Here is a 54,599-nt window from a genome sequence, read left to right on the forward strand (position 1 = left end):
TGTTTGCCTGATGAACAGCAACCTCGCGCTGCCGCTACCGCACAAGCAGGTGCGACAGTCCTCGAAAGCCGAGATCGGTGATCGCCTGTTCGTGGTCGGCGGGAAAATCCTCCTGCTGGTGCTGCTCGGCCTCGCGGTGCTGCTGCCCTTGCTGGCGATCTTCTGGCGCGGTTTCAGCAATGACGCCGGGCAGGGCGGTGGCTGGCTCGCGGCTAAGGAGTTGGTGACCAGCGCCAATTTCCACTGGCTGCTCGGCAACAGCCTGAAAGTTTCCCTCAGCGTCGCCGCCATTGTCGTACCGCTGGCCTACCTGTTTGCCTATGCGCTGCAACGCACGCTGATTCCGGCGAAGGGCATCTGGCGCGGGATTTCGTTATTGCCGCTGATGGCGCCGTCGATGTTGCCGGGAATTGCGCTGGTCTATCTGTTCGGTAACCAGGGCATGCTGCGTGGGCTGCTCTCGGACAATATTTATGGATTCTGGGGGATTGTGCTGGGTGAGGTGATTTATACCTTCCCCCATGCGCTGATGATTCTGCTCTCGGCATTGTCGCTGGCCGATGCGCGTCTGTTCGATGCTGCGTCGAGCATGGGCGCCAGTCCGGCCAAGGCGTTTCGCAGCATCACCTGGCCGGCGACCCGGCAGGCGGTGTTTGCGGCGTTCTGTCTGGTGTTCACCCTGACCATCACCGATTTCGGTGTGCCGGTGGTGGTCGGTGGCGACTATCAAGTGCTGGCGCTGGAGGCCTACAAAGCCGTGGTCGGTCAGCAGCAATTTGGTCGCGGCGCGTTGATCGGCATGGTGCTGTTGCTGCCGGCGCTGTTCAGTTTCGGCGTCGATGCCTGGCTGCGTCGCCGCCAAGGCGACTCGATGAGCGGCCGTGCGCAGGTGTTCAAACCGCTGCCATCGAAATGGCGCGACGGCTGCTATCTGGCGATTGTTTTGCTGATCTGCGCCGCGCTGCTGCTGGTGTTCGGCATGGCAGTGTTTTCGTCGCTGGTGAAGTTCTGGCCATACAACCTGTCGCTGTCGCTCAACCACTATCAGTTCAACGAGACCGCCGGCGGTGGCTGGCTCGCCTACAGCAACAGCTTGACGATGGCGTTGGGCACGGCGCTGATCGGCAGCGTGCTGATCTTCACCGGCGCTTATCTGATGGAGAAAACCCGCACCCAGCGCGGCCTCAACCTGACCTTGCGCCTGCTCAGTTTCGTGCCGATGGCCGTGCCTGGGCTGGTGCTTGGCCTGGGTTATGTCTTCTTCTTCAACCTCAGCGGCAATCCGCTGCACGTGCTCTACGGGACGATGACGCTGCTGATCGTCTGCACCATTGCGCACTATCTGACCACCGCACAAATGACCGCGACCACCGCGCTGCGCCAGCTCGACGCCGAGTTCGAAGCGGCGGCGCTGTCGCTCAAGGCGCCGCTGTACCGGCATTACCTGCGCGTGACCGTGCCGATCTGCCTGCCGGCGCTGCTGGACATCGTGCGCTACCTGTTCGTCTCGGCGATGACCACGGTTTCCGCTGCGATCTTCCTCTACAGCCCTGACACGATCCTCGCGGCGGTCGCTGTGCTGAACATGGACGACGCCGGCAACGTCGGCGGCGCGGCGGCGATGTCGACCCTGATTCTGTTCACCTCGGCGGGCGTGTCCTTGCTGCTGGCGTGGGCTTCGCGCGGCCTGTTGCGCCGTTCCCAGGCCTGGCGGCAAACCGCCCCCGGTCACTGATTCAACTCACCTACAGGAAAACGCTCATGTTCAAGCCTATGGCCCTGGCCGCTGCTGTGCTCGCGACTTTCAGCCTGAATGCCTTCGCGGCGAAAACCGAGTTGACGGTGTACACCGCCCTCGAAGCCGAACAGTTGAAGTCCTACAAGGAAGCCTTCGAAAAGGCCAACCCGGACGTCGAGATCAAATGGGTGCGCGATTCCACCGGGATCATCACCGCCAAACTGCTCGCCGAAAAAGCCCGGCCGCAGGCGGATGCGGTGTGGGGCCTGGCGGCGTCGAGCCTGGCGATCCTCGATCAGCAAGGCATGCTGCAAAGCTATGCGCCGAAGGATCTCGGCAAGATTGGCGCGAACTACCGCGACGCCGCCAACCCGCCGGCCTGGGTCGGCATGGACGTGTGGGCGGCGACCATTTGCTTCAACACCGTCGAAGCCGAAAAGCAGGGGCTGAGCAAACCCGTGAGCTGGCAGGACCTGACCAAGCCTGAATACAAGGGCAAGATCGTCATGCCCAATCCGGCGTCGTCCGGCACCGGTTTCCTCGACGTCAGCGCCTGGCTGCAAACCTTCGGCGAAAAGCAGGGCTGGGCCTACATGGATGGCTTGCACCAGAACATCGGCCAGTACGTTCACTCCGGTTCCAAGCCTTGCAAACTGGCAGCGGCGGGGGAGTTTCCGATCGGGATTTCCTTTGAATACCCTGCCGTGCAGCTGAAACGCCAGGGCGCGCCGCTGGACATCATCCTGCCGAAGGAGGGCCTGGGCTGGGAGATCGAGGCGACAGCGGTGATCAAAGGCACCCCGCATGAAGAAGCGGCGAAGAAACTCGCCGACTTTTCCGCCAGCGCCGAGGCGATGGACTTGTACAAAGAGAACTTCGCTGTTCTTGCACAGCCGGGGATTGCCAAGCCGCAGACCGAATTGCCAGCCGATTATGAGCAGCGCCTGATCAAGAACGACTTTGCCTGGGCCTCGAAGAATCGCGACGAGATCCTGGCTGAATGGCGCAAGCGGTATGACGGCAAATCCGAGAAGGTTGTCGCGAAATAACTGACCCACACATCCTGTGGCGAGGGAGCTTGCTCCCGCTGGAGCGCGAAGCGGTGCCAAATTCTGCAAATGAGTAGTGTCAGGCACTCCACATCTGCGGAAGTTGCGACTGCTGCGCAGCCGAGCGGGAGCAAGCTCCCTCGCCACAAAAGCGGGATTGACTCTATGACACAACCCAAAGACCTGCTCATCGTCGGCGCCGGCATCCTCGGCCTGTCCCACGCTTACGCCGCTGCCAAACGCAGTCTCAAGGTCGCGGTATTCGAACGCACCGCTACGCCCCTCGGCGCTTCGGTGCGCAACTTCGGTCAGGCACTGGTCACCGGTCAGCCGCCCGGCACCATGCTCGCACTGGCCAAGGCCAGCCGAGAAATCTGGGGCGACTGGGCGCAACTCGCCGGACTGCAGATCAAGCGCAACGGCTCCTATCTGTTCGCCCGCAGCGAAGCCGAAGAACACCTGCTCGAAGCGTTCTGCGCCGGACGCGCGATCGAGCACGGCTACAACGTCGAACTGCTTCGCGCAACCGCGTTGCGTGATGTGTACGGCGGCCAGTTCAGCCATCACCGCGCCGCACTGCACGGCATTGACGATCAACAGCTGTACTCGCGCGAAGCCATCCCGGCACTGATCGACTACCTGCGCCGCGACCTCGGCGTCGAGTTTCACTTTTCCACCCTGGTGCGCGACGTCGAGCCGGGACATCTGCACAGCACCGCCGGCAGTTTTGCCGCGAAGCAGATCATCGTCTGCTCTGGCCATGATTATCAGACTCTGCTCGCCGAGCCGATTGCCGCGCTTGAGCCGCAAGTCTGCCGCTTGCAAATGCTCCGGGCCAAACCGCAGATCGATTTCAATCTGCAACACGCCGTGCTCACCGGTCTGAGCTGCGTGCACTACGGCGCCTTCGCCGATTTGCCGGAAGCCGCGGCGGTGCAGGCACAGATCCTCCGTGAACAACCGCACCTGCACGCCAACGGCATTCACCTGCTGATCAGCCCGACACCCTATGGCGAACTGATCATTGGCGATTCACATCACTACGGCAGCGACGCTTCACCGTTCAATGCCGAGCAGATTGACGACTGGATGCTGGAACTCGCCGAGCAGACCCTGGGCTGCCGGGTGCAAGTGGTCGAACGCTGGCAGGGCGTCTATGGCGCTCGCGGCCCCGGCCCGTTCTCGTTCCTGCGCCCGGCGCCGGGTTTGAGCGTGGCGCTGATGCACACCGGCGTCGGCATGAGCGTCGGCCCGGCGCTGGCCGAGCGCAACATTGCGCAGTTGCTGGAGGAGGCATGAATCACCAGCAGGTGGTGGCGCGGGTGTTTGGTCTGTATGAACGCTTCGGTGCCAGCGATTACATCGGCGAGCCGGTGTCGCAGCTCGAGCACATGTCCCAGGCCGCCGAGTTGGCGATGGCCGAGGGCTGTGATGATGAAGTGGTGCTCGCGGCGTTTTTCCATGACATCGGCCATCTATGTGCCGAAGGCGCGGACAACATGGGCGGTTATGGCGTGGTCAGCCATGAACGGCTCGGTGCGGATTATCTTCGTGAGGCGGGTTTCAGCGAGCGGCTGGCGCGGCTGGTGGAGTATCACGTGCAGGCCAAGCGTTATCTGACGTTGCGTGAGCCGGGGTATTACGCGCAGTTGAGTGAGGCGAGTCGGCGCACGCTGGAATATCAGGGCGGGGTGATGAGCGCGGCTGAGGCAGATGCGTTTGCGGCTGATCCGTTGTGTGCGCTGAGTCTGCGTATACGGCGCTGGGATGAGTTGGCGAAGGAGGTTGCAGTGCCGCTGGTGGATCTGAGTGTGTTAAAGCGCAAGGCTGAGAAATTGTTGTCGGCTGAGTGATTGCAGCCCTCACCCCAGCCCTCTCCCGGAGGGAGAGGGAGCTGATCTCCATGCTTTTCAAACCTGAGTTCGACTGGATATCTCAGGTCGGTGTATGACCCAAGAGCAACACAGTCTGCCCCCTCTCCCTCCGGGAGAGGGCTGGGGTGAGGGGGGAGCGATCTAAAGCTCAAGCACCCGATCAACCAACGCCTCAATCTGCTCCTGCCTTTCCCCCTGATTCAACTTCGCATGCGGGTTCAACGATGACCACTGCGGATGCGCCCGGGCCTTGCTCAAGGCTTCGGGCAGCTTGCCCTCGCGCCAGGTCTTATCCACAGGCGTGGCCACCTGGATGCTGTCCATCGCCGCATGCCCGCGCTGATCCAGCGCCAACACCAATTGCCGCTGACGCAACGCCAACAAGCGCAGCACGGCGTCATCCACCGTCAATTCCCGCTGGCCTTTGAGCCTGCCGAGCAGGCGACTGCCATAACTGCGCGCGGTTTGCAGCGCGCCACCGGCAATCGCCCCGGCCAGTGCTGCTGCGCCGAGGGTAATGCCGCCGACCAACAAATCCACGCCAGCCCCGGCCGCTGCACCGGCAGCAATGCCGCCGCCGACGCGCACGCCGAGCTGCTTCAGGGTTTCCGGGTTGAACAGGTCATCACCCCAGCGCCCGTCGAGCAACGGCAAGTCACTGGCCGCCGCGTCCTGCGGGCGAAACGCGTAGAGCTTGAGCAGCGCCTCAACGCACTTCTGCTCGCGCTGGCGCACGGCTTTGCGCAATTCGCTGACCGCCTGCTGTTCCTGTTCAGGCTCGCTGACCACACTGCGCCGGCACGCCGCGCAATCGATCAGCAATTCGGCAATCAAGCGCGCGGCACTGTGTTGACGGGCTCGGCGCTGGGCCTGTTGATCGGCGATCAACCGCTCCAGTTGCGGCCGTGCATTTTCCAGCAGCAGGGCGAGGCTTTCATACAGTCGGCGTTCACCATCCTCGGGCGGTGCGACGCTGTCGAACCGTACCAGCGCGTGCAGTCCCAGCCGCGCCAGTGCTTCGCGCCAATCAGGCTCGCGATGGTTGGCGCTGCTGACGAAATTCAGCACCGGCAGCAGCGGTTTGCCGCAACTGGCGAGCACTTCCAGCTCGTCGCGATATTTCGCCAGCACCGGTTCGCGGGCATCGATCACATACAGACCGGCGTCCGAGGCGAGCAATTGCCGCAGCACCTTGGCTTCCTGTTCAAAACGCTGGCGCGCCTCGCTGCCGTCGAGAAACCGCGCCAGCCGCGCCGGGCCGTCGAGGCGTTCGCCGGGACGTTCCAGACGTTCGAGAAAATCCAGCAGGGCGATGGCATCTTCCAGCCCTGGCGTATCGTACAGATCGAGCAACGGCTCGCCGTCCACCGACAAGCGCGCGCCTTCGACGTGCCGGGTGGTGCTCGGCCGGTGCGAGACTTCGCCGAAGCCGACATCGCGGGTCAGTGTGCGCAGCAGCGAGGTCTTGCCGACGTTGGTGTGGCCGACCACCGCGAGTTTCAACGGGGCTTTGCGTGCATCAGTCATGTCCGCTCTCCAGCCAGTTCATCGGCGCGCAATCGGCGAACGGCAGTTCCAGCTGTTGCAGCGCAGCGTGCCAGTCGCCCAGACGTTGGCCATCCAGCGCTTCGCCGGGCGGCGCTTGCAGCAGCCAGATGCGGGTGGCGCCGGCATTGCGTGCCAGTTCGGCGATCAGCGCGAGGCTGCCGCGATCCGGCGAGCGTCGCGGATCGCAGGCGATCGCCAGCCGCGCCGGTGGGAAGCGACTGAGTTGCTCGAGCAGTTTGTGCCGCGATTCGCGACTGTCGAGGATGCCCGCGTTGCTGACGTTTTTCGGCAGCGCGGGTGGCCATGGGCGCTGTTCGTCCAACTCGATCGCTACCAGCAGCGCGCCTTCGCTGGCGAGTTCGCCGACGTTGCTTTCGACGCGATGCAGCTGCGCCGGCTCCGGGTCGTTGACGCCGAGGCGCTCGCTGGTCGGCATCAGCCGTTCGCGCAAATGCGCGTAGCCGGGCAGGTTCAAATCCAGGCGCAGCGCGGCTTTGCCGCTGTTCCAGCGCCAAAAACAGAACAGCGCGAGCAGCAGGCGTGGCAGCACGCCGTAGACCACCAGCACGCCGACCAGCCAGGTCGCCCAGGCCTGCCGGGCGCTTTCAATATCGAGGGCGCCATCGCCGCTGGCGCGAATCATCTCCTGCCTGGGCACGTTGAAGCCCAGCAGCGACGGCAGATAGCCGAGGGCGTGGGTGACGTGGATAAAGGTGTCGGCGCCGAGGAGGGTGGTTTCCCAGACAAAGCCGTAACGCCGGGTGGCCATCAGCGTCAGCAGCAAAATCAGCGCGCTGAGCATCGCCAGCAGCCACAAGCCATTGACCAGCGCGCCGAGTGCCCAGCGATTGAGTTTCTTGCGTTGCAGCAGCAACAGCAGGGCGGGCGCCAGTTGCGCGGCTTTGGCGTCGCGAGCGAATTTTTCACTCAGCCACAGCCACAAGCGCCCAAGGCTGGCGCCGTGTTCGCCAGCGAAGATCAACCCCAGCGCCCAGCTCAACAGCAGAAGCAGATTGATCCCGAGCAGACTGCCCAGCGCCCAGAACACATTCACTGGCGTCTGCCCAAGCGCGGCGAAAGCCAGACCGGCGCCGCTGAGCACGGCAAAAATCATCAACAACACCAGCGCCAGCCGCGCGCCTTGCAGCCAATGCTTGAGGGCGGCAGTCAGTCCGTCACGCTCGGCCAGCCATAACGCCCGGCACTGAATGCGGCTCGGCAGATCGCCACCAGCGGCGCGGGCCAGACGATTGGCTTCCAGATCATCCAGCGGCCCCGCGTGTTCTTCGCGCAGGCGGATGGTTTCGGTGAGCCAGAGGTTTTGCAGTGGAGTCAGTTCAGTCACGCGGCGTCCCGTCGCTAAATCGAGCGCTGAGCATAACCGCTGTGGCGCTTATCGGGGTAAGCGCGGCTCTGGTATCCTCGCCGCCATGACTAAATCACTCCCCCTCAGCCTGATCGCAGCCCTCGGTGAAAACCGCGTGATCGGCGTCGACAACAGCATGCCCTGGCACCTGCCGGGGGACTTCAAATACTTCAAGGCGACCACGCTCGGCAAGCCGATCATCATGGGCCGCAAGACCTGGGATTCGCTCGGTCGGCCGTTGCCTGGTCGCTTGAATATCGTGGTCAGCCGTCAGCCGGATCTGCAGCTCGAAGGCGCCGAGGTCTACCCGTCACTGGAAGCCGCCGTGGCGCGCGCCGAGGAATGGGCGAAAGCCCAGGGCGTTGATGAACTGATGCTGATTGGCGGCGCGCAGTTGTACGCGCAAGGGCTGGCGCAGGCCGATCGTCTGTACCTGACCCGCGTGGCGCTGAGCCCGCAAGGGGATGCGTGGTTTCCGGAGTTTGATTTGAGCGAGTGGAAACTGGTGTCGAATGTGCCGAATCCGGCAGAGGGTGATAAACCCGCGTACAACTTCGAGGTTTGGGAGAAAGCCTAAAAAGCATCGCGAGCAGGCTCACTCCTACAGGGGAACGCATTCCAATTGTAGGAGTGAGCCTGCTCGCGATAGCGGTCTGTCAGGCGCTACTTAAGCCTGGGCCAACTCTGCGTGCTCATCCGCATTTAGCAGCGCTTTATCCGTCTGCTGCATGACTTGGCTGGTAATCGCCCCAGCGGTGATCGAACCACTCACGTTCAACGCCGTGCGGCCCATGTCGATCAACGGCTCGACCGAAATCAGCAATGCCACCAGTGACACCGGCAGGCCCATCGCCGGCAGCACGATCAGGGCGGCGAACGTCGCACCGCCACCAACCCCAGCAACACCGGCCGAACTCAACGTGACAATCGCCACCAGCGTCGCGATCCACAGCGGATCCAGCGGGTTGATGCCGACCGTTGGCGCGACCATCACCGCCAGCATCGCCGGATAGAGGCCGGCGCAACCGTTCTGGCCGATGGTTGCGCCGAACGATGCGGCGAAACTGGCGACCGACGACGGAATGCCCAGACGACGGGTCTGCGCTTCGATGCTCAGCGGAATGGTCGCGGCGCTGGAGCGGCTGGTGAAGGCGAACGTCAGCACCGGCCAGATCTTGCGGAAGAAGCGCAACGGGTTGATCCCGGCGGCCGAAACCAGCACGCCGTGCACCACGAACATCAGACCCAGGCCGATATACGAGACCACGACGAAACTGCCGAGTTTGATGATGTCCTGCAGGTTGGAACCGGCGACCACTTTGGTCATCAGCGCCAGCACACCGTACGGGGTCAACTTCATCACCAAACGCACCAGACGCATCACCCAGGCTTGCAGGGTGTCGATGGCGTTGATCACTTTCTGACCTTTCTCGACGTCGTCCTTGAGCAGTTGCAGCGCAGCCACCCCGAGGAACGCGGCAAAAATCACCACACTGATGATCGAGGTCGGCTTGGCCCGGGCCAGGTCGGCGAACGGGTTCTGCGGGATGAACGACAGCAGCAGCTGCGGCACATTCAGGTCGGCGACCTTGCCGGCGTAGTCGTTCTGAATGGTTTGCAGGCGCGCCATTTCCTGAGTGCCGGCGACCAGACCTTCAGCGGTGAGGCCGAACAGGTTGGTCAGGCCGATGCCGATCAGCGCCGCGATGGCGGTGGTGAACAGCAGCGTGCCGATGGTCAGGAAACTGATCTTGCCCAGCGACGAGGCGTTGTGCAGACGGGCCACGGCGCTGAGGATCGAAGCGAACACCAGCGGGATCACGATCATCTGCAGCAGCTGCACGTAGCCGTTGCCGACCAGATCGAACCAGCCGATCGAGGCTTTCAGTACCGGGTTGCCAGCACCGTAGATCGTGTGCAGGGCGACGCCGAACGCCACGCCGAGGACCAGTGCAAGCAGGACTTTTTTCGCCAGGCTCCAGGTGGTGTGGCGGGTTTGCGCCAGACCGAAGAGCAGGGCGAGGAACACCAGCAGGTTGAGAATCAGCGGTAGATTCATGAGGACTCCAGAAAAGACTGTGCCAACAGCCATCCGGGGCTGCTGCGAACCGGCAAGCCTAACAGCTTGATTTGCAATGATTTAATACCGAAATGGCAGGGTGTCCGTCGTTTTTGGAATAAGCGCGTGTCGCTGTCGGCAATGCAGCTGACGCGCAGGGGACGTACGCGGTCGCTGACAGGCCAGGGTTGTCACACTTATTTGTTAGCGTCGAACTCTTTGGATCGGGGAGTAGCGCTATGAGAATTGCACGCACGTTGTTGGCTGTGGCATTGGCTGCGGGCCTGACTGGTCAGGCTTACGCCACCGAGCTCAAGCATTGGCCGGCGGATCAGGCCAAGGCGCTCGACGCGATGATCGCCGCCAACGCCAACAAGGGTAACTACGCGGTGTTCGACATGGACAACACCAGTTACCGCTACGACCTCGAAGAGTCTTTGTTGCCGTTCATGGAAAACAAGGGCCTGATCACCCGCGACAAGCTCGATCCCTCGCTGAAACTGATGCCGTTCAAGGACACCGCCGAGCACAAGGAGAGCCTGTTCAGTTATTACTACCGGCTCTGTGAAGTCGACGACATGGTCTGCTACCCATGGGTGGCGCAGGTGTTTTCCGGCTTCACCCTCAAGGAACTCAAGGGCTATGTCGACGAGTTGATGGCGTCGGGCAAACCGGTGCCCGCGACGTATTACGAAGGCGATGTGGTGAAGCAGCTGGACGTCAATCCGCCGAAGATCTTCACCGGTCAGCAGGAGCTGTACAACAAGCTGATGGAGAATGGCATCGAGGTCTACGTGATGACCGCCGCCTCCGAGGAACTGGTGCGCATGGTCGCGGCGGATCCCAAGTACGGCTACAACGTCAAACCGCAGAACGTCATTGGCGTTTCACTGCTGCTCAAGGATCAGAAGACTGGCGAGCTGACCACCGCGCGCAAGCAGATCACCGCCGGCAAATATGACGAGAAGGCCAACCTCGGCCTCGAACTGACTCCGTACCTGTGGACTCCGGCAACCTGGATGGCCGGTAAGCACGCAGCGATTCTCACCTACATCGACGAATGGAAAAAACCGGTACTGGTTGGCGGCGATACCCCGACCAGCGACGGTTACATGCTGTTCCATGATGTCGACGTGGCCAAGGGCGGCATCCACTTGTGGATCAACCGCAAGGACAAGTACATGGCGCAGATCAACGGCATGATGGCCAAGCACGCAGCGGCGCAGGCCAAGGAAGGATTGCCGGTGACGGCGGACAAGAACTGGGTGGTCGTCAAACCTGAAGAAATCCAGTAAGCCACGATCACATGTAGGAGCTGCCGAAGGCTGCGATCTTTTGATCTTGTTTTTGATCGTTCCCACGCAGAGCGTGGGAACGATCAGCCCCGCACTTGGCGGGGCATTTTTTTGTACGACGGTTAAAGCTTACAGCCCATCCAGCATCGCTTTGTTACGCACAGCACCCTTGTCGGCACTGGTCGCCAGCAGAGCGTAGGCCTTGAGGGCGGTGGTCACTTTGCGTGGACGCACCTCTACCGGTTTCCAGCCTTTCTTGTCCTGCTCGGCGCGGCGTGCCGCCAGTTCTTCGTCGCTGACCAACAGGTTGATCGAGCGGTTCGGAATGTCGATCAGCACTTTGTCGCCATCCTGCACCAGACCGATCGCGCCACCGGCCGCAGCTTCTGGCGAAGCGTGACCAATGGACAGGCCGGACGTACCGCCGGAGAAACGGCCGTCGGTGAGCAGCGCACAGGCTTTGCCCAGGCCTTTGGATTTCAGGTACGAAGTCGGGTAGAGCATTTCCTGCATGCCCGGGCCGCCTTTCGGGCCTTCGTAGCGAATGATGACGATGTCGCCTTCCTTCACTTCGTCGGCAAGAATGCCGCGCACGGCGCTGTCCTGGCTTTCGAAGATCTTCGCGTTGCCTTCGAAAACGTGGATCGACTCATCGACACCGGCGGTTTTCACCACGCAACCATCCTGCGCGATGTTGCCGTAGAGCACGGCGAGGCCGCCTTCTTTCGAATAAGCGTGCTCGAAGCTGCGGATGCAGCCGTTTTCACGGTCGTCATCCAGGGTTTCCCAGCGGGTCGACTGGCTGAATGCGGTCTGGGTCGGAATACCCGCAGGACCTGCCTTGAAGAAGTGGTGCACGGCTTCGTCGCTGGTCTGGGTGATGTCCCACTTGGCAATGGCTTCTTCCATGCTGCGACTGTGCACGGTCGGCAGGTCGGTGTGCAGCAGCCCGCCACGGGCCAGCGAACCGAGGATGCTGAAAATGCCGCCGGCGCGGTGCACGTCTTCCATGTGGTATTTCTGGATGTTCGGCGCGACTTTGCACAGCTGCGGCACGCTGCGCGAGAGACGGTCGATGTCGCGCAGGTCGAAATCGATCTCGGCCTCCTGGGCAGCAGCGAGCAAGTGCAGGATGGTGTTGGTCGAACCGCCCATGGCGATGTCGAGCATCATTGCGTTCTCGAACGCCTTGAAGTTGGCGATGTTGCGCGGCAGCACAGAGTCGTCGTTCTCGCCGTAGTAACGCTTGCACAGCTCGACGATGGTGCGCCCGGCCTGCAGGAACAGTTGTTCGCGGTCGCTGTGGGTGGCCAGGGTGGAACCGTTGCCCGGCAAGGCCAGGCCCAGTGCTTCGGTCAGGCAGTTCATCGAGTTGGCGGTGAACATGCCGGAGCACGAACCGCAGGTCGGGCAGGCGCTGCGCTCGTACTCGGCGACTTTCTCGTCAGAAGCGCTGGAGTCGGCGGCGATCACCATGGCGTCGACGAGGTCGAGACCGTGGGAGGCGAGTTTGGTCTTGCCGGCTTCCATCGGACCGCCGGAAACGAAGATCACCGGGATGTTCAGGCGCAGTGCAGCCATCAGCATGCCCGGGGTGATCTTGTCGCAGTTGGAAATGCACACGATGGCGTCAGCGCAGTGGGCGTTGACCATGTACTCGACGGAGTCGGCGATGATCTCGCGGCTCGGCAACGAATACAGCATGCCATCGTGGCCCATGGCGATGCCGTCATCGACGGCGATGGTGTTGAATTCCTTGGCCACGCCACCGGCGCGTTCGATCTCGCGGGCGACCAGTTGACCCAGGTCCTTCAGGTGCACGTGGCCCGGGACGAACTGGGTGAACGAGTTGGCGATGGCGATGATCGGCTTCTTGAAGTCGTCATCCTTCATCCCGGTGGCGCGCCACAGTGCGCGGGCGCCGGCCATGTTGCGGCCGTGGGTGGATGTTTTCGAGCGGTAATCTGGCATGGAGCACTCCGGGCGGCTAATCACGTACTAAAGGGGAGTGAGCTTCTGTTGACCTCTGAAACACCCGAAAAATGGCCGTGTGTCCGGAAGCTGCCGATGACGTTGCGGGATCGCCGCTGGTCTCAGCCTGAGCTCATAAACCCGCCGGGGATGAATGGCGATGAATGAGGCGATTCTACACCGCTGGCGTTCTGAGGGAATGGCGCAAAGCATTGTTCCCGTGCCCAAGGCGCTCGCTCAATGACGACTGGCACGGTCAATGGTCGCCCCCCGGCATTACCGGATCACTGCGCAGGTTGCGGGTGCGACGGCCGATCACGCTGTTGAGCAGCAGGGATATGCCGCTCAGCGCCACAAATCCGTAGCCCAGCGTCGCTTGCAGGTTGGTCGGGCCAAGGCTGATCAGGGCGCTGACCAGCCCGCCACAGATAAAGATGATGGTGCTGCCGGCAGACGCCGATGCGCCGGCGTTTTCGGTGAACAGGCTCATGGCCCGGGAGGTGGCCGGTGGCCGGGAAATGGTGGTGCCCGCCGTGCAGATCAGCATCGGAACAAGCACCGTCGCAGCTGACAGCTCATGGTTGGCGGCCAGGTAGAGCATCACCAGACCCGAAATCAGGATCAGACTCTGTCCGGTGAAAATCTGCTGTTGGGCATTGATAAGCCGGTTCAACACGTTGGCGAGCAAGCCGCCGAAGACATAGGAGGCGCCGTAAATCAGCAGGATCAAGGCGAAATCGTAGGGGGCCATTTGCAGCTGCTCCATGAAGATCAGCGGCGAAATGACGATGAAGGAAAAGTGGCAAGCGAAAGCGAACGCGGAAATCAGCCAACAGCTGACAAATTCGAAATTGCCCAGGACGCGTTGGTAGGACTGGATGAAGCCCAGGCGGTTGGCATCATGAGGAGGACGGCTGTTATCGAGCAGTCGCCAGGTCTTGAGCAGAACCACGGCGGCCAAGGCGATGAACACCCAGAAGCTGCCGCGCCAGCCGAACGTGGCTTGCAGAAACGTACCCGCCAGCGGCGATACCGAAATGAAGATCCCCGTCGCGGTGACCATCAGGATTCGCAGGCGGTCACGCTCGTTCCCTGCAAACAGATCCTGCACCAGAGCCTGGGACAGCACGAAGCACCCGCATCCCAGTGCCTGCATCACCCGAAAAATCAGAAACAGCGTGTAGTCATTGCTCAGCACACAGCCAAGGGCGCCGAGCAGCGACACAGTCATGCCGGCGAGCAGCAGACCCTTGCGGCCGACCACGTCGGACAGCGGACCGATCAGCAACTGGGCAAACGCAATGCCCACGGCGAACAGACTGATCGAGAGTGCGATGTCGCTCGGGGATCGATCAAAGTGTGCCGCCAGCGCCGGGAAGGACGGCAAGAGCACATCCAGCGGGAACACGCCGAGCAGGATCATTGCCAGCAACAGGCTGACGGCGCCGCGCTGTTGGCGGCGGGTAACTACCCGGCTGTGTTTATCCATCGATCAATCCTGCCTTGGCGAACAGTGTCTGGTTGTGGGGCAGTGCAAAGAAACCGGCCTTGTGCAATGCCTCCAGTGTCGGTTTGCAGCCAGCGCGGGCACGGGCGCGGTTGGCCGGCACCGTCGCCATGCCGCCGACGATTTCCATCACGTCGCTGTCAGCGATACCGACTGAACGCAGGCTTTGTTGCAGCCAGCTTTCGTCGGCTTCGAAGAAAATCGAAATGATCTCCACCAGCGTCTTGCTGACGAACAGGCGCTGCCGACTGTTCATGGCGATCCAGAAGTAATGGAAGGCTTCAGCAAAATAACGACTGTGCCGGGCCTCGTCGGCGAGGTGATCGCGCAGCATGTCGTTCACGCTGGAAACCAGCGTGTCGCGACACACCTCCAGCAGCTCCCGGGCAATGATGGTTTCCGAGACGAATCCAAGTAGAAACCAGGCCAGTGCGCGGTTCTTCTCCGGTGCGCGCGCGATCAGGGCGTTCATGCGGGTGATGCGCCTGGGGATGACAGGGCGTCGGGTGATGTTGTAGAGCGCGGCGATCTGTTCGGCAATCTGGTTTGAGAACAGTGCGTGATAGCCCTCGTCGGTATACAGCTGCAGCGCCGCGTGCTTCATCGGCAGTGGTATGTAGATGGGCAGCTCCCGGTGCACGATGACTTCCACCGCACGGTTGACGATGCGATGTTCAAGCAGCGTGGTGTAATCGAGGAAATACACAAGGTGATTGGCGGTCAGGCGATGCAGCGTTTCGCGACCCTTGGCCTGGATGGCGGGATGTGCCAGATAGGGCAGGAAGGCCGGGGGAAACCAGTAGCGCGTTTGCAATTGCTGCTCGACATTCGCCGGCAGCCGGTAGTCATGAGTGCTGCTGCGAACCGACGCGCGGCTTTCCCAATCGGGAAGGGTAAATTTAAGCGACCATGACACCGGGGCTTCGCCCTCATCCAGCGCTGTCGAAATCATGACGGTACCCCGCACAGCAGATCGCGCATTTCCTGGCACATGGCCTGACCATCGCTTTCTCCGCACCCAACGAAGAACAAAGGCTGCTCGGCGCTGCCTTCGAGACCGAGCAGGGTTTCGACCCGGGCGTCGGCAAACGCTCCCGTCAGCCAGGTACTCAGCCCCAGTGTTGTCGCCACCAGTTGGAAGGTTTGCGAGAGATGACCCGCATCAATGAACGCCATGCGGTAGGCGCGCGAATGTTCGTACTTCCACCAGAGTCGATCGAATCGCGCGGTGATGAACAGGCCCAGCGGCAGGTTATTGATGAAATGCTGGCCGCCGAGCAATTGCCCCAGCTCTGGGTCGGGCAGCGGATTGACCCGGCTCAAGGCGTGCTCCGCAGGGTGATAGGCATAGATGCCGGGTTCGAGCCCGGAGACATTCTGAGCGAGAAGAAAGCCCTCACAGGCGTTCAGGCCGCCGCCTGACGGACTGCTCCGACGCTCGCCGAGGCCTGGCGCGACGGGGTCGTCGTGCGCGTTTTCCCGCGCGGGGAGATAGCCGAGGGTGAAATACAGAAGCGTGCCGACCTCGTCCAGGGTCACCGCAGCACCGGTATAGGATCGGCAGGTCTTCCGCTGCAGCAATGCCTGAGTCAGGCTGTCAGCATTCACATCACACGGTGCAGGCAGGACGATAAGCGCTGCTGCTGATTGCCGCGTTCTGGGATTGGCGGGTTCCGGGGTTGCCAATACTTCGCGGCAGTGCGCCAGGTATTGTCTTGACCACTCATGAATGTTTTGCGGCACATGTTCGCAAGGGATGTTTTGTGTGCCGATGTGAAAGATCTTCGACAGCTCATCCCAGCCCCAATTGGGACTGTCTATTTTTGCAATGGTTAGAATGCCTGCGTGCAGAAGTTGTATGTCTATTATGTTTTGCGGGTCATACAGATTCGGGTTGTTTATAAGTTGGGCGAGGCGAGTGGAGTAGTCAAGATCAAGCTCGTGTTGAGTATGTGTCTTATAGTTCCATACAACCTGTCCGGGTGGGCGCGGCAATATAAATAGAAAAGGACTGATATACATTTATTCAATTCACTCAAGGGAAGTCTGAAGGACGCCGGAGTGCCGGCACTCTCCGGCGTCCAGACTTGCTTAGCGGGTTTTGGCTGCAACCAGGAAGGCCAGGTTGGCGAGTTTGTTTGTTTCCAGATAAATGGTTTTCATGATGTGAACTCCTTGTTCATAAGTAGTTGAAGTCGCCTCATGGCGACAACTTCATAATAGTTTGTAATCGAATATTGGCAAGGGGTTATTAAGTAGGAATATTCCAGTAATTCTGTCGGAGTGATCTAGTATTGGATATCTATCGTGTAGGTTAATTTTCCATAACTAACAGGCGTGGCGAAACGTCCTGCAAGAAAGTTGGAAGATAATTGTAGGAACACGACAAGACACTCATGGCGAGTGTGAAGAAAGGCGGGAAGGTGACGCAAAAAAACGGGGAGCTCAGTGGCTCCCCGTGTTCAACTGCATTCAGCTGTTGGGCAGCAGACGGCAGGTGATGCTCTTGATGTAGCGGGTTTCGGCGATGGCCGGATGCACCGGATGATCCGGGCCCTGGCCGCCACGCTCGAGCATCTGGATATTGCGGTCCAGGTGACGGGCGCTGGTCAGCAGGATGTTCTGCAGATCATCTTCCGGCAGGTGCATGGAGCACGAAGCACTGACCAGAATGCCGTCCTTGGTCAACAGGCGCATGGCTTGCTCGTTCAGACGACGGTAGGCGCCTTCGCCATTCTTCATGTCTTTCTTGCGTTTGATGAACGCTGGCGGATCGGCAACGATTACGTCGAAACGCTCTTCGCTGGCTTTCAGTTCCTTCAGCGCTTCAAAGACATCGCCTTCGATGCAGGTCATCTTGTCAGCGAAACCGTTCAGCGCAGCGTTGCGCTCTACACTGTCGAGGGCGAATGCGGAGGCGTCGACGCAGAACACTTCGCTGGCGCCGAACGCCGCGGCCTGCACGCCCCAGCCACCGATGTAGCTGTACAGGTCCAGCACGCGTTTGCCTTTGGCGTAGGGCGCCAGACGCGCGCGGTTCATACGGTGATCGTAGAACCAGCCGGTTTTCTGACCTTGAATGACCGGTGCCTCGAACTTCACGCCGTTTTCTTCCAGCGCGACCCACTCCGGTACCAGACCGAATACGGTTTCGACGTAGCGGTTGAGACCTTCGGCGTCGCGGGCGGCGGAGTCATTCTTGAACAGAATGCCACTTGGCTTGAGCACTTGGGTCAGCGCTGCGATCACGTCGTCCTTGTGCGCTTCCATGGTCGCCGAGGCGATTTGCACCACGAGGATGTCGCCGAAACGATCGACCACCAGACCTGGCAGCAGGTCGGAATCGCCGTAGACCAGACGGTAGAACGGCTTGTCGAACAGACGCTCGCGCAACGACAGCGCGACGTTCAGGCGATGCACCAGCAGCGACTTGTCCAGTGCCAGTTTGATGTCGCGCGAGAGCAGGCGCGCGCAGATCAGGTTGTTCGGGCTCATCGCTACGATGCCCAGCGGCTTGCCACCGGCGGCTTCGAGCACCGCCTGATCGCCGGCCTTGAAGCCGTGCAGAGGCGTGGCGGCCACGTCGATTTCGTTGCTGTAGACCCACAAGTGGCCGTTGCGCAGGCGACGGTCGGCGTTGGCTTTGAGGCGCAGGCTAGGCAGGGACATGACGTCGCTCCGGAAAAAAGAGCGGGAGTATAGCGTGTTGCGGTTTGCGCCGGGCTGAGGATGCGATGAAACGCTGATCATGCCTTCGCGAGCAGGCTCGCTCCCACAGGGGAATGCACTTCAAGTGTGGGAGCGAGCCTGCTCGCGAACGGGACCGCGAAGATTACGCAGCCAGTGCGTCAATCAGGGCCTGGCTGAACGCCGGGACATCATCCGGCTGGCGACTGCTGATCAGGTTGCCGTCCTTGACGACTTCCTGATCGACCCAGTTGACGCCGGCATTGACCAGATCGTCCTTGACGGTCTTGTAGCTGGTCATGGTCTTGCCATTGACCAGCCCCGCCGAGATCAGCAGCCAGCTGCCATGACAGATCACGGCGATCGGCTTGCCCGCCGATGCGGCAGTCTTGACCAGATGCTGAGCATCCTGATCAATGCGGATGGTATCGGAATTCTGCACACCGCCCGGCAGCAGCACTGCATCGTATTGATCGATGCTCACCGCCTGGAAGGTGTTGGCGACGGGGAAGTCGTCCGCCGGTTTGTCATGGTTCCAGCCTTTGACCGTACCGGTCTCGGCCGACAGGATATCGACCTGCACGCCGGCCTGTTCCAGGGCATCCTTGGGACCGGTCAACTCGACTTGTTCGAAACCATCGGTAACCAAAATAGCGACGCGTTTGCCATTGAGGGAAGTTGCCATCGGTAAGCTCCTGAGTCTGTGGAGATTTTGCCTTCGCAGCGAACCATCGAGGTCCGATGCGCCCTACAGAGTCCGAAGCCTGAGCGCGGATGAAAGTTCCGACGATGTGCCCATCGGTGTGTCGCCCTGCCGTTTCAGCGGTTAGAATCGCCGCCTGCCCCGGAGTGTGTACTTATGTCCCAAGAGCTGACCACCGAACAGATTCAACAATCGCTGCAAGGCATCAGTGTGCCGGCGCAACCGCAGATCATGGTGGATCTGCAAATGGAGCAGTACATGCCCGACCCGGACCTGGAGGTGATCGCCAAACTGATCTCCCAGGATCCCGGCCTGTCCGGCGCGCTGCTGAAAATCGTCAACTCGCCGTATTACGGCCTGAGCAACAAGATCACCTCGATCCAGCGGGCGGTGAACCTGTTGGGCAGCCGTTCGATCATCAACCTGATCAACGCGCAGTCGATCAAGGGCGAGATGAACGACGACACCATCGTCACCCTTAACCGTTTCTGGGACACCGCGCAGGATGTGGCGATGACCTGCCTGACCCTGGCCAAGCGCATCGGCACCCAGGCCGGTGATGAAGCCTATGCGTTGGGCCTGTTCCACGATTGCGGCGTGCCGTTGATGCTGCAGCGCTTCCCCAATTACATGACCGTGCTGGAAGAGGCTTACGCCAGCGCCAGCCCGGACTGCCGTGTGGTGGATACGGAAAACCGCGTATTCAACACCAACCACGCCGTGGTCGGTTACTACACCGCCAAGTCCTGGCGCCTGCCGGAACATGTCAGCGCCGCCATCGCCAACCACCACAACGCGCTGGCGATTTTCAACGATGAATCGTCGAAGAACAGCCAACTGAAAAATCTCCTGGCGATCCTGAAAATGGCCGAGCACATCTGCGCCTCGTATCGGGTGCTCGGCAACCAGAGCGAAGATTTCGAGTGGAATGCCGTTGGCCCGCTGGTGCTGGATTACGTCGGTCTGTCGGACTACGACTTCGAAACGCTCAAACAAACAATTCGCGACCTCGGCGCGCATTGATCCGAGGACACCATGCCTGAACTGCCGGAAGTCGAAACAACCCGTCGCGGAATTGCCCCGCACCTTGAGGGCCAACGGGTCAGCCGGGTCATCGTCCGCGACCGGCGCCTGCGCTGGCCGATCCCGGAAGACCTCGATGTGCGCCTGTCCGGGCAGCGCATCGTGCTGGTCGAGCGGCGGGCCAAGTATCTGTTGATCAACGCCGAGATCGGCACGCTGATCAGTCACTTGGGCATGTCGGGCAATATGCGCCTGGTCGAGGCGGGGTTGCCGGCGTTGAAGCACGAACACGTCGACATCGAACTGGAATCGGGACTGGCCCTGCGTTACACCGATCCGCGACGGTTCGGCGCGATGCTGTGGAGCACCGACCCGCTCAATCACGAGCTGCTGATTCGCCTCGGGCCGGAGCCGCTGACTGATCTGTTCGATGGCGAGCGCTTGTTCCAGCTGTCACGCGGCCGCGCGATGGCGGTCAAGCCGTTCATCATGGACAACGCGGTGGTGGTCGGAGTCGGCAATATTTACGCGACCGAAGCGCTGTTCGCCGCCGGTATCGATCCGCGCCGCGAAGCGGGGGGCATTTCCCGCGGGCGTTATCTGAAACTGGCGATCGAAATCAAACGCATCCTTGCCGCTGCCATCGAGCGGGGCGGCACGACATTGCGCGATTTCATTGGCGGTGACGGTCAGCCGGGATACTTCCAGCAGGAGCTGTTTGTTTATGGTCGGGGTGGTCAGCACTGCAAGGTCTGCGGCACCGGCCTGCGCGAAGTGAAGCTTGGCCAGCGCGCCAGCGTGTTTTGCCCGCGCTGCCAGACCTGAAAAATCCTTGGGTCTATAGTGAGAAGTCTCACTGTTCAGCCCGAAGGATCGTGCCATGAAAGTCCTGCAAGTCTTCTTCGTCACGCTGCTGCTGTGTTCCAGCCTGCTCGTTCAGGCCTCGGAAAGCGGCAGCGGTGACCCCCGTTACACCATCCAGAATCCCCCGGCGTACGCCATGCTCGGCGACCTGCTGATTGCTCGACCCTTGCTGGTGGTGGCGACGGTGATCGGTGCGGGAGCGTTTGTGGTGTCGCTGCCGTTTACCGCGCTGGGTGGCGGTGTTGGCGATGCCGGACAGGCGCTGGTGGTCGACCCGGCGAAAGCAGCGTTTGTGCGGTGTCTGGGGTGTACGGGGGAGGGGTTCGAACAGCGCGAGTGAGCTGATCGGATTTCAGCGGTGTGGCTGATGGCCCATTCGCGAGCAGGCTCGCTCCCACAGGGGAATGCATTGCAAAATGTGGGAGCGAGCCTGCTCGCGAAGAGGGCCAGACGGGCACCGAAGAGATCAGGCCTTGCCGGTGATCTTGCGGTATTTCTCCATCAACTGCTCTTCAGTCTCCGGATGGGCTTCGTCCAGTGGAATGCAATCCACCGGGCAGACCTGCTGGCACTGCGGTTCGTCATAGTGGCCGACGCACTGGGTGCACAGGTTCGGGTCGATCACGTAGATCTCTTCGCCTTGGGAAATGGCGGCGTTCGGGCACTCGGGTTCGCAGACGTCGCAGTTGATGCAATCGTCGGTGATGATCAGGGACATGCTAACTCCAGCCGGGGCAGCAGGCCCGGGCGCTATAAATCAATGCGCGCAATTGTGCCGCATTGGCGAGCGCAGTGCACGCGGGGGCGATCAAGGGCTGCAAAACAGAGATCGCAGCCTTCGACAGCTCCTACTTTTTGAAGCGTAGGGTCAGTGCGTCGGCCACGGCCGGGTGGACGAACTTGCTAATATCACCGCCCAGCGCAGCAATTTCCCGCACCAGCGTCGAGGAAATGAACGAATAACGCTCGGACGGTGTGAGAAACAGGCTCTCCACATCCGGCGCCAGTTGACGGTTCATGTTGGCCAGCTGGAATTCGTATTCGAAGTCCGACACCGCGCGCAGACCACGCAGGAACACATTGGCGTTCTGCTCTTTGGCGAAATGCGCAAGCAGCGTCGAGAAACCGACCACTTCCACGTTCGGCAGGTGTCTGGTGACCTCGCGAGCCAGTTCGACCCGTTGTTCCAGCGGGAACAGCGGGTTCTTTTTCGGGCTGGCGGCGACCGCTATGATCACGTGATCGAACAGGCGCGAGGCGCGTTCGACCAGATCGCCATGGCCCTTGGTAATAGGGTCGAAGGTACCTGGGTACAACACTCGGTTCATCGCGTCGTCCTGGCGGGAGTCCGTTGGGGAGTCGGATGGTATCGCAGCCTTCCCGGTCGGCCAAGTCGCCTGTTCGGTAAGAAAGCACTATAGACGATAGGAACAGGCTGCTTTTTCATGGATTTTTCAGTCGATCCGCCAGGGCCGTTGCCAGTTGCGCGGTCAGGCCATACACCGACAGCTGCGGGTTGGCACCGATGCTGGTGGGGAACAGCGAGCCGTCGTGGATCGACAGATTACTGAGCTGGTGATGGCGACCGAGGCTGTCGGCGACCGCACTGTTCGGATCTTCACCCATCGCACAACCGCCCATGACGTGGGCACTGCCCAGTCGCGTGCGGTACAACTCCAGGCTCAATCCATCGATCAGCGAGCGGGCCCCAGACAGTGTCTTCACATAGCGACCGTCGGCATGCATCGGCATCACCGCTTGCGCGCCGCCGGCGAACTGGATTTCCGCCATAACGTGAAAGGCCTGGCGCAAACCGTCCCAGGCGTACTGCGAGACCTGATAGTCGAGCACTGGCGAGCCGTCGCCGCGCAGTTCCACCGAGCCACCGCTGCTGTCCGGGTGAAAGCCGTCGCGCAGCAGCGCCAGCATGGCGTGGGTGTGCGGCAGGTCGGCCATGTGTTGCGCGTTCTCGCGGCCGAAACCGCCGAGCAGCGTCGCCGCCAGCGCCGGGTGCAGCGGTGGTACTTCGAGCTTGAAAGCCATCGGGCCGGTGGTGCCGTCCTTCCACTGGAAATGGTCGGAATAGATGGACTGCGGCGCGCCGTAAAACGGATTGACCACCTCGGCGAAACGCGCGGCGGACATGTTCACCGGATGCAGGAAGGTACGCTTGCCCAGGCACGCATGCGGATCCGGCGCGTCCGAGCGCAGCAGCAACGCCGGGCTGTTGATGCCGCCGCCGGCCAGCACGTAATGCCGCGCCTTGACCGTAATGCTGCGCCCGGTCGGCTCGACGCAGCGTTCGTCCATTGCCACGCAATGCAGCCCGGTAACCTTGTCGCCGCTGATCAGCAGCTTCTCCACCCGCGCCAGATACAGCAGCTCGCCGCCCTTTTCCAGCGTCGCCGGGATGGTCGTGACCATCATCGATTGCTTGGCGTTGCTCGGGCAGCCCATGCCGCAATAGCCGAGGTTCCAGCAGCCACGCACATTGCGCGGGATCACGTGCCAGCTGTAGCCGAGTTGCTCGCAGCCTTTGCGGATCACGTCGTTGTTGGCGTTAGGCGGCACCATCCATGGGGCGACGCCGAGGCGCTGCTCCATTTTTTCGAACCACGGCGCCATCTCTGCCGGGCTATGGCCTTTGACGTTGTGTTCCCTGGCCCAGTGTTCGAGGGTCGGTTCGGGTGTGCGAAAGCTTGAGGTCCAGTTGATCAGTGTCGTGCCGCCGACTGCGCGGCCCTGCAGGATAGTGATTGCGCCGTCCTTGCTCATCCGCCCGATGCCTTCCTGATACAGGCTGCTGTAGGCCTCGTCCTCGAGCAGTTTGAAATCCGAACTGGTTTTCAGCGGGCCTTCTTCGATCAGCAGGACTTTGTAGCCGGCTGCGCTGAGGATTTCCGCTGTGGTGCCGCCGCCGGCGCCGCTGCCGATGATCGCCACATCGGCTTGGAGGGTGAGGTCGTCGCTCAGTTGCGCGCCGTTGTAGGTTTTCCAGCCTCGGGCGAGGCCTTCGCGGAAGGGGTCGGGTACGGGCATCGATCAGGTTCTCTTTATTATTTTGGATGCGGCGGTGTGGCGGCCGACCTCTTCGCGAGCAGGCTCGCTCCCACATTTGAAATGCATTTTCCTGTGGGAGCGAGCCTGCTCGCGAAGGGCGCGACGCCGATCTCAAACTTTAGGCGGCCCGGGATAACCGCAATGCGCCCAGGATTCGGCGCGGGTGTACCAGGCCATCATCACCATCTGCTGCAACGAGCTGTGGCCCATGCGCAGCAGGCTCAGGGAACTGTTCTCCCAGCGTTCAAGGAACTGCCGCATCGCGTCGGGACTGGCGTTTTCCCAGTTGCCCCAGATTCCGGTCAGCGGCCCACGGGTCACGGCCATGCCGAGCACATCGAACAGCTGTCGAGTGAGCTTGAGCATTTCCGGCGACAGGTGATCGAGGCTGTAGTCCAGCGACTTCAGTGTGCCGTCGACCGCTGCGGGCATTTTCTCCGCCGCCACAGCACCGTCGAGCATCACCGGGATAAGCGCGCGCAGAAACAGCAGATCGCCGTCGCGCAAACTGACAAAGCCGTTGGCGCTGACGCTCGACGAGCAGCCAGTCAGGCTGGCGCCAAGGCCGGCGGTGGCGAGAAACGCCGTGGCGCCGAGGCTGAATTTCAGCAGGCCACGGCGCGACAGGGCGGGTGTTTCAGTCAGGCTTGGGTGCATTGTTGTTATTACCCGGGTCGACAGCATTTAGCGGATGAACAGTTTCTGAATCAGTTTCTGAATCGACGTGCCATATGGCGGGTAGATCAACCGGGCCGCGTTGAACCGCTGTTTGATCAACACGCCTTTGGCCTTGCTGAAGGTCAGGAAACCTTCATGGCCGTGGTAATGGCCCATGCCTGACGGACCGATGCCACCGAAGGGCATATCGTCCTGGGCGACGTGCAACAGGGTGTCGTTCAGGCACACACCGCCGGAATGGGTCTCGTGCAGCACGCGATGCTGTTCGCGCTTGTCGTAGCCAAAGTAGTAAAGAGCCAGAGGACGAGGGCGCTGATTGATGTAAGCGAATGCCTGCTCCAGATCGCGATAAGGCACGATCGGCAGCAGCGGGCCGAAGATTTCGTCCTGCATCACGCTCATCTCGTCGCTGACATTCAGCAGGACGCTGTGCGGCATGCGCCGGCCCTGGCCTTGTTCGAACAACGGGATCAGCAGCGCGCCCTTGCTGGTCGCGTCGCTGATGTAAGCATTGAGCCTCGCCAACTGGCGTTCGTTGATGATTGCCGTGTAGTCGGCGTTGTCCGCCAGGGTCGGGTAAAAGCCTTTTACGGCCTGACGATAGGCCTCGACGAAAGCGCCGACGCGGTCTTCCGGCACCAGCACATAGTCGGGGGCGACACAGGTCTGCCCGGCGTTGAGGGTTTTACCGAAGGCGATGCGTTCGGCGGCGTCCTTCAATGGCACGTCTCTGGAGACGATGGCCGGCGACTTGCCGCCCAGTTCCAGCGTCACTGGCGTCAGGTTCTCCGCCGCCGCACGCATGACGTGTTTGCCGACGCTGGTGGAACCGGTGAACAGCAGATGATCGAAAGGCAGACGCGAGAACGCCATGCCGACATCCGCTTCGCCCAGCACCACGCAGACCAGGTCTTCAGGGAAGATCCGCGCGAGCAATTGCTTGAGCAGCAGCCCGGTCGCCGGGGTCGATTCGCTGAGCTTGAGCATCACCCGATTGCCCGCCGCCAGCGCGCCGACCATCGGCCCCACGGCCAGATACAGCGGGTAGTTCCACGGCACGATCACACCGACCACGCCCAGCGGCTGATAGACCACTTTCGCCGAAGCCGGCTGGAACGCCATGCCGACCTTGCGCCGCGAGGGCTTCATCCATTTCTTCAAATGACGGCTGGCGTAGTGAATGCCGTGCAGGCTCGGCATCAGTTCGGCGAGCAGGGTTTCGTCGGCGCTGCGGTGACTGAAATCGGCGCTGATCGCCTCTATCAATGCCTGGCGCTCGGCGTTGAGCAGGTCGCGCAAAGCCTTGAGCCACTGCTGACGTTGCGCGGCCGGCGGCATCGGGTTGGCGGCATACGCCGCCCGTTGCGCCTGGAACTGCCGGTCAAGGGTTTCAGCAGGTTGTTGCAGGGTTTGCAGGTAGGCAATGTCGGCAGTCATCGCAGGCTCCGGATTTTGTTGTAATGAGCACTTTTTAGAGTCGATGCTCTAGAAAGTCAAACGACTTCCGCGCACGTCAGTGTTTTATCCATTTCCGGTTAGGTCGTAAGATGCGCCGTCTACGCACTCTGAATTAAAGCTCAAGCCATGGCCCCACGAATAAAAACCAGCGAGCGCATCGTTCAGAACAGCCTGGAGCTGTTCAATCAGCAGGGCGAGCGCAGCGTCAGCACCAACCACATCGCCGCGCACATGGAGATTTCTCCGGGCAACCTGTACTACCACTTCCCCAACAAGCAGGCGATCATCGCCGTGTTGTTCAGTGAGTACGAAGCCCTGGTAGACAGCTTTCTGCGTCCGCCCCAGGGCCGCCCGGCAACGGTCGAGGACAAGCGTTTCTATTTGAAGGAACTGCTTTCGGCCATGTGGCGCTACCGGTTTCTGCACCGCGACCTCGAGCATCTGCTCGACAGCGATGCGGAACTGGCCGCGCGTTATCGGCGCTTTTCCCAGCGTTGCGTGATCCAGGGCGCAGCCATCTACGAAGGCTTCGTCGCCGCCGGCATCCTGAAAATGGACCGCGTACAGATCGAATCGCTGACCCTCAACGCCTGGATCATCCTGACCTCGTGGGTACGCTTTCTGTGCACCACACGGGAAAACTCCAACCACCTCAGCGAACAGGCCGTGAAGCGCGGCGTGTATCAGGTGCTGGTGCTGGAAGCGGGGTTTGTCACCGATCAGGCGCGTGATGAGGTCAATGCTTTGTTCGACGAGTTCTATGTGCCGCTGGCGCAGGCCCTTGAAGACGTGAAATAAACCGTTCAGCCGAATGCCACAGGAGCCCGATATGTCGATTGCGCAGTTGATCAGCCCACAAGCTTTGGACGCTCGCAAAGAGCAGCCGGGGCTGGTGATTCTCGATTGTCGTTTCGCCCTTGAAGATCCGGACTATGGCCAGCGCAGCTATGCCGAAGGGCACATTGCCGGGGCGAGTTTCGCCGATCTGGAGCGTGATCTGAGCGGTAAGGTCGAGAGGGGCGTGACCGGACGTCATCCGTTGCCCGAGCCGGCGGCGCTGATCGAACGCCTGCAAGCCTGGGGCATCAGCAACGACAGCGATGTGGTTTTGTACGATGACGGCCCGGGTGCCTACGCGGCACGGGCGTGGTGGTTGCTTGCATGGTTGGGCAAGCGCGACGGCGTATTCATTCTCGATGGCGGGCTCAAGGCCTGGCACGCCGCCGGTCTGCCCCTGAGCCTGGATCCGCCGAGCGTGACGCCGGGTAACTTCAGCGGTCAGCCGGACATGAGCCTGCTGCTCAGCGCCGAGCAATTGCAGCAACGCCTCACCCAGCCAACGCTGACCCTGCTCGACGCCCGCGCCTTGCCGCGCTTCAAGGGCGAAGTGGAACCGATCGATCCGGTCGCCGGGCACATTCCCGGGGCGCAATGTGCGGCGTTCACCGATAACCTGGGCAGTGACGGACGATTCCTGCCGGCGGAGCAGCTCAAGCAGCGTTTCGCTGCGAAACTGGGCGATCGCTCGCCGTCGGAGCTGGTCGCGTACTGCGGATCCGGGGTGACGGCGTGTCACAACCTGTTTGCACTGTGTCTGGCCGGCTATCCGCTGGGCGCACTGTATGCCGGATCGTGGAGCGAATGGATCAATCAGCCTTCGCGCGGCATTGCCACCGGCGAATAATCACCGAGTCCCCCTGTAGGAGTGAGCCTGCTCGCGATGGCGTCGGCACGTTCAGCATCGCGTCGACTGACACACCGCCATCGCGAGCAGGCTCGCTCCTACAAGGGATATGTGGCGTTCACTGACTGGTTGCAGCGAGCCATTGCGGTATGCGCCGCTCCAGGTAATACCCGGGCCGGCGCAGCGAGCCGTCGACGAAGCCGACATGACCGCCCCGCGCCTGCAATTCGTACTGAGTGCAGGCTGACAACTCATCGGCTTGCGGCAGGCTGTGGGGAAATACGAACGGATCGTCCGCCGCCTGAATGATCAGCGTCGGCGTGCGGATCTCGCCAAGGTAGTAGCGGCTCGAAGCGCGGCGGTAGTAATCCTCGGCATCATTGAAACCATGCAGTGGCGCGGTGACCCGGCCATCGAAATCCCAGAACGTGCGCATGTTTTCCAGCGAGCCGAGTGCGGCCAGTTTCGCCAGGCCGTCTTCGCGCCCGTCATGCTGGAACTGGCGCTGCTTGTTCTTGATGTAGGCGACCATCTCGCGCATGAAGTGCGCCTGATATACCCGCGAGAATCCCTGGCCGATGCGGTCCGCGCACTGATCCAGCCTGAACGGTACCGACACTGCCACTGCGCCGAGCACGCCGCTCTGGCTGCCGGTTTCGCCGAGGTGTTTGAGCAGCACGTTGCCGCCCAGGGAATAGCCGACCGCATACAACGGTGCCAACGGACGTTTCGCGCGCAGGTGCTGGATGGCTTCGGCAAGGTCTTCGCTAGCGCCGGAGTGGTAGCTGCGCGGCAGCAGATTCGGCTCGCCGGAACAACCACGCCAGTTCAGCGCGACGCTGGCCCAGCCCTGGTCGGCCAAAGCCTTTTGGATGCCCGCCACATAGGGTGAATTGGAAGAACCGGTCAGCCCGTGCAGCACCAGCACCAGCGGCGCCTCGGCACTGTGCGGGCCGTGCCAGTCGAGGTCGAGGAAGTCGCCGTCCTCGAGCCACAGGCGTTCGCGCTCGCGCTTGATGTGCACGGTTTTGCGCCACAGCGGGCCCCACAGGGTCTGCAGATGAGGATTGCCGAGGCCGAAGGCGGGGATGAAGCGTTCTGGCGAAGGGGGCACGATGATTCTCGATGGGCTTGTGGCGAGGAAGCACGCCCCCTCGCCGCAGGTTGCTTGCGACCTTGTCAGCCGGCGATGTCCGCCGTGCGCTGCCATAACGCGTAGTACACGCGACCGGATTTCTGTTCGCGATGCAGGCGCCAGTTGCCCGGCAGGCCCAACGTCGACGGCGCGGTTTCGCTTTCAGTGTAGATCCACGAGTCGGCCGCCAGCCATTGGCGCTCTTCCAGCAAAGTACAAACCGCTGGCAGCAGGTTTTGATTGAACGGCGGGTCGAGGAATACCAGATCGAACGGCGTTGCGGTCTGGGTTTCCAGGTAGCGCAGCGCATCGGCGGTTTGTACCTGACCGTTGCTGCAGCGCAGGGTGCCGAGGTGTTCTTTCAGGCTCGATACCGCAACGTTACTGGCGTCCAGCGCCTGGGCCGTGGCCGCGCCGCGGGACAGCGCTTCGAGAAACAACGCGCCGCTGCCGGCGAACGGGTCGAGCACTTTCGCCCCTTCGACGTACGGCGCGAGCCAGTTGAACAGGGTTTCGCGCACACGATCCGGGGTCGGGCGCAGGCCCGGCGCGTCAGGAAAGCTCAGTTTGCGGCTGCGCCACTGGCCACCAATGATGCGCAGTTGGTTCACGCCGTTGTGCACGTTTTGCACAGGTTTTTTCGGTGATCGAGTCGCCATTAATGCTCCGGAACCCCGAGCGGTTGCTCGGCAGGTTTATCAGATGGGGCCGGTAACGGCTTTTGCGGCACGGTCGGGCCAGCGGTGACGATGACCATTTTCTCCGTGCTCAGGTGTTTGTTCAGCGCATCACGGACCTGCTCCACAGTCAGGCTCTGCGATTGACGCATGAAGTCGTCCAGATAGCTCAGCGGCAGATTATAGAAGCCCATGGCGCCGAGCTGGCCAACGATGTCGGCGTTGCTCGCGGTGGACAGCGGGAAGCTGCCGGCCAGTTCGCGCTTGGCATCGTCGAGTTCTTTTTGTGTCGGCCCGGTTTTCAGGTAGTCGGCGAGCACGTCCTGCACCAGTTTCAGGGTGCCTTCGCTCATCTCGGCGCGGGTCTGCAGGTTGATCATGAACGGGCCACGGGCCTGCATCGGGCTGAACGCCGAATACACGCCGTAGGTCAGGCCACGCTTCTCGCGCACTTCGCTCATCAGGCGCGTGCCGAACCCGCCGCCACCGAGGATCTGATTGCCCAGCGACAGCGCGGCGTAATCCGGATCGTCACGATCGATGCCCAGTTGCGCGAGCATCAGGTTGGTCTGTTTCGACGGAAACTCGATGTGGTTGATGCTGGCCTTTGGTTCCTGCGGCGCAGCGATCTTCGCCAGTGCCGGACCTTTGGGCAGGGCAGAGGAGACCTGATTGGCGATGGCCTCGGCGTCGGCTCGCGACAGATCGCCGACCAGCGCAATCACCGCATTGCCGGCGGCATAGGCCTTGGCGTGAAACTCGCGCAATTGCGCGACGGTGATCTTCGGCACGCTTTGCGGATTGCCATCGCTGGAATGCGCGTATGGATGCTCGCCGTACAGACGCTTCATCAGCTCGAGGCTGGCGAGTTTGCCGGGGTTCTGTTTCTGGTATTCGAAACCGGCGAGCAACTGGTTCTTGATGCGCGCGAAGGAGTCGGCGGGAAAGGTCGGTTTGCCGACGACTTCGGCGAACAGCTTCAGCGCCGGCTCACGCTGCTCGGGTGCGCTCAGGCTGCGCAGCGAGGCCAGCGCCATGTCCTTGAACGCACCGTTGCCGAAGTCGGCCCCAAGGCCCTCAAAACCCTGGGCAATAGCGCCGACGTCTTTGCCAGCGATGCCTTCGTTGAGCATGGCGTTGGTCAGCACCGCGAGGCCGGGCACGTTGCCGTCCTGACTGCTGCCGGCGGCGAAGATCAGGCGCATGTCGAACATCGGCAGCTCATGGGCTTCGACAAACAGCACTTTCGCGCCTTCGGCGGTGTTCCAGGTCTGCACATCGAGCTTGCGGCTGGCCGGGGCCTTGCCGTCGAGTTCGGCCAGCGATTGCAGTTTCTGGCTGGACTTGGCGTTATCCAGTGCTTCGCTGGCGTGGCTGTCGGCGCCAGGTGACAGATAGACCGCCGCCGAACCGATCACCGCGACAGCAATCAGGCCGAGCAGCATCAGGCGTGGGGTTTTGCGCTCACTCATGAGTCGTCTCCATTGGCAGGACGTGGGCGACGCTGAGACGTTCGCGGGTGAAATACTTTTTCGCGGCGTTCTGGATGTCTTGCGGAGTCACGCTTTCCAGATCGGCCAGTTCGGTGTCCATCAGCTTCCATGACAGCCCGACTGTTTCCAGTTGACCGATGGCGGTGGCCTGGCTGGTGATCGAATCACGCTCATAGACCAGCCCGGCGATGACCTGTGCGCGCACGCGTTCCAGCTCTTCGGCAGACGGTGCGGTGGTCTTCAGCTGCTCGAGCAGTTTCCACAAACCGGCTTCAGCCTGAGCGATGGTCTTTTTCTTCTGCGTGTTCGGCGTCGCCGACAGGGTGAACAGGCTGTCGCCACGGGTGTAGGCGTCGTAGTCCGACGAACCGCCGGAGACCAATTCTTCACCGCGTTCCAATTGCGTCGGAATGCGTCCGCTGTAGCCGCCGTCGAGCAGCGCGGAGATCAGGCGCAGGGCGTTGACCGAGCGTTTGTCTTCAGCCGTGGCAATGCTTGGCACGTTGAAGCCGAGCATCAGGCTGGGCAATTGGGTTTGCACGCGCAGGGTGATCTGGCGTTCGCCGGGCTCGGCCAGTTCCAGCGGTTTTTTCGCCGGTGGTACCTCGCGTTTGGCGACGGGGCCGAAGTAGCGCTGGGCGAGGGTTTTCACCTCGTCCGGAGTGACGTCACCGACCACCACCAGCGTGGCGTTGTTCGGCGCGTACCAGGATTGGTACCAGTGGCGCAGTTCTTCGACTTTCATGCGTTCCAGATCCGCCATCCAGCCGATGGTCGGCGTGTGGTAGCCGCTGGCCGGGTAGGCCATGGCTTTGTAGCGCTCGTAGGCTTTGGACATCGGCTTGTCATCGGTGCGCAGGCGGCGCTCTTCCTTGATGACTTCGATTTCCTTGGCGAACTCGTCGGCGGGCAGGCGCAGGTTGGCCATGCGGTCCGCTTCCAGCTCAAAGGCCACGCCGAGGCGATCGCGGGCCAGCACCTGGTAGTAAGCGGTGAAGTCGTCGCTGGTGAAGGCATTCTCTTCGGCGCCGAGGTCGCGCAGGATCAGCGAGGCTTCGCCGGGGCCGACTTTTTCGCTGCCCTTGAACATCATGTGTTCGAGCGCGTGGGACAAACCGGTCTGGCCCGGGGTTTCGTAGCTGGAGCCGACCTTGTACCAGATCTGCGAAACGACGACAGGCGCACGATGGTCTTCGCGCACGACGACCTTGAGGCCGTTGTCGAGGGTGAATTCATGGGTCGGTTGCGGGTCGGCCGCCAGGGCCGAAAGGGGCAGGCAGACTGCGCTGAGCAGCAGGCCAGCAGCGCGGCGGGCTAGAGCATTCATTCGTTTTTCAACCTGTTGGGCTGCCCGCTTGGTCTTAGCGTCGGCGGGCGAGAGGTAGGGCGTGTCATTGATCATTACCAGTACCGCGCCGGCGCCTGATAGTGTGCAGGGCAAGGCGCGAGGAGTGTGGTTTGGTTGTTCCAAATAAACTCCGAGCAACGCAGCCCTGCACACTATCAGGCCCGGCCCTCCGGGTGGCGCCTGAAAACGGGCCATACTGCGTTGCAGTCCTTGGCAAGGAAAGCACATTCCCTGCGGCCTGCGCCTTGTCTGGCCCGTTTTCAGGCGGCCACGCGGTACTGGTAATGATCAATGACACGCCCTAGGATACTGATCCGTTTTACCGGCGACCACGCCTATCAGGCCTGAGGGTGTGATAAGGCTGTTTAGGTTAGCGGCGCAAAGCTGTGTTTTTCCCACTAAACTCCGCGTTTTCGCCGATCTTTGCCGGTTTAGACCATCGTAAAAACGATCCTTGAGGTGCCTGCGGCGCCTCGACAAAATGTTGCGCGTGAACAAGCTGGATGAAACACAGTCTGTTCTGCATCGAATATTCATTTGCCGGGGCGCCCTGTTGGCGCGTCGCTACCGTGAGATAGCCGTCCTCCATGTTTGGTTCCAACGACGACAAGAAGAGCCCAGCTGCGGCTGGCGAGAAGAAAAGCCTGTTCGGATGGCTGCGGAAAAAACCGCAGGAACCCGTCGTCGAACAGCCGCCCGCGATTCCTGAGCCGGCCCCCGCGCCAGCACCCGCAATAGAAGAAGAGCCGGCGCCGATTGTGCTGCCGATCGCCGAACCGGTGCTGCAACCGGAAGCTGAAGCCGAGCCTGAAACGCCGACCGCTGCCGAGTTGCCGCTGTCGCCCGCCGTTGAGCCGTGGTTGACCCTGCCGGTGGCAGAAGAGCCGGTGGCCCTGGTCGAAGAAGCAGCGCCCCATGTGACGCCAGTGATTCCTGCGCCGGTTGCCGAGGTGGCTGCGCCGCCTGTGCCTGAACCGGTTGTCGAGCCAGTGCCGGTCGTTGCCGAGCCAGTGGCGCCGGTTGTCCAGCCGTCCGAGCCTGCGCCTGCGCCTGCACCGCTTGCCGCGGCACCAGTTGTCGCTCCGATCGTGCCGGTCGAAGCCCCTGTAGAAACGCCGGTCGAAGCGTCGCGCAGCGAAGAAACCAAAGCCGGTTTCTTCGCCCGCCTCAAGCAAGGCCTGTCGAAGACCAGCGCCAGCATCGGCGAGGGCATGGCCAGCCTGTTCCTCGGCCGCAAGACCATCGACGATGACCTGCTCGACGACCTCGAAACCCGCCTGCTCACTGCCGACGTCGGCGTCGAGGCCACCACGCAGATCATCCAGCGCCTGACCCAGAAGGTTGCGCGCAAGGAACTGGCCGACGCCGACGCTCTGTACAAATCCTTGCAGGCCGAACTGGCCGCGATGCTCAAGCCGGTTGAACAGCCGCTGAAAATCGCCTCGCAGAACAAACCTTTCGTGATTCTGGTGGTTGGCGTCAACGGCGCCGGCAAGACCACCACCATCGGCAAACTGGCGAAGAAGCTGCAGCTCGAAGGCAAGAAAGTCATGCTGGCGGCCGGCGATACTTTCCGTGCCGCAGCTGTTGAGCAATTGCAGGTCTGGGGCGAGCGCAACAAGATTCCGGTGATCGCCCAGCACACCGGCGCCGACTCGGCTTCGGTGATCTTCGATGCCGTGCAAGCGGCCAAGGCCCGTGGCATTGATGTGCTGATCGCCGACACCGCCGGTCGTCTGCACACCAAAGACAACCTGATGGAAGAACTGAAAAAGGTTCGCCGGGTGATCGGCAAGCTCGACGCCGACGCGCCGCACGAAGTGCTGCTGGTCCTCGACGCCGGCACTGGCCAGAACGCCATCAACCAGGCCAAGCAGTTCAACCAGACCGTCGAACTGACCGGTCTGGCGCTGACCAAGCTCGATGGCACCGCCAAGGGCGGGGTGATTTTCGCCCTGGCCAAGCAGTTCGGTCTGCCGATCCGCTATATCGGCGTCGGTGAAGGCATCGACGATTTGCGCACCTTTGAAGCCGAACCCTTTGTCCAGGCACTGTTTGCCGAGCGGGAGCGTTCATGATTCGTTTCGAACAGGTCGGTAAACGCTACCCGAACGGTCACGTCGGCTTGCATGAGCTGAGCTTTCGAGTCCGTCGTGGCGAGTTCTTGTTTGTCACCGGTCACTCCGGTGCCGGTAAATCCACGCTGTTGCGCCTGTTGCTGGCAATGGAACGGCCGACCAGCGGCAAACTGCTGCTCGCCGGGCAGGACCTGAGCACCATCAGCAACGCGCAGATCCCGTTCCTGCGTCGGCAGATCGGCGTGGTGTTCCAGAATCACCAGTTGCTGTTCGATCGCACGGTGTTCAATAACGTCGCGTTGCCGCTGCAGATTCTCGGCCTGTCCAAGGCTGAGATCGCCAAGCGCGTCGATTCGGCGCTGGAACGCGTGGCGCTGTCGGACAAAACCGATCTGTACCCGGGCGACCTGTCCACTGGTCAACAGCAGCGCGTCGGCATTGCCCGCGCCATCGTCCATCGCCCGGCCTTGCTGCTGGCGGACGAACCGACCGGTAACCTCGACCCGCGACTGGCGGCGGAAATCATGGGCGTGTTCGAAGACATCAACCGTCTGGGCACCAGCGTGCTGATCGCCAGTCACGACCTGGCGCTGATCGCGCGCATGCGTCACCGCATGCTGACCCTGCAACGCGGTCGCTTGATCGGCGACGGGGAGGCCGGGGTATGAGTGCGACACGCAGTCCGAAGGTTTCCGAGCGCGTGGCCCCGAAAGCCGCTGATCCGCAACCGCAGAAGAAGAAAAAGCACGACGATGACGACGGCCCGGACTTCGCTACGCTGTTCCGCGCCTGGATCGAAAGCCATCGCGCCAGCCTGCTCGACAGCCTGCGCCGTCTCGGCAAGCAGCCGATCGGCAGTTTCTTCACCTGCATGGTGATGGCCGTTGCGCTGAGTCTGCCGATGGGGCTTTCGCTGTTGCTCAACAACGTCGAGCGTCTCGGCGGTTCCTGGCAGCGCGCGGCGCAGATTTCCCTGTACCTGCAACTCGATGCCAGCGCGGAACAGGGCGAAGCGCTGCGCGAGCAGATCAAAGGCATGCCCGGGGTAGCCGATGCCGAGTATGTCGGCCGTGATCAGGCGCTGGAAGAGTTCCAGCAGCAGTCCGGCCTGGGCGAAGCCCTGCGTGAGTTGCCGGAGAACCCGTTGCCGGGTGTGGTGCTGGTGACACCGAACGAAGTCGACAAGCCGACACTCGAAGCATTAAGACAAAAACTTTCCGAGCTGCCCAAGGTACAACAGGCACAACTTGATCTAGTCTGGGTCGAGCGTCTGGCCGCCATCCTCAAGCTTGGCGACCGCTTTGTCTTCGGTCTGACGGTGTTGTTGGTGTCTGCATTACTTTTGGTGATAGGCAATACCATTCGTCTTCATATTGAAAACCGCCGCACCGAGATAGAAGTGATTAAACTCGTCGGCGGCACTGACAGTTATGTGCGCCGCCCTTTCCTTTATATGGGCGCGTTGTATGGCTTCGGTGCAGGGCTGTTGTCCTGGGGCGTATTGGCGTTCGGCCTGAACTGGCTGAACGATGCGGTGGTTGGACTGGCCGGCTTGTACGGCAGTGATTTCGCCCTGGCCGGCGTGCCAGTGGCCGACGGTCTGTCGCTCTTGCTTGGCGCGGTGCTGTTGGGTTATATCGGTGCATGGATTGCAGTCGCACGTCATCTCAGGGAGCTGGCGCCGAAGTAGAATCTTTTTTGCGCGTGATTGACCTTGCGGTTTTTATGGGAACTTGTACTTGAGTTCCCGGTCAATTTTTCGCAGTGCCGAGAGGCACGAGTATGTGAGTGGGAGGTTTTTTCGTATGACCAATTCTTTGCAACCTGCGTATGCGTTGGTTCCGGGTGCGAACCTGGAAGCCTACGTGCACACCGTCAACAGCATTCCATTGCTGACGCCGGAGCAGGAGCGTGAACTGGCCGAGAGTCTCTACTATGAGCAGGATTTGGGGGCGGCTCGGCAGATGGTGCTCGCCCACCTGCGTTTTGTCGTACACATTGCCCGTAGCTACTCCGGCTACGGTCTGGCTCAGGCTGACCTGATCCAGGAAGGTAACGTCGGCCTGATGAAGGCCGTCAAGCGCTTCAACCCGGAAATGGGTGTGCGTCTGGTGTCGTTCGCCGTGCACTGGATCAAGGCGGAAATTCACGAATTCATCCTGCGCAACTGGCGCATTGTGAAAGTCGCGACCACCAAGGCCCAGCGCAAGCTGTTCTTCAACCTGCGCAGCCAGAAGAAACGTCTGGCGTGGCTGAACAACGAGGAAGTCCACCGTGTGGCGGAAAGCCTCGGCGTCGAACCACGTGAAGTGCGCGAGATGGAAAGCCGCCTGACCGGCCATGACATGGCCTTCGACCCGGCTGCGGAAGCCGACGATGACAGCGCTTTCCAGTCGCCGGCCAACTACCTGGAAGACCACCGGTACGACCCGGCGCGTCAGCTGGAAGATGCCGACTGGAGCGACAACTCCAACACCAACCTGCACGAAGCACTGGAAGTGCTGGACGAGCGCAGCCGTGACATCCTCTACCAGCGCTGGCTGGCGGAAGAGAAGGCCACGCTGCACGACCTGGCGCAGAAGTACAACGTGTCGGCCGAGCGAATCCGTCAGCTCGAGAAGAGCGCGATGAACAAGCTCAAGTTGTCGATCGCCGCGTAACCGGCGCATCGGCAATAAAAAACGCCCCGATCAGCGATGATCGGGGCGTTTTCATTTCGACTGCCACACAAAACCCCTGTAGGAGTGAGCCTGCTCGCGATAGCGGTTTGTCAGTAAAGCAGATGTTGATTGACACAACGCTATCGCGAGCAGGCTCACTCCTACATTAGATCTTCGGTGTTATTCAGCCCAAGGCGCCCGCCGCGAATCGTTCAGCCCCAGCAAATAACTGTCCCCACCCAACTGACTCATCTGCTGCCGAATCCAGCCAGCCCGACGCGACACATAACCGGTCGGGTGACTCGCGCTCCATACCCGCGGATTGGGCAGAACGGCAGCCAGATAACTCGCTTGCTGACGCGACAATGACTTCGCACCCACGCCAAAGTGATGGCGGGCCGCCGCTTCGGCGCCAAACACGCCGTCATCCCATTCGACGCTGTTCAGGTACACCTCAAGAATCCGCTGTTTGGGCCAGAACACTTCGATCAACGCGGTAAACCACGCTTCCAGGCCCTTGCGCAGATAGCTGCGGCCGGACCACAAAAACAGATTTTTCGACACTTGCTGGCTCAAGGTGCTGGCGCCGCGAATCGAGCCGCCCAGCTCGTTGTGGGCCAGCGCAGCCTGGATCGCGCGCAGATCGAAGCCCCAGTGCTCGGGGAATTTCTGATCCTCGCCGGCAATCACCGCCACCTTCAAGTCATCGGAGATCTCATTCCACGGTTTCCAGGTGCGCTGCAGGTCGATCGGCTCACCGTCGACCCAGGATTCGACCTTGCGCTCGACCATCAGCGCCGTGACCGGCGGTGGCACGAAGCGAAACACCAGCACCAGCAAGACACTGCCGCCGGCGAACCAGAGCAGGGCCTTCGTGAGACGACGGAAAATTGAACGCAGCATAGAGATGGCTTGGCCGAACCCGTGGAGCGGGCCATTATACAGACCCTGCCGATCGCGTCTGACTGGAGTTCCCCATGCTGCGTGGCTTTTTGATGCTGGCCGCTTTTTTCGGATTCACCGGTGTTGCGCTGGGCGCGTTCGCCGCCCATGGCCTGAAAAACCGCCTTACCCCGGAATACCTGGCCATTTTCCATACCGGCGTCACCTATCAATTGGTGCACACTCTTGCGCTGTTCGGGGTGGCGCTGCTGGCCACGCAAATTCAAGGGCGCCTGATTACTTGGGCCGGCGTGTCCTTCAGCGTCGGCATTCTGTTGTTCTCCGGCAGCCTGTATCTGCTGACCACCACCGGCATCAGCAAGCTAGGCATCATTACCCCGTTTGGTGGTCTCGCATTTCTGGTCGGTTGGTTATGTTTGGGGCTAGCTGCCTGGCGCTTGCAGCTAACCGCTTGACGCTTGGTACTGACCTTTAGGTCATGATCGGGCTAGAATGCCAGCCCCTAAAAATGATGGCGGCGTTGTGCATGCGCATTCAGTTGAACGGTGAGTCCTTTGAATTGCCCGACGGTGAAACCGTTGCGGGCCTGATCACCCGTCTGGAGCTGACCGGACGCCGGGTGGCGGTCGAGCTCAATCTGGACATCGTTCCGCGCAGCCAGCATGCCGATACCACGCTCAATGACGGCGACAGCGTCGAAGTGGTCCACGCCATCGGCGGCGGGTGATTGTCCCGGCCCGCAAGGGCAAAGAATTCTGCAAGACCCTCACCCCTCAAGAGGATTCCCCATGAGCATCGTTCGTAGCGACAAGCCTTTTGTGCTGGCCGGTCGTACTTACCAGTCGCGTTTGCTGGTCGGTACCGGCAAGTACCGTGACATGGAAGAAACCCGCCAGGCCATCGAAGCCTCGGGTGCCGAGATCGTCACCTTCGCCGTGCGCCGCACCAACCTGGGCCAGATCGAAGGCGAGCCGAACCTGCTCGAAGTGCTGTCGCCGGATCGCTACACCTTCCTGCCGAACACCGCTGGTTGCTACGACGCTATCGAAGCCGTGCGCACCTGCCGCCTCGCGCGTGAATTGCTCGACGGTCACAACCTGGTGAAGCTGGAAGTGCTGGCTGACCAGAAGACCCTGTTCCCCAACGTGATCGAAACCCTCAAGGCCGCCGAAACCCTGGTCAAGGAAGGCTTCGACGTGATGGTCTACACCAGCGATGACCCGATCATCGCCCGCCAACTGGCGGAAATCGGCTGCATCGCGGTGATGCCGCTGGCAGGTCTGATCGGCTCCGGTCTGGGTATCTGCAATCCGTACAACCTGCAGATCATCCTCGAAGAAGCGAAGATTCCGGTGCTGGTGGATGCCGGTGTCGGTACGGCTTCCGACGCGACCATCGCCATGGAACTGGGGTGCGACGCCGTACTGATGAACTCGGCCATCGCTCACGCCCAGCAACCGGTAATGATGGCGCAAGCCATGCAGCACGCCATCGTCGCCGGCCGTCTGGCGTACCTCGCCGGCCGCATGCCGAAAAAACTTTATGCCAGCGCCTCTTCGCCGCTGGATGGTCTGATCAAGTAAGAGCCATTGATGACTGAATCGAACGACACGCCTGTCCAGCCGGACGAAGGCGACGAGCGCCAACACCGCCGCATCAAGAGTTTCGTGATGCGCGCCGGGCGCATGACCGAAGGCCAGCAACGCGGTCTGGATCAGGGCGCGCCGCTGTACGTGCTGCCGCTGGCCGATGCGCCGGTCGATTACGACCAGGTGTTCGGCCGCTCGGCACCGCGCTCGCTGGAAATCGGTTTCGGCATGGGCCACTCGCTGCTGGAAATGGCCGCGGCGGCGCCGGAGCAGGATTTCATCGGCGTTGAAGTGCACCGTCCGGGTGTCGGTGCGCTGCTCAATGGCGTACTGACCCAAGGGCTGACCAATCTGCGGGTCTACGATTGCGACGCGATCGAAGTGCTCAACCGCTGCATCGCCGACAACAGCCTCGATCGCCTGATGCTGTTCTTCCCGGATCCGTGGCACAAGAGCCGTCACCACAAGCGCCGCATCGTCCAGGCCTCGTTCGCCGAACTGGTGCGCAGCAAGCTCAAGGTCGGTGGCATTCTGCACATGGCCACCGACTGGGAACCGTACGCCGAGTACATGCTGGAAGTGATGAACGTCGCCCCGGGCTACCGCAACCTCGCCGAAGACGGCAAATGCGTCCCGCGCCCGGCCGAACGCCCGATCACCAAGTTCGAACGCCGCGGCGAACGCCTTGGCCATGGCGTGTGGGATCTGAAGTTCGAAAAACAGTCCTGAGCATCACGCGGTAAAAATGTAGGAGTGAGCCTGCTCGCGATTGCGGTCTGACATTCAACCTCTTCGGTGACTGTCAGACCGCAATCGCGAGCAGGCTCACTCCTACAGTTGTTTTGGGTGTGCTGAAAGATCAGCGGCGGTCGGCGACGACGCCGATCAGCACCAGCACAACCAGCAGCACCGGCGCCAGGCTGTAGTTGTTGAACTGGCTCAGGCCCTTGATCACCCACGGTGTGGCGTAGATCAGCGCAGCGCCGCTGCCGATCAGGCAGAGCAGGGCCATCAGGGGCACGCGCAGGGCGCCGGCGATGCTGCCCAGGCGTTGCTCGACCCAGCCTTTGAAGTCGGCGCCGAACAGCACCAACAGGCAACCGACCAGCGCCAAAGCGATTTCCGAGAGATTGCTGCGGCTCCAGCGGGAGACGGTGGCCAGCAGGTCGAGTATCAAATCCATGCGTTTTCCCTTTGAGCTGAAGTCAGTTCAGAAATTGTTGCAGCAAGTCGTTGAGGAACAGCTGGCCGCGTTCGGTGGCCGCCAGGCGTGACGGTTCGACCTGCAACAGGCCGCTTTGTTCGGCTTCGCGGCGGCCTTCGGCGAGGCTGTCCAGCGACAGTCCGGTGCGTTCCGGATACAGACGCGATTCGACCCCGGCAGTCAGGCGCAGGGCATTCATCAGGAATTCGAACGGCATCTCGTCATTGCTCAGCGATTTCTCGCCAGCCTGAAAGCTCTTCGCTGGATTCAGATAGTCCTTCGGCAGGCGGGTTTTCCATGTGCGGACGATGCGTCCGTCCGGGTGGCTCAATTTGCCATGGGCTCCCGCGCCGATGCCGATAAAGTCGCCGAAGCTCCAGTAATTGAGGTTATGCCGCGCCGGGCGATCGGGCTGGGCATATGCCGACACTTCGTATTGCGCGTAACCGTGCTCGGCCAGCAGCGCCTGACCAGCTTCCTGAATGTCCCACAGCGTGTCGTCCTCTGGCAGCACCGGCGGCTGATTCCAGAACACCGTGTTGGGTTCAAGCGTCAGCTGATACCAGGAAATGTGCGTCGGCTTCAGCGCGATGGCCTGACGCAGGTCGCTCAAGGCATCGTCCAGCGACTGATCGGGCAAGCCGTGCATCAAGTCGAGGTTGAAGTTATCGAACCCGGCCTGTCGCGCCATGCCCGCCGCACGCACGGCTTCGTCACCGTTGTGGATACGGCCGAGGGCCTCAAGCTTTTCCTGCTGAAAGCTCTGGATGCCGATCGACAGGCGATTGATCCCCAGCTTGCGATAGGCGACGAACTTCTCTTGCTCGAAGGTGCCTGGATTGGCCTCCAGGGTGATTTCAATGTCGGCGGCGAACGGGATGCGCTGCTCGACGCCCTGCAACAAACGCCCTAGGGCGTCGGCGCTGAACAGGCTCGGTGTCCCACCACCGAAGAAAATCGAGGTCAGCTCACGGCCATACACCGCATGCAGATCCTGATCGAGATCGGCCAGCAGCGCGTCGACGTACTCCTGCTCCGGCAGCACCGGGCTGGCGGTATGCGAGTTGAAATCGCAATACGGACATTTGCGCACACACCACGGGATGTGGATGTACAGCGCCAAGGGCGGCAGAGTTGGCAGCGGCGCCCGAGGCGAGGAAGCGGCGCCGCCGATGATCAGCGACGACGCGGAAGAATCAGTGGTCATTTCAAGCCCAGACGCTGGCGCAGCAGATCCATTGCACGGGCGCGGTGGCTGATCTGGTTCTTGTCGGCCGGGCTCAGCTCGGCGCTGGAGCAGTCGCGCTCCGGCACCCAGAACAGCGGGTCGTAACCGAAGCCGTGTTCGCCGCTGGCTGCGGTGAGGATGCGGCCGTGCCACAGACCTTCGCAGAGAATCGGCAGCGGATCATCGGCGTGGCGCACCAGTGCTAAGACGCAGACGAACTGTGCGCCGCGCTCGGCTTCCGGCACATCTTTCAGCGCGTCGAGCAGTTTGGCGTTGTTCGCGGCATCGCCCTGGCCGTCGGCATAACGCGCCGAGTAGATGCCCGGCGCACCGCCGAGGAAATCCACCGCCAGCCCGGAGTCGTCGGCCAGTGCCGGCAGCCCGGAAATGCGCGCGGCGTTGCGTGCCTTGAGGATCGCGTTCTCGACGAACGACAGGCCGGTTTCTTCCGGCTCGACCTTGCTCCATTCGCCAATCGAGCGCAGTTGCACCGAGTCGCCGAGCATGGCCTGGAGTTCTTTGAGTTTGCCGGCGTTATGGCTGGCCAGTACGAGCTGCTTGATGTTCATCATTCGCCGGGAAAAAGTTCTTGGTTGAAATTGATGGTGTTGATCTTGTCGCCGTTCTGCACCTTGATTTCAAAGGTGCGGGTCTCCTGCTGCGGCACCGGGTACTGGGCGATGTAGTAGATCGCGCCCTGTTCGGTGACCTGGCGGAATTTCAGCGCCACGCTGTTGCTGGTCAGGTCCTTGACCGTGCCGGTGACGCTGGCGATCTGCGGTTTGCCGTCCTTGATCACCGAGACATTGATCACGCCCTGATTCTTGCTGCGGATCAGTTCCGCCGCCTTGGCGATGTCCGGCGTCAGAAACGTCGAGTTGAAAGTGTTGTAGTGCACCGTGACATCGCCGAAGGTTTCCTTGCGTTCACCTTTGATGACGTCTGCCGCCATGGCGCCAGCGCTCAGGCAGACGGTGAGTAACAGCAACGCTGGACGACTCATGTTCGTGCTCCTCGAAATGGCCTGGCTCAGACCGCGACTCGGTGGTCCGCCAACTGCGGGCTGCTGACGCGGTAGATACCGATTTCACCTAACAGATTAGGCCATAGCTTACTGGCCCACCCGTGACGGTGCTGTTGATCCACGGCAAGCCGATCAATGACCTTGGCATCACGTTCGCGGCACAGCTCTTCGAAATCCTCGAAAGTGCAGAAGTGGATGTTCGGCGTGTTGTACCAGGTGTAGGGCAGGAACTCGGAGACCGGCATGCGGCCCTTGCTCGCCAGGTACCAGCGGCAGCGCCAGTGGCCGAAATTCGGGAAGGTGATGATGCACTGGCGGCCGACCCGGAGCATTTCGTCGAGGATCTTGTCCGGGTAATGCACCGCTTGCAGGGCCTGGGTCATGACGACGATGTCGAAACTGTTGCTGGCGAAGTTGCCCAGGCCCTTGTCCAGATCCTGCTCGATGACGTTGATGCCCTTGGCCACGCACTCGGCAATATTGTCGGCGTCGTTTTCCAGGCCATAACCGGTGACGTTCTTGTTGTCGCGCAGCCAGGTCAACAGCTCGCCGTCACCGCAACCGAGGTCGAGGACGCGGCTGCCGGCGGGGATCCATTCCTGGATGATTTCCAGATCAGCTCTCATGGCTTTCTCACAACGAAATGCGGTTCATGTAATTGCCGAACGCCTGCAAGTAACGCGGGATCGGAATCAGGAAGGCGTCGTGGCCCTGCGGTGCGTCGATTTCCAGGTAGCTGACGTCCTTGCGCGCGGCCATCAGCGCATCCACCAATTCCCGCGAACGCGCCGGGGAGAAGCGCCAGTCGGTGGTGAACGACATCACGCAGAACTTGGCTGTGGCGTTTTCGAAGGTTTTTGCCAGATCATCGTCGAAGTTCGCCGCCGGATCGAAGTAATCCAGTGCCTTGGTCATCAATAGATAGGTGTTGGCATCGAAGCGCCCGGAGAACTCTTCGCCCTGATAACGCAGGTAACTTTCAACCTGGAACTCGACGCTGTGGAAGTCGTAGTTGAGCTTTTCGCTCTTCAGGCCACGGCCGAATTTCTCGCCCATCGAATCGTCGGACAGGTAAGTGATGTGGCCGACCATGCGCGCGAGCATCAGCCCGCGCTTGGGGATCACGCCCGCTTCCTGGAACGAACCGCCGTGGAATTCCGGGTCGGTGAGGATTGCCTGACGTGCGACTTCGTTGAACGCGATGTTCTGCGCCGACAGCTTCGGTGCCGAGGCGATGGCCAGGCAGTGACGCACGCGATCCGGGTAGGTGATGGTCCATTGCAGCGCCTGCATGCCGCCGAGGCTGCCGCCGATCACCGCTGCCCACTGGCCGATGCCGAGCAAGTCAGCGAGGCGCGCCTGGCTGTGCACCCAGTCTTCGACGGTGAGCACCGGGAAGTCGGCGCCGAACGGCTTGCCGGTCTCCGGGTTGATGCTGCTTGGACCGGTGGAGCCGTTGCAGCCGCCGAGGTTGTTCAGGCTGACCACGAAGAACTTATTGGTGTCGATCGGCTTGCCGGGGCCGATGCAGCTGTCCCACCAACCGGGTTTGCGGTCGTCGACGCTGTGATATCCGGCCGCGTGGTGGTGGCCGGACAAGGCGTGGCAGATCAGCACGGCGTTGCTCGCCTGGGCGTTCAGCGTGCCGTAGGTTTCGTAGATCAGATCATAGGCGGCCAGCGAACGCCCACAAGCCAGCGCCAGCGGTTCGCTGAAGTGCGCGGTTTGTGGTGTCACCAGACCAACAGAATCGGCGGGAAAGGCAGTTGGCATCGACCCTGCTCTCGTTGAAATGAGGCGTAAGTCTAAAGACCGTGGGGGGTAGCGGCAAGCGGCCCTCACCCTAGCCCTCTCCCGGAGGGAGAGGGGACTGACCGCGGCGATCTTCAGAGTGATGCTGACCTGAGGTATCGAGTCGAACTCAGGCCTTGAAAACAACCCGATCGGCTCCCTCTCCCTCGGGAGAGGGCTGGGGTGAGGGGAGCAGGCGACCCCATATCAAGTCGAGCGCCCGCTCCCTCTCACCTCACATCAGCAAACGCAGAATCTCCGGCATCATCGTCATCGCCGCCAGATTGTTGATCACCAGCATGTCGATCAATTTCAGCGCCAGGAAGGCGAAGATCGGCGACAGATCCAGGCCCCCGAGGTTCGGCAGGAAGCGGCGGAACGGTGCCAGCGCCGGTTCACAGATCTGGTTGACCAGTTCGGCGCCCGGATTGTGGCTGCCCGGTGCGACCCACGAGAGAATCACGCTGATGATCAGGGCGAAGAAGAAGATCTTCAGAAACAGCGCGGTAACGCCGATCAGCGACCAGATAAACAGTTGCAGCGGGTTGCCGGTGGTGCCGTAGGTCAACAGCAGGGTGAGTGCCATCAGCAGTAGCTGCACCAGAATCGCCAGTACCAGCGACGACATGTCGAGGCCGAACAGGCTCGGGATGATCCGGCGCAAAGGCTTGAGCAGCGGCTGGGTGGCCTTGACCACGAACTGGCACAGCGGGTTGTAGAAGTTCGCCCGCACCAGTTGCAGGACGAAGCGCAGCAGCACGATCAGCAGGTACAGGCTGCCGAGGGTTTGCAGCACGTAAACCGCTGCGGTGTTCAATCCGATCATGTAAGGCTCCTTTATTTGCCCAGTTGTTCGGCCATTTCGGCCGAGCGGTGCGCGGCGGCGCCGAGTGCGGTTTCAACCAGCGCTTCGAAGCCGCCAGCCTGGAATGATTTGATCGCTGCTTCCGTGGTGCCGTTTGGCGAGGTCACACGGCGACGCAGTTCGGCGGCGTCAACGTCGCTGGACACCGCCATGTGCGCGGCGCCCAGAGCAGTCTGCACGGTCAGTTGTTCAGCGATTTCCTTTGGCAAGCCGAGTTTGACGCCAGCGGCGGTCATGGCCTCGATCAGCAGGAAGAAGTACGCCGGGCCGGAGCCGGACACGGCGGTGACTGCGTCCAGTTGCTGTTCTTCGTCCAGCCACAGGGCGATGCCGACGGCGGACAGCAGCTCTTCGGCTTGTTGACGCTGCTCGGCGGTCACTTCGCTGGTCGCGTACAAACCGCTGACACCCTGACGCAGCAACGCCGGGGTGTTCGGCATGCAGCGCACGATCGGCTGTTCGCCGAGCCACGCGGTCATGCTCGCGCAGGTGATCCCGGCGGCGATCGACACCACCAGTTGATTCGGCTTCAGGCTGGGGCGAATCGCCTCGCACACGGCTTTCATCGCCTGTGGCTTGACCGCCAGCACGACGACATCGACGCCTTCGATAGCCTGGGCGTTGTCGGCGAAGGTTTCGATGCCGTGCTCGGCGCTGACCCTGGCGCGGGTGTCGTCGCCCGGATCGCTGGCGCGTATCTGCGCCGCTTCCAGACCTTTGGCGCGCAAGCCGCCAATCAGACTGGCCGCCATGTTGCCCGCACCGATAAACGCAATACGTGTGTTGCTCATGTGTGGTCCTTATCTGGAAACGTTCAAGACTGGGAATAATCTCTGGCGCCAAACAGCGCGGTACCGATCCGCACCCAGGTGGCGCCCTGGGCGATGGCCGACTCGAGGTCGTGGCTCATGCCCATGGACAGTGTGTCGAGCGGCAGAGCGAGGCTCGCCTGCAAGGTCTGCACGGCGGCGAAAGCAGCGTCCTGTTCGGCGCGCGCCTCGGTCGGCTCGGGAATCGCCATCAGCCCGCGCAGTTTCAGCCGGGGCAGGGCGCTGATGGCCTCGGCCAGCGCCGGCAGATCGGCCGGGGTGCAACCGGATTTACTCGCCTCGCCGCTGACATTGACCTGAATGCAGATGTTCAGTGGAGGCAGCTCGGCGGGGCGTTGTTCGGACAGGCGTTGGGCGATTTTCAGACGATCCACGGAGTGCACCCAGTCGAAATGCTCGGCAATGGCGCGAGTCTTGTTCGATTGAATGGGGCCGATGAAGTGCCAGATCAAGGGCAGATCGGCCAGCTCCAGCTGTTTGCCCAAGGCTTCCTGCAGGTAGTTCTCGCCGAAGTCGCGCAAGCCGGCGGCATAGGCTTCGCGCAGGGCCTGGGCGGGTTTGGTCTTGCTCACGGCGAGCAAATGGATGCTGTTTTCATCGCGGTGTGCAGCTTTGGCTGCTGCCTGGATGCGCGAACCAACCTGAAGGATGTTGTCTGCTATCGTGGACATCAAGAGGCGCCGGCGGTCTGTAGGTTCGCGGCATTCTACTGGAATTGAGGGACGCTATGGATATCACTGAACTGCTGGCCTTCAGCGCCAAACAGGGCGCATCCGACCTGCACCTGTCGGCGGGCCTGCCGCCGATGATCCGCGTCGATGGCGATGTGCGACGGATCAATCTGCCGGCGCTGGATCACAAGCAAGTGCACGATCTGATCTACGACATCATGAACGACACCCAGCGCATCGAATTCGAGAAAAATCTGGAAACGGATTTTTCCTTTGATGTGCCCGGCGTGGCGCGGTTTCGGGTTAACGCGTTCAACCAGAACCGAGGCGCCGGCGCAGTGTTCCGCACCATTCCCTCGAAAGTGCTGAGCATGGAAGACCTCGCCATGGGCGATGTTTTCCGCAAGATCACCGATGCGCCGCGCGGGCTGGTGCTCGTCACCGGGCCAACCGGTTCCGGCAAATCCACCACGCTGGCGGCAATGATCGATTACCTCAACACCCATCGCCATCACCACATCCTCACCATTGAGGACCCCATCGAGTTTGTCCACGAATCACGCAAATGCCTGATCAATCAGCGCGAAGTCCATCGCGATACCCGCAGCTTCGCCACTGCGCTGCGTTCGGCCCTGCGTGAAGATCCGGACGTGATTCTGGTCGGCGAAATGCGCGATCTGGAAACCATTCGCCTGGCGCTGACCGCCGCTGAGACCGGGCATCTGGTGTTCGGCACACTGCACACGACCTCGGCGGCGAAGACCATCGACCGCGTGGTCGACGTGTTTCCCGGCGACGAGAAGTCGATGGTGCGTTCGATGCTGTCGGAGTCGTTGCTGGCGGTGGTGTCGCAGACGTTGATCAAGAAGATCGGCGGCGGGCGGGTGGCGGCGCATGAAATCATGCTGGGGACATCGGCGATCCGTAACCTGATCCGCGAGGACAAGGTGGCGCAGATGTATTCGGCGATTCAGACCGGTGGGTCGTTGGGGATGCAGACACTCGATATGTGCCTGAAGGATCTGGTGACCAAGGGCCTGATCAGCCGCGAGCATGCCCGCGAGAAAGCGCGTACACCGGATAATTTCTAGCAGCCAAAAGCAAAAGATCGCAGCCTTCGGCAGCTCCTACGGGGAAACGCTGATCCCAATGTAGGAGCTGCCGAGGGCTGCGATCTTTCGATCTTTCGGTCTTTAACGCTGGACTACACGCAGTTGCTGTTGCTCTTTGGGCAACACGCGCTTGGCCACGACGTAATGCTTTTCCCAGTACGGCTTGTTCAGCGTGTCGATGCTCACCGCTTTGCCACGGCGCGGGGCGTGGATGAAGCGGTCGTTGCCCAGGTAGATGGCAACATGGTTGACCCGACGGCTCTTGATGTTGAAGAAAATCAGGTCGCCGGGTTTCAGATCCTTGCGCTCGACTTTCTCGCCGTGACCGCTGGCCATGGCGTTGGAGGTGCGTGGCAGGTCGAACGTAGCGTCGTTGAACGCGTATTTCACCAAGCCGCTGCAATCGAAGCCTTTACTTGGGCTGCTGCCGCCCCAACGATAAGGTGTACCGAGGACGTTTACCGCACGGCTCAGCACATTGCTGCTTTCCTTGCTCGCCATCGGTGGCACCAGCTTGCTGCGGCTCTTGCTGCTCAGCGTGGTGGTTTTGCTCTTGCTGCTTTTGCTCGCTGGAGCCGAAGCATGGGATTTAGGGGTAAAGCCGTTAACGTTTGGAAGACGTTGCTCACGATTGGTGGCGTGGGCGGCCAGTGGCATTAATAGGCAAATAGTCAGCCATGTCTTGAAAAATGGTCGCATTAGGCGTGGCTCGTAAGTGATAGCGCGCAACTTTATAACAGCTTTTTTTGCCGTTCCGAGGCCGTTCATCGATTCATTCCGCCGGCCAGGGAACCAAAAATGCTTAAAAAGTACGCAATTGTCCGACAGAAGTCAGGTTCTACAAGGGTTTCGCGCTAGCAACGGTAACATTTGCCATACGTCGGCCACCTGTAAAAAAGTCACAAAGAAATGAAGAATATTTATCTATCGAGTGCAATGAGGTCTTAATGAACAGCTATCAGCTACCCCGCGTGAAAGAAAAAGACACTCACAGCAAAGTCATCGGCTACCTGCTGTGGATTTTCGGATTCACGGGAGCGCACCGCTTTTATTACGGCAAGCCGGTGACCGGGACGATCTGGTTCTTCACCTTTGGTTTGCTGGGGATTGGCTGGCTCATCGACGTGTTTCTGATCCCGGCGATGGATCGCGAGGCCGACCTGCGCTTTGCCGCCGGGCCGATCGAGTACAACGTCGCGTGGATCCTGCTGACCTTCCTCGGTGTGTTCGGCGTACACCGCATGTATCAGGGCAAATGGATCAGCGGTTTGCTGTATCTGCTGACCGGCGGGTTGTTCTTTATTGGTGTGCTGTATGACTTCTGGACGCTGAACGATCAGGTGTCGGTGCGTAACGCGCAGAATCGCGGCGCCTTCCAGTAAGCTTTCGCGAGCAGGCTCGCTCCCACAGGAATCACCGCAAAACCTGTGGGAGCGAGCCTGCTCGCGAAGGGGTCAACTGGCTATCAAGCCTGGTGCGTAATCCGCCCATCCACCAGCGTATAGCGAACGACACCCGGCAAACTGTGCCCGATGAACGGGCAGTTCTCGCCCTTCGACAGCCAGTGCTCACCGGCCACCGTCGATGCTTTCGGATCGAACAGCACGATATCCGCCGCCCCTCCTACCGCCAGCTTGCCCGCCGGCAAACGCAACGCTTCGGCCGGGCCTGCGCTCAGGCGCGCCAGCAGCGTCGGCAAGTCGAGCAAACCATCTTCGACCAGGGTCATCGCCAGAGGCAGCAGCAACTCAACGCTGCTGATGCCCGGCTCGGTGGCGCCGAACGGCGCCAGTTTGGCGTCGCGCTCGTGGGGCTGGTGATGGCTGGAGATGGCCGAAACCACCCCGGACTTCACCGCTTCACGCAAACCATCGCGGTCGGCGCGGGTGCGCAGCGGCGGTTGCACGTGATAGAGGCTGTTGAAGTCGATCAGCGCTTCGTCAGTCAGGATCAACTGATACAGCGCGACATCCGCCGTTACCTTCAGGCCACGGGCCTGGGCCTGCGCGATCAGGGCAACGCCGCGAGCGCTGGTCAACTGGCTGAAATGCGCACGCACGCCGGTCTGCTCGACCAGCAGCAGGTCACGGGCGAGCGCTACGGTTTCGGCGGTTTCCGGAATTCCCGGCAGGCCGAGGAAACTGGCGACCGCGCCTTCGTGGGCCAGACCGCCCTCGGCCAGATCGTGATCCTGGGAGTTGAAAATCACCGTCAGGTCAAACGTCGCCGCATATTCCAGCGCCCGGCACAGGGTGCGGCTGTTGCGGAAACTCTCCAGACCATTGCCGAACGCCACACAACCGGCGTCACGCAGGGCCACCAGTTCGGCCAGTTGCTCACCGTCCAGACCTTTGCTCAGTGCGCCGATCGGGAACACCTTGGTGTTGCCGGCTTCGCGGGCACGGTCGAGGATCAGTTCGGCCACGGCAGAAGTGTCGAGCACCGGTCTGGTCTTCGGCGGGCAACACAGACTGGTCACGCCACCGGCCGCGGCGGCGCGGGTTTCGCTGACGATCGAGCCTTTGCGGCTGTAACCCGGCTCGCGCAGGGCAACGTTGAGATCGACCAGGCCAGGCGCGGCGACCAGGCCTTGGGCATCGATGGTTTCTACTGCGCTGAAACCCGCCGGCGCGGCGCCGAGAGCGACGATCTTGCAGGCTTCAACGTGGATATCGGTGATTTGATCCAGGCCGCTGCTGGGATCGATGACGCGTGCGCCGAGAATGCTGAGCTTCACTGGGCGTTCTCCTGCTCGAATTGGCGCTGGGCAGTCTGCCCGCTCATGGCCATGGACAGCACGGCCATGCGAATCGCGATGCCGTAGGTCACTTGATTGAGGATCACCGAGTGCGGGCCGTCGGCCACCGCCGATTCGATCTCCACACCCCGGTTGATCGGCCCCGGGTGCATGACGATGCAATCCGGTTTGGCCCCGGCCAGACGCGCGGTGGTCAGACCGAACAGGCGGTAGAACTCGCCCTCGCTCGGCAGCAGGCCGCCGGTCATGCGCTCGCGCTGCAGGCGCAGCATGATCACCACGTCGACGTCTTTCAGGCCTTCAGCCATGTCGGTGTAGACCTTGACGCCGTATTGCTCGATGCCGATCGGCAGCAGGGTTTTCGGCGCGATCACGCGGATATCCGGGCAGCCGAGGGTTTTCAGCGCGAGCATGTTCGAGCGCGCCACCCGCGAATGCAGGATGTCGCCGACGATCGCCACCGAGAGGTTTTCGAAACCGCCCTTGTGCCGACGGATGGTGAGCATGTCGAGCATGCCTTGCGTCGGGTGCGCATGCCGGCCGTCGCCGCCGTTGATGATCGCCACTTGCGGGCAGACATGCTCGGCGATGAAGTGCGCCGCACCGGAGTCGCCGTGGCGCACGACAAACATGTCGGCGGCCATGGCCTCAAGGTTGCGCAGGGTATCGAGTAACGTTTCGCCCTTGCTCGCCGACGATGTCGACACGTTCAGGGTGATCACGTCCGCCGACAGCCGCTGGGCCGCCAGCTCGAAAGTGGTGCGGGTGCGCGTGGAGTTTTCGAAGAACACGTTGCACACGGTCTTGCCGCGCAGCAACGGGACTTTCTTCACCGCCCGGGCACCGACTTCGAGGAACGAGTCGGCAGTGTCGAGGATTTCCGTCAGCAACTCGCGGCGCAAGCCGTCGAGCGAGAGGAAGTGGCGCAGCTGGCCCTGATCATTGAGCTGCAGCGGGCGCTTGGTATCTAGAGGCGTCATCGCGAGGGGGACTCTCAATAGGGCGGATTAAAGGGTGACGTCTTGCAGTTCGAGGCTCAGCGGCTCGGGGCCGGACAGCTTGACCCGCTGGTTGCCGGCCAGGGCCAGGGTGGCGCCGACCACGTTCGGGCGGATCGGCAGCTCACCGGCGTCCAGATCCAGCAGGCAGACCAGAGTGACGCTGGCCGGGCGGCCGTAATCGAACAATTCGTTCATCGCCGCGCGGATGGTGCGACCGCTCATCAGCACGTCGTCGATCAGCACCAGATGCTGGCCTTCGATCTCGAAGGGCAGGGCGGACGGGCGCACTTGCGGGTGCAGGCCGTTCTGGCTGAAATCGTCGCGGTAGAAGGACACATCCAGCGTGCCCAGTGGCGCATCGCTGTTCAGTTCCTTGAGCAGCGCCTGCGCGACCCAGATGCCGCCGGTGCGGATGCCGATGTAACGCGGTTCGCTGATGTCACGCTGGGCAAGGTGCGCCTTGAGGCGGGTCGCCATCTGGCTGATCAGATCGGCGGGATTGGGCAGGCTCATGGTTGCTCCTTCGTGAATCCGCGCTGCGTCCTGCCGGACGAAGCTCGGTTTATAACCAAAAGAAAAGCGCCGAAGCGCTTGTCAGGATTCAAACAATGCAGTGTTTTCATCGAGCCAGCCCTGCAGCAGCAGGGCGGCGGCGATGGCGTCCACCGGGTTGTCGCGGTAACTGCCTTTCTGCCCGCCACGCACCAGTCGCTCGCCCTTAGCTTCGAAGGTGGTCAGGCGTTCGTCGTGGGTATAGAAGGGCAGGTTGTAGCGGCCGTTGAGGCGGCGGGCGAACTTCTCGGCGCGCACGCACATCTCGCTGGGCGTGCCGTCCATGTTCAACGGCAGGCCGACCACCACGGCGTCGGGTTTCCATTCTTTTATCAGCGCTTCGACCTGATCCCAGTTCGGCACGCCGTTCTGCGCCTTCAGGGTGCACAGCTCGCGGGCCTGGCCGGTGATGACCTGGCCGACCGCGACGCCGATCTGTTTGGTGCCGTAGTCGAAACCGAGAATCAGGCGCAGGGCCATCAGGCGTGACCTGCCTGACTGGTGAGCAGGTTGAGGTCGATGCCCAGGTGCCGCGCCGCCGCTTCGAGACGCAATTCGCTGCGGGTGTTGAAGAGGATGTCGGCGTTGAACGGGCAGGTCAGCCAGGCATTGTCGGCCAGTTCGGCTTCCAGTTGCCCGGCTTCCCAACCGGCGTAGCCGAGGGTGATCAGGCTCTGCGCGGGGCCGACGCCGTCAGCGATGGCGAACAGCACGTCCTGCGACGTCGACAGGGCCAGATCGCCGTCCAGTTGCGCGGTGGCTTGGAAGGTTTTGCCTGCTGGATGCAGGACAAAACCGCGATCGGTCTGCACTGGGCCGCCGATGAAGATCGGCACATTCTGGCAGCGCGCCGGCGGCTCGATGTCCGGGCGCAGCTGTTCGAGGATGTCGGCCAGGTTCAACTCTTGCGGTCTGTTGACCACCAGCCCCATCGCGCCATTGGCCGTGTGCTCGACGATGTAGGTCAAGGTGTGGGCAAAGTTCGGGTCGGCCATGTGTGGCATGGCGATCAGGAAGTGATGCTTGAGGTAGGTGGGGCTGACGTTTTTCATGAGCGCTAGTGTGGCGTTCGGGGGGCGAACTGACAAGCCGGAGATGTAAGCAACACACCGATCAACTGTAGGAGTGAGCCTGCTCGCGATAGCGGGGGCGTCAGTCAAATGTTCAGGTTCTGACATACCGCTATCGCGAGCAGGCTCACTCCTACAGGGGGTATGTGGTGTGTCAGTTGCTTGAGAGCTTGTCGCCCCGGGCAAATTTCCAGGTGCGGATGATTTCCAGACGATCGATATCCGACAGATCGCCGGTAAACGGTGCAAAAGGCGCGGCCAGGCGGACGATGCGCTGCGCGGCCTGATCCAGCAGCGGCTGGCCGGAGGACTCCAGCACCAGCACTTCATACAGCGAGCCGTCGCGGTTGATCGAGACCATCAGGCGCAAATTGCCGTAGATCTGCTTGCGCCGTGCTTCTTCGGGGTAGTTGAGGTTGCCGATGCGCTCGACCTTCTTGCGCCAGTCGTCCTTGTACCAGGCGCCCTTGTCGCGCATGGTCGAGGCCGCGCTCAAGCGGTGGATGCGCGGGCGCTTGGCGTACAGCTGTTGTTCCTTGGCCAGTTCCGCCTCGAGGCTGGCGATGTCGCTGGACAGCTGCGAGCTGTCGAACGCCGGCGCGTCGACGGTCGGTTTGACCTCGGTTTTGCTTTCTTCTTTCTTGGTCGGCGCTTTCTTCGGTTTCGGCGCGACGGTGGTCACCGCTGCTTTCGGTGCGGCTTCCTGCACCTCTGGCTTGGCCGCGGGTGGCGGGGTGACCTTTTTGACCTGATTGTCCTGGAAAGGCGCGACTTCAGTGGTCTTGGGCAGGGCTTTCTTGTCCAGCGTGCCACTGCCTTCCTGGTTTTCCTGAGCGAGAAAATCTGCCTTCTCCGGCTTCTTCTCGGTCTTGAACGTGGCGAGGGTGATTTCCAGGGTTTTGCTGATCTGCTGCGGCTCGACCATGGTAAAGCCGACGCCCAGCAGCAGCGCCAAATGAATCAGCGCCGCCAGAAACAGGGTAAAACCGAGGCGATCGGCCGGGCGCACGCCACGATGGGCGAGTTCAGCGGGCAGATCGGACGGG

Annotated in this window: 58 protein-coding genes (2 of these 58 cut by a window edge); 22 read left to right on the plus strand and 36 right to left on the minus strand. The window is 61.5% G+C overall.

Going from position 1 to position 54,599, the window contains the following annotated elements; all coding sequences use genetic code 11:
- From QRN33_RS08725 to QRN33_RS08745, 5 genes are all read left to right on the plus strand, one after another.
- Positions 1-11, plus strand: partial view of a putative 2-aminoethylphosphonate ABC transporter ATP-binding protein gene (locus QRN33_RS08725; RefSeq protein ID WP_285408060.1) — the final stretch only. It extends 1,066 nt beyond the left edge of the window; only the last 11 of its 1,077 coding nucleotides appear in the window; the start codon falls outside the window, past its left edge; the stop codon is at positions 9-11.
- Positions 11-1,735: a putative 2-aminoethylphosphonate ABC transporter permease subunit gene (locus tag QRN33_RS08730; protein ID WP_285408062.1), complete on the plus strand. Its 1,725-nt coding sequence runs from the start codon at positions 11-13 to the stop codon at positions 1,733-1,735. Before QRN33_RS08725 ends, QRN33_RS08730 begins: the two co-directional genes overlap by 1 nt.
- A gap of 26 nt (positions 1,736-1,761) precedes the next feature.
- The gene (locus QRN33_RS08735) at positions 1,762-2,787 is read left to right on the plus strand and encodes a putative 2-aminoethylphosphonate ABC transporter substrate-binding protein (protein ID WP_042606530.1); all 1,026 of its coding nucleotides are present in this window, start codon (positions 1,762-1,764) and stop codon (positions 2,785-2,787) included.
- 165 nt (positions 2,788-2,952) lie between these two features.
- Positions 2,953-4,086, plus strand: coding sequence for a TIGR03364 family FAD-dependent oxidoreductase (locus QRN33_RS08740; protein WP_285408065.1), 1,134 nt, complete (start codon positions 2,953-2,955; stop codon positions 4,084-4,086).
- Positions 4,083-4,640, plus strand: coding sequence for a phosphonate degradation HD-domain oxygenase (locus QRN33_RS08745; protein ID WP_285408067.1), 558 nt, complete (start codon positions 4,083-4,085; stop codon positions 4,638-4,640). The genes QRN33_RS08740 and QRN33_RS08745 overlap by 4 nt, the downstream gene beginning before the upstream one ends.
- 162 nt (positions 4,641-4,802) lie before the next feature.
- On the opposite strand, the gene QRN33_RS08750 is transcribed toward QRN33_RS08745, so the two are convergent.
- Positions 4,803-6,188, minus strand: a complete 1,386-nt coding sequence (locus QRN33_RS08750) for a GTPase/DUF3482 domain-containing protein (protein WP_285408069.1) — start codon at positions 6,186-6,188, stop codon at positions 4,803-4,805.
- Positions 6,181-7,554 (minus strand): DUF2868 domain-containing protein, encoded by a 1,374-nt coding sequence (locus tag QRN33_RS08755; RefSeq protein ID WP_285408071.1) that lies wholly within the window; start codon positions 7,552-7,554, stop codon positions 6,181-6,183. The genes QRN33_RS08750 and QRN33_RS08755 overlap by 8 nt, the downstream gene beginning before the upstream one ends.
- A gap of 85 nt (positions 7,555-7,639) precedes the next feature.
- On the opposite strand from QRN33_RS08755, the gene QRN33_RS08760 reads away from it, so the two are divergent.
- Entirely contained in the window at positions 7,640-8,152 is a 513-nt protein-coding gene (locus tag QRN33_RS08760) for a dihydrofolate reductase (protein WP_285408073.1), read from the plus strand.
- Positions 8,153-8,242: 90 nt separating this feature from the next.
- Here QRN33_RS08760 and QRN33_RS08765 read toward each other — a convergent pair whose 3' ends face one another.
- A complete protein-coding gene (locus QRN33_RS08765) occupies positions 8,243-9,634 on the minus strand; it encodes an L-cystine transporter (protein ID WP_285408075.1) in 1,392 nt (463 codons plus the stop codon).
- 239 nt (positions 9,635-9,873) lie between these two features.
- On the opposite strand from QRN33_RS08765, the gene QRN33_RS08770 reads away from it, so the two are divergent.
- A complete protein-coding gene (locus QRN33_RS08770; protein WP_227973257.1) occupies positions 9,874-10,929 on the plus strand; it encodes an HAD family hydrolase in 1,056 nt (351 codons plus the stop codon).
- A gap of 129 nt (positions 10,930-11,058) precedes the next feature.
- Here the strand turns inward: QRN33_RS08770 and ilvD are convergent, their stop codons facing one another.
- From ilvD to QRN33_RS08800, 6 genes are all read right to left on the minus strand, one after another.
- Entirely contained in the window at positions 11,059-12,900 is a 1,842-nt protein-coding gene (gene ilvD, locus QRN33_RS08775; protein ID WP_024014684.1) for a dihydroxy-acid dehydratase, read from the minus strand.
- Positions 12,901-13,156: 256 nt separating this feature from the next.
- Positions 13,157-14,389, minus strand: a complete 1,233-nt coding sequence (locus QRN33_RS08780; RefSeq protein ID WP_285408078.1) for a multidrug effflux MFS transporter — start codon at positions 14,387-14,389, stop codon at positions 13,157-13,159.
- Positions 14,382-15,359, minus strand: coding sequence for a diiron oxygenase (locus QRN33_RS08785; protein ID WP_042606539.1), 978 nt, complete (start codon positions 15,357-15,359; stop codon positions 14,382-14,384). Before QRN33_RS08785 ends, QRN33_RS08780 begins: the two co-directional genes overlap by 8 nt.
- Positions 15,356-16,429, minus strand: coding sequence for a SagB family peptide dehydrogenase (locus QRN33_RS08790; RefSeq protein ID WP_285408081.1), 1,074 nt, complete (start codon positions 16,427-16,429; stop codon positions 15,356-15,358). Before QRN33_RS08790 ends, QRN33_RS08785 begins: the two co-directional genes overlap by 4 nt.
- A 450-nt stretch (positions 16,430-16,879) precedes the next feature.
- Complete coding sequence (locus QRN33_RS08795; protein WP_285408083.1) at positions 16,880-18,076, minus strand: class I SAM-dependent rRNA methyltransferase; 1,197 nt, start codon at positions 18,074-18,076, stop codon at positions 16,880-16,882.
- A gap of 163 nt (positions 18,077-18,239) precedes the next feature.
- Positions 18,240-18,779, minus strand: a complete 540-nt coding sequence (locus QRN33_RS08800; protein ID WP_116658317.1) for a type 1 glutamine amidotransferase domain-containing protein — start codon at positions 18,777-18,779, stop codon at positions 18,240-18,242.
- A 228-nt stretch (positions 18,780-19,007) separates the two neighbouring features.
- On the opposite strand from QRN33_RS08800, the gene QRN33_RS08805 reads away from it, so the two are divergent.
- From QRN33_RS08805 to QRN33_RS08815, 3 genes are read left to right on the plus strand one after another with little or no spacing between them, the layout of a single operon-like run.
- Complete coding sequence (locus QRN33_RS08805; RefSeq protein WP_172667857.1) at positions 19,008-19,820, plus strand: HDOD domain-containing protein; 813 nt, start codon at positions 19,008-19,010, stop codon at positions 19,818-19,820.
- 12 nt (positions 19,821-19,832) lie between these two features.
- Positions 19,833-20,645, plus strand: a complete 813-nt coding sequence (mutM, locus tag QRN33_RS08810; protein WP_285408086.1) for a bifunctional DNA-formamidopyrimidine glycosylase/DNA-(apurinic or apyrimidinic site) lyase — start codon at positions 19,833-19,835, stop codon at positions 20,643-20,645.
- A gap of 55 nt (positions 20,646-20,700) precedes the next feature.
- Positions 20,701-21,024: a hypothetical protein gene (locus QRN33_RS08815; RefSeq protein WP_042606544.1), complete on the plus strand. Its 324-nt coding sequence runs from the start codon at positions 20,701-20,703 to the stop codon at positions 21,022-21,024.
- 126 nt (positions 21,025-21,150) lie between these two features.
- Here the strand turns inward: QRN33_RS08815 and QRN33_RS08820 are convergent, their stop codons facing one another.
- The 5 genes from QRN33_RS08820 to QRN33_RS08840 all read right to left on the minus strand — a co-directional run bounded on the left by QRN33_RS08820 (position 21,151) and on the right by QRN33_RS08840 (position 25,859).
- Positions 21,151-21,402 carry a YfhL family 4Fe-4S dicluster ferredoxin gene (locus tag QRN33_RS08820; RefSeq protein ID WP_003195146.1) on the minus strand — a complete coding sequence of 84 codons (252 nt, stop codon included), beginning with the start codon at positions 21,400-21,402 and terminating at the stop codon, positions 21,151-21,153.
- Positions 21,403-21,532: 130 nt separating this feature from the next.
- The gene (gene coaD, locus QRN33_RS08825; protein WP_042606545.1) at positions 21,533-22,012 is read right to left on the minus strand and encodes a pantetheine-phosphate adenylyltransferase; all 480 of its coding nucleotides are present in this window, start codon (positions 22,010-22,012) and stop codon (positions 21,533-21,535) included.
- A 115-nt stretch (positions 22,013-22,127) separates the two neighbouring features.
- Entirely contained in the window at positions 22,128-23,723 is a 1,596-nt protein-coding gene (locus QRN33_RS08830; RefSeq protein WP_285408090.1) for a GMC family oxidoreductase, read from the minus strand.
- Positions 23,724-23,855: 132 nt separating this feature from the next.
- The gene (locus QRN33_RS08835) at positions 23,856-24,401 is read right to left on the minus strand and encodes a twin-arginine translocation pathway signal protein (protein WP_123417794.1); all 546 of its coding nucleotides are present in this window, start codon (positions 24,399-24,401) and stop codon (positions 23,856-23,858) included.
- A gap of 27 nt (positions 24,402-24,428) precedes the next feature.
- Positions 24,429-25,859: a coniferyl aldehyde dehydrogenase gene (locus tag QRN33_RS08840; protein ID WP_285408093.1), complete on the minus strand. Its 1,431-nt coding sequence runs from the start codon at positions 25,857-25,859 to the stop codon at positions 24,429-24,431.
- A 147-nt stretch (positions 25,860-26,006) separates the two neighbouring features.
- Between QRN33_RS08840 and QRN33_RS08845 the strand changes: the two genes are divergently transcribed.
- Together QRN33_RS08845 and QRN33_RS08850 are read left to right on the plus strand one after the other, a co-directional pair.
- Complete coding sequence (locus QRN33_RS08845) at positions 26,007-26,678, plus strand: TetR/AcrR family transcriptional regulator (RefSeq protein ID WP_016772708.1); 672 nt, start codon at positions 26,007-26,009, stop codon at positions 26,676-26,678.
- 31 nt (positions 26,679-26,709) lie between these two features.
- Entirely contained in the window at positions 26,710-27,564 is an 855-nt protein-coding gene (locus QRN33_RS08850) for a sulfurtransferase (RefSeq protein ID WP_227973251.1), read from the plus strand.
- Positions 27,565-27,682: 118 nt separating this feature from the next.
- Here the strand turns inward: QRN33_RS08850 and QRN33_RS08855 are convergent, their stop codons facing one another.
- The 5 genes from QRN33_RS08855 to QRN33_RS08875 form a co-directional block, all read right to left on the minus strand.
- Positions 27,683-28,678 (minus strand): hydrolase, encoded by a 996-nt coding sequence (locus QRN33_RS08855; RefSeq protein ID WP_285408096.1) that lies wholly within the window; start codon positions 28,676-28,678, stop codon positions 27,683-27,685.
- A gap of 65 nt (positions 28,679-28,743) precedes the next feature.
- Positions 28,744-29,358 carry a 16S rRNA (guanine(966)-N(2))-methyltransferase RsmD gene (gene rsmD / locus QRN33_RS08860; RefSeq protein ID WP_042606551.1) on the minus strand — a complete coding sequence of 205 codons (615 nt, stop codon included), beginning with the start codon at positions 29,356-29,358 and terminating at the stop codon, positions 28,744-28,746.
- The gene (locus QRN33_RS08865) at positions 29,358-30,848 is read right to left on the minus strand and encodes a M16 family metallopeptidase (RefSeq protein ID WP_285408099.1); all 1,491 of its coding nucleotides are present in this window, start codon (positions 30,846-30,848) and stop codon (positions 29,358-29,360) included. The genes rsmD and QRN33_RS08865 overlap by 1 nt, the downstream gene beginning before the upstream one ends.
- Complete coding sequence (locus tag QRN33_RS08870; protein WP_064364743.1) at positions 30,841-32,196, minus strand: M16 family metallopeptidase; 1,356 nt, start codon at positions 32,194-32,196, stop codon at positions 30,841-30,843. The genes QRN33_RS08865 and QRN33_RS08870 overlap by 8 nt, the downstream gene beginning before the upstream one ends.
- A 391-nt stretch (positions 32,197-32,587) precedes the next feature.
- Positions 32,588-32,806, minus strand: a complete 219-nt coding sequence (locus tag QRN33_RS08875) for a hypothetical protein (protein ID WP_285408101.1) — start codon at positions 32,804-32,806, stop codon at positions 32,588-32,590.
- Here QRN33_RS08875 and ftsY point away from each other — a divergent pair.
- The 4 genes from ftsY (at position 32,805) to rpoH (ending at position 36,955) form a co-directional block, all read left to right on the plus strand.
- A complete protein-coding gene (gene ftsY / locus QRN33_RS08880; protein WP_285408103.1) occupies positions 32,805-34,295 on the plus strand; it encodes a signal recognition particle-docking protein FtsY in 1,491 nt (496 codons plus the stop codon). The two genes, QRN33_RS08875 and ftsY, sit on opposite strands and share 2 nt — an antisense overlap.
- Positions 34,292-34,963 (plus strand): cell division ATP-binding protein FtsE, encoded by a 672-nt coding sequence (ftsE, locus tag QRN33_RS08885; protein ID WP_003229148.1) that lies wholly within the window; start codon positions 34,292-34,294, stop codon positions 34,961-34,963. Before ftsY ends, ftsE begins: the two co-directional genes overlap by 4 nt.
- Complete coding sequence (ftsX, locus tag QRN33_RS08890) at positions 34,960-35,985, plus strand: permease-like cell division protein FtsX (RefSeq protein WP_042606555.1); 1,026 nt, start codon at positions 34,960-34,962, stop codon at positions 35,983-35,985. The genes ftsE and ftsX overlap by 4 nt, the downstream gene beginning before the upstream one ends.
- Before the next feature lie 115 nt (positions 35,986-36,100).
- Positions 36,101-36,955, plus strand: coding sequence for an RNA polymerase sigma factor RpoH (gene rpoH / locus QRN33_RS08895; protein WP_016772717.1), 855 nt, complete (start codon positions 36,101-36,103; stop codon positions 36,953-36,955).
- A gap of 180 nt (positions 36,956-37,135) precedes the next feature.
- Here the strand turns inward: rpoH and mtgA are convergent, their stop codons facing one another.
- Positions 37,136-37,858 (minus strand): monofunctional biosynthetic peptidoglycan transglycosylase, encoded by a 723-nt coding sequence (gene mtgA, locus QRN33_RS08900; protein WP_042606556.1) that lies wholly within the window; start codon positions 37,856-37,858, stop codon positions 37,136-37,138.
- Positions 37,859-37,932: 74 nt separating this feature from the next.
- On the opposite strand from mtgA, the gene QRN33_RS08905 reads away from it, so the two are divergent.
- The 4 genes from QRN33_RS08905 (at position 37,933) to trmB (ending at position 40,176) form a co-directional block, all read left to right on the plus strand.
- Entirely contained in the window at positions 37,933-38,313 is a 381-nt protein-coding gene (locus QRN33_RS08905; protein ID WP_123417803.1) for a DUF423 domain-containing protein, read from the plus strand.
- 71 nt (positions 38,314-38,384) lie between these two features.
- The gene (thiS, locus tag QRN33_RS08910) at positions 38,385-38,585 is read left to right on the plus strand and encodes a sulfur carrier protein ThiS (protein WP_042606691.1); all 201 of its coding nucleotides are present in this window, start codon (positions 38,385-38,387) and stop codon (positions 38,583-38,585) included.
- Positions 38,586-38,646: 61 nt separating this feature from the next.
- Positions 38,647-39,441: a thiazole synthase gene (locus tag QRN33_RS08915; protein ID WP_007964131.1), complete on the plus strand. Its 795-nt coding sequence runs from the start codon at positions 38,647-38,649 to the stop codon at positions 39,439-39,441.
- Positions 39,442-39,450: 9 nt separating this feature from the next.
- Positions 39,451-40,176 carry a tRNA (guanosine(46)-N7)-methyltransferase TrmB gene (gene trmB, locus QRN33_RS08920; RefSeq protein WP_042606558.1) on the plus strand — a complete coding sequence of 242 codons (726 nt, stop codon included), beginning with the start codon at positions 39,451-39,453 and terminating at the stop codon, positions 40,174-40,176.
- A gap of 130 nt (positions 40,177-40,306) precedes the next feature.
- Here the strand turns inward: trmB and QRN33_RS08925 are convergent, their stop codons facing one another.
- From QRN33_RS08925 to QRN33_RS08965, 9 genes are all read right to left on the minus strand, one after another.
- Positions 40,307-40,630 (minus strand): DUF3392 domain-containing protein, encoded by a 324-nt coding sequence (locus QRN33_RS08925; RefSeq protein WP_008083808.1) that lies wholly within the window; start codon positions 40,628-40,630, stop codon positions 40,307-40,309.
- Positions 40,631-40,652: 22 nt separating this feature from the next.
- A complete protein-coding gene (hemW, locus tag QRN33_RS08930) occupies positions 40,653-41,858 on the minus strand; it encodes a radical SAM family heme chaperone HemW (RefSeq protein WP_285408111.1) in 1,206 nt (401 codons plus the stop codon).
- Complete coding sequence (gene rdgB, locus QRN33_RS08935) at positions 41,855-42,451, minus strand: RdgB/HAM1 family non-canonical purine NTP pyrophosphatase (RefSeq protein ID WP_042606560.1); 597 nt, start codon at positions 42,449-42,451, stop codon at positions 41,855-41,857. The genes hemW and rdgB overlap by 4 nt, the downstream gene beginning before the upstream one ends.
- Complete coding sequence (locus QRN33_RS08940; RefSeq protein ID WP_123417806.1) at positions 42,448-42,882, minus strand: DUF4426 domain-containing protein; 435 nt, start codon at positions 42,880-42,882, stop codon at positions 42,448-42,450. Before QRN33_RS08940 ends, rdgB begins: the two co-directional genes overlap by 4 nt.
- 26 nt (positions 42,883-42,908) lie before the next feature.
- The gene (gene metW / locus QRN33_RS08945) at positions 42,909-43,529 is read right to left on the minus strand and encodes a methionine biosynthesis protein MetW (protein ID WP_024014659.1); all 621 of its coding nucleotides are present in this window, start codon (positions 43,527-43,529) and stop codon (positions 42,909-42,911) included.
- Between the two features lie 7 nt (positions 43,530-43,536).
- Positions 43,537-44,676 carry a homoserine O-succinyltransferase MetX gene (gene metX, locus QRN33_RS08950; RefSeq protein WP_083353760.1) on the minus strand — a complete coding sequence of 380 codons (1,140 nt, stop codon included), beginning with the start codon at positions 44,674-44,676 and terminating at the stop codon, positions 43,537-43,539.
- 253 nt (positions 44,677-44,929) lie between these two features.
- On the minus strand, positions 44,930-45,520 hold the full coding sequence (locus QRN33_RS08955; protein WP_064364751.1) for a YggT family protein: 591 nt from the start codon (positions 45,518-45,520) through the stop codon (positions 44,930-44,932).
- Between the two features lie 11 nt (positions 45,521-45,531).
- Entirely contained in the window at positions 45,532-46,350 is an 819-nt protein-coding gene (gene proC, locus QRN33_RS08960; RefSeq protein WP_064364753.1) for a pyrroline-5-carboxylate reductase, read from the minus strand.
- 23 nt (positions 46,351-46,373) lie between these two features.
- Positions 46,374-47,060 carry a YggS family pyridoxal phosphate-dependent enzyme gene (locus QRN33_RS08965; RefSeq protein WP_123417808.1) on the minus strand — a complete coding sequence of 229 codons (687 nt, stop codon included), beginning with the start codon at positions 47,058-47,060 and terminating at the stop codon, positions 46,374-46,376.
- A 56-nt stretch (positions 47,061-47,116) separates the two neighbouring features.
- On the opposite strand from QRN33_RS08965, the gene QRN33_RS08970 reads away from it, so the two are divergent.
- On the plus strand, positions 47,117-48,151 hold the full coding sequence (locus tag QRN33_RS08970) for a type IV pilus twitching motility protein PilT (RefSeq protein ID WP_016772732.1): 1,035 nt from the start codon (positions 47,117-47,119) through the stop codon (positions 48,149-48,151).
- A 102-nt stretch (positions 48,152-48,253) separates the two neighbouring features.
- Here the strand turns inward: QRN33_RS08970 and QRN33_RS08975 are convergent, their stop codons facing one another.
- Positions 48,254-48,871 carry a C40 family peptidase gene (locus QRN33_RS08975; protein ID WP_042606566.1) on the minus strand — a complete coding sequence of 206 codons (618 nt, stop codon included), beginning with the start codon at positions 48,869-48,871 and terminating at the stop codon, positions 48,254-48,256.
- A gap of 248 nt (positions 48,872-49,119) precedes the next feature.
- Between QRN33_RS08975 and QRN33_RS08980 the strand changes: the two genes are divergently transcribed.
- On the plus strand, positions 49,120-49,554 hold the full coding sequence (locus QRN33_RS08980) for an NINE protein (protein ID WP_039757549.1): 435 nt from the start codon (positions 49,120-49,122) through the stop codon (positions 49,552-49,554).
- An 83-nt stretch (positions 49,555-49,637) separates the two neighbouring features.
- On the opposite strand, the gene QRN33_RS08985 is transcribed toward QRN33_RS08980, so the two are convergent.
- From QRN33_RS08985 to QRN33_RS09010, 6 genes are all read right to left on the minus strand, one after another.
- Positions 49,638-50,909 carry a dihydroorotase gene (locus tag QRN33_RS08985; protein WP_042606567.1) on the minus strand — a complete coding sequence of 424 codons (1,272 nt, stop codon included), beginning with the start codon at positions 50,907-50,909 and terminating at the stop codon, positions 49,638-49,640.
- Positions 50,906-51,910: an aspartate carbamoyltransferase catalytic subunit gene (locus QRN33_RS08990; protein WP_016772736.1), complete on the minus strand. Its 1,005-nt coding sequence runs from the start codon at positions 51,908-51,910 to the stop codon at positions 50,906-50,908. The genes QRN33_RS08985 and QRN33_RS08990 overlap by 4 nt, the downstream gene beginning before the upstream one ends.
- A 27-nt stretch (positions 51,911-51,937) precedes the next feature.
- Entirely contained in the window at positions 51,938-52,444 is a 507-nt protein-coding gene (pyrR, locus tag QRN33_RS08995) for a bifunctional pyr operon transcriptional regulator/uracil phosphoribosyltransferase PyrR (RefSeq protein WP_042606568.1), read from the minus strand.
- Between the two features lie 81 nt (positions 52,445-52,525).
- Entirely contained in the window at positions 52,526-52,963 is a 438-nt protein-coding gene (gene ruvX, locus QRN33_RS09000) for a Holliday junction resolvase RuvX (protein ID WP_016772738.1), read from the minus strand.
- Positions 52,963-53,535: a YqgE/AlgH family protein gene (locus QRN33_RS09005; protein WP_065615068.1), complete on the minus strand. Its 573-nt coding sequence runs from the start codon at positions 53,533-53,535 to the stop codon at positions 52,963-52,965. The genes ruvX and QRN33_RS09005 overlap by 1 nt, the downstream gene beginning before the upstream one ends.
- A gap of 172 nt (positions 53,536-53,707) precedes the next feature.
- Positions 53,708-54,599 carry the 3' portion of an energy transducer TonB gene (locus QRN33_RS09010; RefSeq protein ID WP_123417809.1) on the minus strand. The gene runs 8 nt beyond the window's last position, so only the last 892 of its 900 coding nucleotides appear in the window; its start codon lies off the right edge, out of view; the stop codon is at positions 53,708-53,710.

Origin of the sequence: Pseudomonas sp. FR229a (assembly GCF_030209115.1) — a bacterium.
GTDB lineage: Bacteria > Pseudomonadota > Gammaproteobacteria > Pseudomonadales > Pseudomonadaceae > Aquipseudomonas > Aquipseudomonas moraviensis_A.

Coding starts and splice junctions, on each gene's coding strand:
- QRN33_RS08730 (WP_285408062.1), top strand. CDS start 11: ATGAACAGCAACCTCGCGCTGCCGCTACCGCACAAGCAGGTGCGACAG.
- QRN33_RS08735 (WP_042606530.1), top strand. CDS start 1,762: ATGTTCAAGCCTATGGCCCTGGCCGCTGCTGTGCTCGCGACTTTCAGC.
- QRN33_RS08740 (WP_285408065.1), top strand. CDS start 2,953: ATGACACAACCCAAAGACCTGCTCATCGTCGGCGCCGGCATCCTCGGC.
- QRN33_RS08745 (WP_285408067.1), top strand. CDS start 4,083: ATGAATCACCAGCAGGTGGTGGCGCGGGTGTTTGGTCTGTATGAACGC.
- QRN33_RS08750 (WP_285408069.1), bottom strand. CDS start 6,188: ATGACTGATGCACGCAAAGCCCCGTTGAAACTCGCGGTGGTCGGCCAC.
- QRN33_RS08760 (WP_285408073.1), top strand. CDS start 7,640: ATGACTAAATCACTCCCCCTCAGCCTGATCGCAGCCCTCGGTGAAAAC.
- QRN33_RS08765 (WP_285408075.1), bottom strand. CDS start 9,634: ATGAATCTACCGCTGATTCTCAACCTGCTGGTGTTCCTCGCCCTGCTC.
- QRN33_RS08770 (WP_227973257.1), top strand. CDS start 9,874: ATGAGAATTGCACGCACGTTGTTGGCTGTGGCATTGGCTGCGGGCCTG.
- ilvD (WP_024014684.1), bottom strand. CDS start 12,900: ATGCCAGATTACCGCTCGAAAACATCCACCCACGGCCGCAACATGGCC.
- QRN33_RS08780 (WP_285408078.1), bottom strand. CDS start 14,389: ATGGATAAACACAGCCGGGTAGTTACCCGCCGCCAACAGCGCGGCGCC.
- QRN33_RS08785 (WP_042606539.1), bottom strand. CDS start 15,359: ATGATTTCGACAGCGCTGGATGAGGGCGAAGCCCCGGTGTCATGGTCG.
- QRN33_RS08790 (WP_285408081.1), bottom strand. CDS start 16,429: ATGTATATCAGTCCTTTTCTATTTATATTGCCGCGCCCACCCGGACAG.
- QRN33_RS08795 (WP_285408083.1), bottom strand. CDS start 18,076: ATGTCCCTGCCTAGCCTGCGCCTCAAAGCCAACGCCGACCGTCGCCTG.
- QRN33_RS08800 (WP_116658317.1), bottom strand. CDS start 18,779: ATGGCAACTTCCCTCAATGGCAAACGCGTCGCTATTTTGGTTACCGAT.
- mutM (WP_285408086.1), top strand. CDS start 19,833: ATGCCTGAACTGCCGGAAGTCGAAACAACCCGTCGCGGAATTGCCCCG.
- QRN33_RS08815 (WP_042606544.1), top strand. CDS start 20,701: ATGAAAGTCCTGCAAGTCTTCTTCGTCACGCTGCTGCTGTGTTCCAGC.
- QRN33_RS08820 (WP_003195146.1), bottom strand. CDS start 21,402: ATGTCCCTGATCATCACCGACGATTGCATCAACTGCGACGTCTGCGAA.
- coaD (WP_042606545.1), bottom strand. CDS start 22,012: ATGAACCGAGTGTTGTACCCAGGTACCTTCGACCCTATTACCAAGGGC.
- QRN33_RS08830 (WP_285408090.1), bottom strand. CDS start 23,723: ATGCCCGTACCCGACCCCTTCCGCGAAGGCCTCGCCCGAGGCTGGAAA.
- QRN33_RS08835 (WP_123417794.1), bottom strand. CDS start 24,401: ATGCACCCAAGCCTGACTGAAACACCCGCCCTGTCGCGCCGTGGCCTG.
- QRN33_RS08840 (WP_285408093.1), bottom strand. CDS start 25,859: ATGACTGCCGACATTGCCTACCTGCAAACCCTGCAACAACCTGCTGAA.
- QRN33_RS08845 (WP_016772708.1), top strand. CDS start 26,007: ATGGCCCCACGAATAAAAACCAGCGAGCGCATCGTTCAGAACAGCCTG.
- QRN33_RS08850 (WP_227973251.1), top strand. CDS start 26,710: ATGTCGATTGCGCAGTTGATCAGCCCACAAGCTTTGGACGCTCGCAAA.
- rsmD (WP_042606551.1), bottom strand. CDS start 29,358: ATGGCGACTCGATCACCGAAAAAACCTGTGCAAAACGTGCACAACGGC.
- QRN33_RS08865 (WP_285408099.1), bottom strand. CDS start 30,848: ATGAGTGAGCGCAAAACCCCACGCCTGATGCTGCTCGGCCTGATTGCT.
- QRN33_RS08870 (WP_064364743.1), bottom strand. CDS start 32,196: ATGAATGCTCTAGCCCGCCGCGCTGCTGGCCTGCTGCTCAGCGCAGTC.
- ftsY (WP_285408103.1), top strand. CDS start 32,805: ATGTTTGGTTCCAACGACGACAAGAAGAGCCCAGCTGCGGCTGGCGAG.
- QRN33_RS08875 (WP_285408101.1), bottom strand. CDS start 32,806: ATGGAGGACGGCTATCTCACGGTAGCGACGCGCCAACAGGGCGCCCCG.
- ftsE (WP_003229148.1), top strand. CDS start 34,292: ATGATTCGTTTCGAACAGGTCGGTAAACGCTACCCGAACGGTCACGTC.
- ftsX (WP_042606555.1), top strand. CDS start 34,960: ATGAGTGCGACACGCAGTCCGAAGGTTTCCGAGCGCGTGGCCCCGAAA.
- rpoH (WP_016772717.1), top strand. CDS start 36,101: ATGACCAATTCTTTGCAACCTGCGTATGCGTTGGTTCCGGGTGCGAAC.
- mtgA (WP_042606556.1), bottom strand. CDS start 37,858: ATGCTGCGTTCAATTTTCCGTCGTCTCACGAAGGCCCTGCTCTGGTTC.
- QRN33_RS08905 (WP_123417803.1), top strand. CDS start 37,933: ATGCTGCGTGGCTTTTTGATGCTGGCCGCTTTTTTCGGATTCACCGGT.
- thiS (WP_042606691.1), top strand. CDS start 38,385: ATGCGCATTCAGTTGAACGGTGAGTCCTTTGAATTGCCCGACGGTGAA.
- QRN33_RS08915 (WP_007964131.1), top strand. CDS start 38,647: ATGAGCATCGTTCGTAGCGACAAGCCTTTTGTGCTGGCCGGTCGTACT.
- trmB (WP_042606558.1), top strand. CDS start 39,451: ATGACTGAATCGAACGACACGCCTGTCCAGCCGGACGAAGGCGACGAG.
- QRN33_RS08925 (WP_008083808.1), bottom strand. CDS start 40,630: ATGGATTTGATACTCGACCTGCTGGCCACCGTCTCCCGCTGGAGCCGC.
- hemW (WP_285408111.1), bottom strand. CDS start 41,858: ATGACCACTGATTCTTCCGCGTCGTCGCTGATCATCGGCGGCGCCGCT.
- rdgB (WP_042606560.1), bottom strand. CDS start 42,451: ATGATGAACATCAAGCAGCTCGTACTGGCCAGCCATAACGCCGGCAAA.
- QRN33_RS08940 (WP_123417806.1), bottom strand. CDS start 42,882: ATGAGTCGTCCAGCGTTGCTGTTACTCACCGTCTGCCTGAGCGCTGGC.
- metW (WP_024014659.1), bottom strand. CDS start 43,529: ATGAGAGCTGATCTGGAAATCATCCAGGAATGGATCCCCGCCGGCAGC.
- metX (WP_083353760.1), bottom strand. CDS start 44,676: ATGCCAACTGCCTTTCCCGCCGATTCTGTTGGTCTGGTGACACCACAA.
- QRN33_RS08955 (WP_064364751.1), bottom strand. CDS start 45,520: ATGATCGGATTGAACACCGCAGCGGTTTACGTGCTGCAAACCCTCGGC.
- proC (WP_064364753.1), bottom strand. CDS start 46,350: ATGAGCAACACACGTATTGCGTTTATCGGTGCGGGCAACATGGCGGCC.
- QRN33_RS08965 (WP_123417808.1), bottom strand. CDS start 47,060: ATGTCCACGATAGCAGACAACATCCTTCAGGTTGGTTCGCGCATCCAG.
- QRN33_RS08970 (WP_016772732.1), top strand. CDS start 47,117: ATGGATATCACTGAACTGCTGGCCTTCAGCGCCAAACAGGGCGCATCC.
- QRN33_RS08975 (WP_042606566.1), bottom strand. CDS start 48,871: ATGCGACCATTTTTCAAGACATGGCTGACTATTTGCCTATTAATGCCA.
- QRN33_RS08980 (WP_039757549.1), top strand. CDS start 49,120: ATGAACAGCTATCAGCTACCCCGCGTGAAAGAAAAAGACACTCACAGC.
- QRN33_RS08990 (WP_016772736.1), bottom strand. CDS start 51,910: ATGACGCCTCTAGATACCAAGCGCCCGCTGCAGCTCAATGATCAGGGC.
- pyrR (WP_042606568.1), bottom strand. CDS start 52,444: ATGAGCCTGCCCAATCCCGCCGATCTGATCAGCCAGATGGCGACCCGC.
- ruvX (WP_016772738.1), bottom strand. CDS start 52,963: ATGGCCCTGCGCCTGATTCTCGGTTTCGACTACGGCACCAAACAGATC.
- QRN33_RS09005 (WP_065615068.1), bottom strand. CDS start 53,535: ATGAAAAACGTCAGCCCCACCTACCTCAAGCATCACTTCCTGATCGCC.